General features: G+C 64.5%; 55 protein-coding genes and 1 pseudogene (1 of these 56 running past the window's edge). 28 read left to right on the forward strand and 28 right to left on the reverse strand.

The genetic code is table 11. From position 1 onward, the window contains the following. Both QCE69_RS33390 and QCE69_RS33395 read left to right on the forward strand, forming a co-directional pair. The coding region (locus tag QCE69_RS33390) for an aldehyde dehydrogenase family protein (protein ID WP_309932807.1) at positions 1–148 on the forward strand (148 nt) is incomplete at its 5' end. A 213-nt stretch (positions 149–361) separates the two neighbouring features. After that, positions 362–1,525, forward strand: a complete 1,164-nt coding sequence (locus QCE69_RS33395; protein WP_309935196.1) for a metallophosphoesterase — start codon at positions 362–364, stop codon at positions 1,523–1,525. Between the two features lie 241 nt (positions 1,526–1,766). Here the strand turns inward: QCE69_RS33395 and QCE69_RS33400 are convergent, their stop codons facing one another. From QCE69_RS33400 to QCE69_RS33415, 4 genes are read right to left on the reverse strand one after another with little or no spacing between them, the layout of a single operon-like run. Next, the gene (locus QCE69_RS33400; RefSeq protein WP_309927044.1) at positions 1,767–2,348 is read right to left on the reverse strand and encodes a hydrolase; all 582 of its coding nucleotides are present in this window, start codon (positions 2,346–2,348) and stop codon (positions 1,767–1,769) included. Positions 2,349–2,389: 41 nt separating this feature from the next. Beyond that, complete coding sequence (gene msrB / locus QCE69_RS33405; RefSeq protein WP_309935197.1) at positions 2,390–2,872, reverse strand: peptide-methionine (R)-S-oxide reductase MsrB; 483 nt, start codon at positions 2,870–2,872, stop codon at positions 2,390–2,392. 40 nt (positions 2,873–2,912) lie between these two features. Then, positions 2,913–3,674, reverse strand: a complete 762-nt coding sequence (locus tag QCE69_RS33410) for an ABC transporter permease (RefSeq protein ID WP_309935198.1) — start codon at positions 3,672–3,674, stop codon at positions 2,913–2,915. Continuing rightward, entirely contained in the window at positions 3,671–4,597 is a 927-nt protein-coding gene (locus QCE69_RS33415; protein ID WP_309927048.1) for an ABC transporter ATP-binding protein, read from the reverse strand. Before QCE69_RS33415 ends, QCE69_RS33410 begins: the two co-directional genes overlap by 4 nt. Positions 4,598–4,728: 131 nt before the next feature. On the opposite strand from QCE69_RS33415, the gene QCE69_RS33420 reads away from it, so the two are divergent. Both QCE69_RS33420 and QCE69_RS33425 read left to right on the forward strand, forming a co-directional pair. Further along, complete coding sequence (locus QCE69_RS33420; RefSeq protein ID WP_309935199.1) at positions 4,729–5,208, forward strand: 2,4'-dihydroxyacetophenone dioxygenase family protein; 480 nt, start codon at positions 4,729–4,731, stop codon at positions 5,206–5,208. A 121-nt stretch (positions 5,209–5,329) separates the two neighbouring features. After that, the gene (locus QCE69_RS33425; RefSeq protein ID WP_309927051.1) at positions 5,330–6,181 is read left to right on the forward strand and encodes a 3-hydroxybutyryl-CoA dehydrogenase; all 852 of its coding nucleotides are present in this window, start codon (positions 5,330–5,332) and stop codon (positions 6,179–6,181) included. A gap of 11 nt (positions 6,182–6,192) precedes the next feature. Here QCE69_RS33425 and QCE69_RS33430 read toward each other — a convergent pair whose 3' ends face one another. After that, positions 6,193–7,182, reverse strand: a complete 990-nt coding sequence (locus tag QCE69_RS33430) for a glutathione S-transferase family protein (RefSeq protein ID WP_309935200.1) — start codon at positions 7,180–7,182, stop codon at positions 6,193–6,195. A gap of 65 nt (positions 7,183–7,247) precedes the next feature. Beyond that, positions 7,248–8,195, reverse strand: a complete 948-nt coding sequence (locus tag QCE69_RS33435) for an alpha/beta hydrolase (protein ID WP_309927053.1) — start codon at positions 8,193–8,195, stop codon at positions 7,248–7,250. 105 nt (positions 8,196–8,300) lie between these two features. On the opposite strand from QCE69_RS33435, the gene QCE69_RS33440 reads away from it, so the two are divergent. From QCE69_RS33440 to ydiK, 8 genes and pseudogenes are all read left to right on the forward strand, one after another. Then, complete coding sequence (locus tag QCE69_RS33440; protein ID WP_309927055.1) at positions 8,301–9,215, forward strand: LysR family transcriptional regulator; 915 nt, start codon at positions 8,301–8,303, stop codon at positions 9,213–9,215. A 106-nt stretch (positions 9,216–9,321) separates the two neighbouring features. Next, positions 9,322–9,663, forward strand: coding sequence for a hypothetical protein (locus tag QCE69_RS33445; protein WP_309927058.1), 342 nt, complete (start codon positions 9,322–9,324; stop codon positions 9,661–9,663). A gap of 255 nt (positions 9,664–9,918) precedes the next feature. Continuing rightward, positions 9,919–10,518: pseudogene (locus tag QCE69_RS33450) on the forward strand (RNA polymerase sigma factor); the annotation flags it as partial. Further along, positions 10,515–10,949 (forward strand): hypothetical protein, encoded by a 435-nt coding sequence (locus tag QCE69_RS33455; RefSeq protein WP_309927060.1) that lies wholly within the window; start codon positions 10,515–10,517, stop codon positions 10,947–10,949. The pseudogene QCE69_RS33450 and the gene QCE69_RS33455, both read left to right, overlap by 4 nt. Next, positions 10,946–11,461: a periplasmic heavy metal sensor gene (locus QCE69_RS33460; protein WP_309927062.1), complete on the forward strand. Its 516-nt coding sequence runs from the start codon at positions 10,946–10,948 to the stop codon at positions 11,459–11,461. Before QCE69_RS33455 ends, QCE69_RS33460 begins: the two co-directional genes overlap by 4 nt. Before the next feature lie 42 nt (positions 11,462–11,503). Continuing rightward, positions 11,504–12,931 (forward strand): DUF1800 domain-containing protein, encoded by a 1,428-nt coding sequence (locus tag QCE69_RS33465; RefSeq protein WP_309935202.1) that lies wholly within the window; start codon positions 11,504–11,506, stop codon positions 12,929–12,931. Between the two features lie 4 nt (positions 12,932–12,935). Continuing rightward, entirely contained in the window at positions 12,936–14,084 is a 1,149-nt protein-coding gene (locus tag QCE69_RS33470) for a DUF1501 domain-containing protein (RefSeq protein WP_309935203.1), read from the forward strand. Between the two features lie 222 nt (positions 14,085–14,306). Then, complete coding sequence (ydiK, locus tag QCE69_RS33475; RefSeq protein WP_309935205.1) at positions 14,307–15,464, forward strand: AI-2E family transporter YdiK; 1,158 nt, start codon at positions 14,307–14,309, stop codon at positions 15,462–15,464. 73 nt (positions 15,465–15,537) lie between these two features. Here ydiK and QCE69_RS33480 read toward each other — a convergent pair whose 3' ends face one another. From QCE69_RS33480 to QCE69_RS33490, 3 genes are all read right to left on the reverse strand, one after another. Beyond that, complete coding sequence (locus tag QCE69_RS33480; RefSeq protein WP_309935206.1) at positions 15,538–16,248, reverse strand: hypothetical protein; 711 nt, start codon at positions 16,246–16,248, stop codon at positions 15,538–15,540. Positions 16,249–16,421: 173 nt separating this feature from the next. Next, on the reverse strand, positions 16,422–18,128 hold the full coding sequence (locus QCE69_RS33485; protein ID WP_309935208.1) for an AMP-binding protein: 1,707 nt from the start codon (positions 18,126–18,128) through the stop codon (positions 16,422–16,424). 31 nt (positions 18,129–18,159) lie between these two features. After that, positions 18,160–19,293, reverse strand: a complete 1,134-nt coding sequence (locus tag QCE69_RS33490) for an acyl-CoA dehydrogenase family protein (protein ID WP_309935440.1) — start codon at positions 19,291–19,293, stop codon at positions 18,160–18,162. Positions 19,294–19,470: 177 nt separating this feature from the next. Here QCE69_RS33490 and QCE69_RS33495 point away from each other — a divergent pair, with 177 nt between their 5' ends. Next, positions 19,471–20,547, forward strand: a complete 1,077-nt coding sequence (locus tag QCE69_RS33495; RefSeq protein WP_409021254.1) for an AraC family transcriptional regulator — start codon at positions 19,471–19,473, stop codon at positions 20,545–20,547. An 82-nt stretch (positions 20,548–20,629) separates the two neighbouring features. Further along, entirely contained in the window at positions 20,630–20,782 is a 153-nt protein-coding gene (locus QCE69_RS33500; RefSeq protein WP_309819382.1) for a hypothetical protein, read from the forward strand. A gap of 4 nt (positions 20,783–20,786) precedes the next feature. On the opposite strand, the gene QCE69_RS33505 is transcribed toward QCE69_RS33500, so the two are convergent. Both QCE69_RS33505 and QCE69_RS33510 read right to left on the reverse strand, forming a co-directional pair. After that, complete coding sequence (locus QCE69_RS33505) at positions 20,787–21,458, reverse strand: hypothetical protein (RefSeq protein WP_309927079.1); 672 nt, start codon at positions 21,456–21,458, stop codon at positions 20,787–20,789. A 229-nt stretch (positions 21,459–21,687) separates the two neighbouring features. Then, positions 21,688–22,983 (reverse strand): MFS family transporter, encoded by a 1,296-nt coding sequence (locus tag QCE69_RS33510; RefSeq protein WP_309927081.1) that lies wholly within the window; start codon positions 22,981–22,983, stop codon positions 21,688–21,690. 387 nt (positions 22,984–23,370) lie between these two features. On the opposite strand from QCE69_RS33510, the gene QCE69_RS33515 reads away from it, so the two are divergent. Next, the gene (locus QCE69_RS33515) at positions 23,371–24,390 is read left to right on the forward strand and encodes a DUF2891 domain-containing protein (protein ID WP_309935210.1); all 1,020 of its coding nucleotides are present in this window, start codon (positions 23,371–23,373) and stop codon (positions 24,388–24,390) included. A gap of 31 nt (positions 24,391–24,421) precedes the next feature. Here QCE69_RS33515 and QCE69_RS33520 read toward each other — a convergent pair whose 3' ends face one another. Further along, positions 24,422–24,742, reverse strand: coding sequence for a YnfA family protein (locus QCE69_RS33520; RefSeq protein WP_309935212.1), 321 nt, complete (start codon positions 24,740–24,742; stop codon positions 24,422–24,424). A 90-nt stretch (positions 24,743–24,832) separates the two neighbouring features. Here QCE69_RS33520 and QCE69_RS33525 point away from each other — a divergent pair, with 90 nt between their 5' ends. Further along, a complete protein-coding gene (locus QCE69_RS33525; RefSeq protein WP_309927086.1) occupies positions 24,833–26,218 on the forward strand; it encodes an MATE family efflux transporter in 1,386 nt (461 codons plus the stop codon). A 51-nt stretch (positions 26,219–26,269) separates the two neighbouring features. Here the strand turns inward: QCE69_RS33525 and QCE69_RS33530 are convergent, their stop codons facing one another. The 3 genes from QCE69_RS33530 to QCE69_RS33540 form a co-directional block, all read right to left on the reverse strand. Then, the gene (locus tag QCE69_RS33530; RefSeq protein ID WP_309935214.1) at positions 26,270–26,764 is read right to left on the reverse strand and encodes a hypothetical protein; all 495 of its coding nucleotides are present in this window, start codon (positions 26,762–26,764) and stop codon (positions 26,270–26,272) included. A 9-nt stretch (positions 26,765–26,773) separates the two neighbouring features. Further along, complete coding sequence (locus tag QCE69_RS33535) at positions 26,774–27,820, reverse strand: ATP-binding protein (protein WP_309935216.1); 1,047 nt, start codon at positions 27,818–27,820, stop codon at positions 26,774–26,776. 197 nt (positions 27,821–28,017) lie between these two features. Then, the gene (locus tag QCE69_RS33540; protein ID WP_309935218.1) at positions 28,018–29,088 is read right to left on the reverse strand and encodes an alpha/beta hydrolase; all 1,071 of its coding nucleotides are present in this window, start codon (positions 29,086–29,088) and stop codon (positions 28,018–28,020) included. Positions 29,089–29,263: 175 nt separating this feature from the next. Between QCE69_RS33540 and QCE69_RS33545 the strand changes: the two genes are divergently transcribed. The 6 genes from QCE69_RS33545 (at position 29,264) to QCE69_RS33570 (ending at position 33,334) form a co-directional block, all read left to right on the forward strand. Then, positions 29,264–30,019 carry a DNA/RNA non-specific endonuclease gene (locus QCE69_RS33545; RefSeq protein ID WP_309935220.1) on the forward strand — a complete coding sequence of 252 codons (756 nt, stop codon included), beginning with the start codon at positions 29,264–29,266 and terminating at the stop codon, positions 30,017–30,019. Then, a complete protein-coding gene (locus tag QCE69_RS33550; protein WP_309927094.1) occupies positions 30,012–30,272 on the forward strand; it encodes a hypothetical protein in 261 nt (86 codons plus the stop codon). Before QCE69_RS33545 ends, QCE69_RS33550 begins: the two co-directional genes overlap by 8 nt. A gap of 38 nt (positions 30,273–30,310) precedes the next feature. Beyond that, positions 30,311–30,826: a methylated-DNA--[protein]-cysteine S-methyltransferase gene (locus QCE69_RS33555; protein WP_309935221.1), complete on the forward strand. Its 516-nt coding sequence runs from the start codon at positions 30,311–30,313 to the stop codon at positions 30,824–30,826. 287 nt (positions 30,827–31,113) lie between these two features. Further along, on the forward strand, positions 31,114–32,631 hold the full coding sequence (locus tag QCE69_RS33560; RefSeq protein ID WP_309927098.1) for an ATPase domain-containing protein: 1,518 nt from the start codon (positions 31,114–31,116) through the stop codon (positions 32,629–32,631). Then, positions 32,628–32,984: a response regulator gene (locus QCE69_RS33565; protein ID WP_309927100.1), complete on the forward strand. Its 357-nt coding sequence runs from the start codon at positions 32,628–32,630 to the stop codon at positions 32,982–32,984. Before QCE69_RS33560 ends, QCE69_RS33565 begins: the two co-directional genes overlap by 4 nt. A 95-nt stretch (positions 32,985–33,079) precedes the next feature. Further along, complete coding sequence (locus QCE69_RS33570) at positions 33,080–33,334, forward strand: CsbD family protein (RefSeq protein WP_309819359.1); 255 nt, start codon at positions 33,080–33,082, stop codon at positions 33,332–33,334. 74 nt (positions 33,335–33,408) lie between these two features. On the opposite strand, the gene QCE69_RS33575 is transcribed toward QCE69_RS33570, so the two are convergent. From QCE69_RS33575 to QCE69_RS33595, 5 genes are all read right to left on the reverse strand, one after another. Further along, positions 33,409–33,903 carry a hypothetical protein gene (locus QCE69_RS33575; protein ID WP_309935222.1) on the reverse strand — a complete coding sequence of 165 codons (495 nt, stop codon included), beginning with the start codon at positions 33,901–33,903 and terminating at the stop codon, positions 33,409–33,411. Positions 33,904–33,914: 11 nt separating this feature from the next. Next, a complete protein-coding gene (locus QCE69_RS33580; protein WP_309935223.1) occupies positions 33,915–34,703 on the reverse strand; it encodes a fumarylacetoacetate hydrolase family protein in 789 nt (262 codons plus the stop codon). Positions 34,704–34,777: 74 nt separating this feature from the next. Beyond that, positions 34,778–36,985, reverse strand: coding sequence for an acetate--CoA ligase family protein (locus QCE69_RS33585; RefSeq protein ID WP_309935225.1), 2,208 nt, complete (start codon positions 36,983–36,985; stop codon positions 34,778–34,780). 83 nt (positions 36,986–37,068) lie between these two features. Further along, positions 37,069–38,337: a formyl-CoA transferase gene (gene frc / locus QCE69_RS33590; protein WP_309819352.1), complete on the reverse strand. Its 1,269-nt coding sequence runs from the start codon at positions 38,335–38,337 to the stop codon at positions 37,069–37,071. 42 nt (positions 38,338–38,379) lie between these two features. Then, positions 38,380–40,146: a thiamine pyrophosphate-binding protein gene (locus QCE69_RS33595; protein WP_309927109.1), complete on the reverse strand. Its 1,767-nt coding sequence runs from the start codon at positions 40,144–40,146 to the stop codon at positions 38,380–38,382. Between the two features lie 343 nt (positions 40,147–40,489). Here QCE69_RS33595 and sucC point away from each other — a divergent pair, with 343 nt between their 5' ends. Then, the gene (gene sucC / locus QCE69_RS33600; protein WP_309935227.1) at positions 40,490–41,689 is read left to right on the forward strand and encodes an ADP-forming succinate--CoA ligase subunit beta; all 1,200 of its coding nucleotides are present in this window, start codon (positions 40,490–40,492) and stop codon (positions 41,687–41,689) included. A 13-nt stretch (positions 41,690–41,702) separates the two neighbouring features. Beyond that, positions 41,703–42,575 carry a succinate--CoA ligase subunit alpha gene (sucD, locus tag QCE69_RS33605; protein ID WP_309935228.1) on the forward strand — a complete coding sequence of 291 codons (873 nt, stop codon included), beginning with the start codon at positions 41,703–41,705 and terminating at the stop codon, positions 42,573–42,575. On the opposite strand, the gene QCE69_RS33610 is transcribed toward sucD, so the two are convergent. Beyond that, entirely contained in the window at positions 42,572–42,871 is a 300-nt protein-coding gene (locus tag QCE69_RS33610) for a hypothetical protein (protein ID WP_309935230.1), read from the reverse strand. The genes sucD and QCE69_RS33610 overlap by 4 nt on opposite strands. On the opposite strand from QCE69_RS33610, the gene QCE69_RS33615 reads away from it, so the two are divergent. Next, positions 42,870–43,049, forward strand: a complete 180-nt coding sequence (locus QCE69_RS33615) for a hypothetical protein (RefSeq protein ID WP_309935232.1) — start codon at positions 42,870–42,872, stop codon at positions 43,047–43,049. The genes QCE69_RS33610 and QCE69_RS33615 overlap by 2 nt on opposite strands. A gap of 81 nt (positions 43,050–43,130) precedes the next feature. Here the strand turns inward: QCE69_RS33615 and QCE69_RS33620 are convergent, their stop codons facing one another. From QCE69_RS33620 to oxlT, 5 genes are all read right to left on the reverse strand, one after another. Continuing rightward, positions 43,131–43,862: a GntR family transcriptional regulator gene (locus QCE69_RS33620; protein WP_309838637.1), complete on the reverse strand. Its 732-nt coding sequence runs from the start codon at positions 43,860–43,862 to the stop codon at positions 43,131–43,133. Further along, the gene (locus QCE69_RS33625) at positions 43,852–44,073 is read right to left on the reverse strand and encodes a hypothetical protein (protein WP_309927119.1); all 222 of its coding nucleotides are present in this window, start codon (positions 44,071–44,073) and stop codon (positions 43,852–43,854) included. The genes QCE69_RS33620 and QCE69_RS33625 overlap by 11 nt, the downstream gene beginning before the upstream one ends. A 113-nt stretch (positions 44,074–44,186) precedes the next feature. Next, complete coding sequence (locus QCE69_RS33630; RefSeq protein WP_309935233.1) at positions 44,187–45,200, reverse strand: 2-dehydropantoate 2-reductase; 1,014 nt, start codon at positions 45,198–45,200, stop codon at positions 44,187–44,189. Between the two features lie 157 nt (positions 45,201–45,357). Beyond that, positions 45,358–46,314 carry a LysR family transcriptional regulator gene (locus QCE69_RS33635; RefSeq protein ID WP_309935235.1) on the reverse strand — a complete coding sequence of 319 codons (957 nt, stop codon included), beginning with the start codon at positions 46,312–46,314 and terminating at the stop codon, positions 45,358–45,360. A gap of 16 nt (positions 46,315–46,330) precedes the next feature. Next, the gene (oxlT, locus tag QCE69_RS33640; protein WP_309819338.1) at positions 46,331–47,677 is read right to left on the reverse strand and encodes an oxalate/formate MFS antiporter; all 1,347 of its coding nucleotides are present in this window, start codon (positions 47,675–47,677) and stop codon (positions 46,331–46,333) included. 281 nt (positions 47,678–47,958) lie between these two features. Between oxlT and QCE69_RS33645 the strand changes: the two genes are divergently transcribed. The 3 genes from QCE69_RS33645 (at position 47,959) to QCE69_RS33655 (ending at position 49,570) form a co-directional block, all read left to right on the forward strand. Further along, positions 47,959–48,129, forward strand: coding sequence for a hypothetical protein (locus tag QCE69_RS33645; protein WP_309935237.1), 171 nt, complete (start codon positions 47,959–47,961; stop codon positions 48,127–48,129). Positions 48,130–48,187: 58 nt separating this feature from the next. Further along, positions 48,188–49,135 carry a LysR family transcriptional regulator gene (locus QCE69_RS33650; RefSeq protein WP_309927126.1) on the forward strand — a complete coding sequence of 316 codons (948 nt, stop codon included), beginning with the start codon at positions 48,188–48,190 and terminating at the stop codon, positions 49,133–49,135. 96 nt (positions 49,136–49,231) lie between these two features. After that, on the forward strand, positions 49,232–49,570 hold the full coding sequence (locus QCE69_RS33655; protein ID WP_309927128.1) for a hypothetical protein: 339 nt from the start codon (positions 49,232–49,234) through the stop codon (positions 49,568–49,570). Positions 49,571–49,634: 64 nt separating this feature from the next. On the opposite strand, the gene QCE69_RS33660 is transcribed toward QCE69_RS33655, so the two are convergent. Both QCE69_RS33660 and QCE69_RS33665 read right to left on the reverse strand, forming a co-directional pair. After that, complete coding sequence (locus QCE69_RS33660) at positions 49,635–51,086, reverse strand: aldehyde dehydrogenase family protein (RefSeq protein ID WP_309935240.1); 1,452 nt, start codon at positions 51,084–51,086, stop codon at positions 49,635–49,637. Between the two features lie 1,206 nt (positions 51,087–52,292). After that, positions 52,293–56,008: the end of a hypothetical protein gene (locus QCE69_RS33665; protein WP_309935242.1), read on the reverse strand. The gene runs 4,162 nt beyond the window's last position; only the last 3,716 of its 7,878 coding nucleotides appear in the window; its start codon lies beyond the right edge, outside the window — the gene reads right to left on this strand; the stop codon is at positions 52,293–52,295.

Below are 56,008 nucleotides of genomic sequence, written 5' to 3' on the forward strand. Positions count from 1 at the left end.
ATACGGCATGGTGGGCATCAACACCGGACTGATCTCGAACGAAGTCGCACCGTTCGGCGGCGTCAAGCAATCCGGCCTCGGCCGCGAAGGCTCGCACTATGGCATCGATGACTACGTCGTCATCAAGTACCTGTGCATGGCGGTCTGATCACACGCTGAACGTTTCGATGCAGGCAAGCCTCGGCATTCCGGTGCCGAGGCTTTTTTTCGCATCGCGCAGATGGTCCTTCCTGCCATGCCGGACGGCGTCCCGCGCACCGAACCGGTAGAATTGGTTCCCTATCCGGCGCGGGCACTCGTGCCCGGCAGCGCGGGCGCTCATAGCCCACGCCCGCCGCTTCATCGATCTTCCAGGAGCGCTATGCGACGCTCGGCTTTCTTCATCCGCTTTATCGGTATCGGCATTCTGTTTCACATTTATGTCGGCGTGCGGCTCATCCCGGACGCGCCGGTGGGCCTGCCGCTCAAGGTGCTGGCCGCGGCGCTGCTGGTGGCGTCCGTGATCCTGATTCCCATCGGCATGGCCGCGCGCTCGCTCGAAACCCAGCCGCTCGCGGATCGTCTCGCCTGGTTCGGCCTGACCGCGCTCGGCTTCTTTTCCTCGCTGTTGCTGCTGACGTTCGCACGCGACGTCATGTTGTTCTGTGTCCACCTCATCGACTGGGTGCGCGGCGTGCCGGTGGGCTCGCCCACGCTGGTGGCCCGCAGCGCGCTGATCGTTCCGCTGCTGGCCGTGCTGTCTTCGGCAATCGGCTTCTACAATGCGCGCCGCCGCGCGCCGGTGGTGGACGTGGACGTGCCCATCGAGAATCTGCCCGCCGCGCTCGATGGCTTCACCATCGTGCAGATCAGCGACATCCACGTCGGGCCGACGATCAAGCGGCACTACGTGGAACGCATTGTCGCCGCCGTGAACGGACTCGAGCCGGACCTGATTGCGGTGACCGGAGACGTGGTGGATGGCTCGGTGCCCCATCTCGCCGACCACACTCGCCCGCTGGCCAAGCTGAGCGCGCGCCATGGCGCGTTTCTCGTCACCGGCAATCACGAGTACTACTCCGGCGCCGACAAGTGGATTGCGGAGTTCCGACGCCTCGGCCTCAACGTGCTGCTCAATCAGCACGTGGTGCTGGACCACGACGGCGCCCAGGCCGTGGTAGCCGGCGTGACGGACTACGGCGCGGGCAGCTTCGATCCCGCGCACCGCAGCGATCCGGCCCAGGCGATCAGCGGCGCCCCGCCCGACGCCGCCGTACGCGTGCTGCTGGCGCATCAGCCGCGCAGCGCGCCAGCCGCAGCCGACGCAGGTTTTACGCTGCAACTTTCCGGCCACACGCACGGCGGACAGTTCCTCCCGTGGAACTTCTTCGTGCGCTTGCAGCAGCCCTTCGTTGCCGGGCTGGTCAAGTTCAATGGACTGTGGGTCTATACGAGCCGAGGAACCGGCTACTGGGGACCGCCGAAGCGTCTGGGCGCACCTTCGGAAATTACACGGATAAGACTGATTCCCTCGGCAGCAACGTAGGCTGCTTGACGCTCGAAAGACGTGACACGTTAATCAATGGAAAGGTGGACACGCGCCGCGATGTGCGACGCGCGTCCTGCGCTCGGGGAAAGCGCTGCATTCGAACAGGGGTAGAACGAATGCGCCGGGACTGACAGGCGGGGTCCCGTCAACCGGTTATAACAAGTTACGGGAACGTCGCGGCCGAGGCCATACGAATAATCCTAAAAACAGCCAGCCCTGTTCTCTCGCGCCGCCGACTTCAGGCCAGCGCCGCCAGCACTTGCTGCGTCGAGCGGATCCGCCCCATGCGCGGAAAGATGAAACGACAGGTCGATTCATGCGTGGCCGCGTTCAGATCGCTCATCGCGTCTTCGACGAAAATCTGCTGATAGCCACGTTCGTGCGCGCCGCGCGCGGTCGAATCGACACCGATGGCCGTCGCGATCCCGCCCAGCACGATCGTCTCGATGCCGCGTCGCCGCAGATGCGAATCCAGATCCGTGTTGTAGAAGGCGCCCCACTGCCGCTTGGTGACGATGATGTCGGACGGCTGCACGGCGAGTTCCGGACACAGGTCGCTCCAGCCGGCCGGCTCGGGCGTCTCCTGCGCCTGGCCCGCGTCGGTGATCGGGCGCAGGCCGCCGGGCCCGTTCGGAAACGCTACCCTGACGAGCACGACCGGCGCGCCGAGCGCGCGAAAACGGTCCGCGAGCGCGCGCGCATTGGCCAGCACGCTGGCGGAATCGTGCGGCTGCACGGGCAAGGCGGCGATGCCCGCCTGGAGATCAATCAGCACGAGTGCGCTTTGCGCGGCGGCAAGCTTGAGTTCGGGAGCGTTCATGAAAAGTAGCAAGAAGGAAACATGGATATGAACCCGCGCTTTCAGGCGTCTTCCTGCCTGAAATCGAGCGCCGCGCCGTTCATGCAATAGCGCAGACCGGTGGGCTTCGGGCCGTCGTCGAACACGTGGCCGAGGTGGCCGCCGCAGCGCCGGCAATGCACTTCGTTGCGCATGTGGCCGGCGGCGTCGGCGTGCGTCGCGACCGAGCCGTCGAGTGGCTTCCAGAAGCTCAGCCAGCCGGTGCCGCTGTCGAACTTGGTCGCCGATGAAAACAGTTCGAGCGCACAGCCCGCGCACCGGTAGATGCCCTCGCGCCGCTCCTTGAGCAGCGGACTGGCGAACGGCGCCTCGGTGCCGCCGCGCCGCAGCACGCGGAATTGCTCGGCCGAAAGACGGCGGCGCCAGCCGGCCGCGCCGTGATCGATCTCGTAGGCCAGCGCGGGCGCGGAACGCGCGGCGCCGCTCGCGAAGAAGCCGGTCATTGCGCCGAAAACATGCCGCTTCGTGCGTCTCATGATTTTCATCCGGTGAACGCCCTCTTTGCTGGCCAGAACCTCCGTCGGGTCAGGTCTTGATCCGGTAACCCGTCTTGAAGATCCACGCGACGATCGTGATGAACACTGCAAGGAATACTAGCGTCATGCCGAAACTCACGCCCACCTGGACATCGGCGAGCCCGTAAAAACTCCAGCGAAAGCCGCTGATCAGATACACGACCGGATTGAACAACGCGACGGTCTTCCAGAACGGCGGCAGTATGTTGATCGAGTAGAAGCTGCCGCCGAGGAACGTGAGCGGCGTGACGATGAGCAGCGGAATGATCTGCAGCTTTTCGAAGCCGTCCGCCCAGATGCCGATGATGAACCCGAGCAGGCTGAACGTCACCGACGTCAGCAGCAGGAACACGATCATCCAGAACGGATGGTCGATCCTGAGCGGCACGAACAGGCGCGCGGTCAGCAGGATGATGAGGCCCAGGATGATGGACTTGGTCGCGGCCGCGCCCACGTAGCTCACCACCAGCTCGAAGTACGAGACCGGCGCGGACAGCAGTTCGTAGATGGTCCCGGTGAACTTTGGAAAGTAGATGCCGAAGGACGCATTCGCGATGCTCTGCGTCAACAGCGACAGCATGACGAGGCCCGGCACGATGAACGCGCCGTAGCTGATGCCGTCCACTTCCGGGATGCGCGAGCCGATGGCCGCGCCGAACACGACGAAGTAAAGCGACGTGGAGATCACCGGCGACACGATGCTCTGCATCAGCGTGCGTCCGGCGCGCGCCATCTCGAAACGGTAGATTGCGCGAACGGCATGAAGATTCATTTGGCTTCCCTGACGAGGCTCACGAAGATGTCTTCGAGCGAGCTTTGCGTCGTTTGCAGGTCCTTGAAACGCACGCCGGCTTCGTCCACATGACGCAACAGCGCGATGATGCGGCCCGGTTCGTCGTGGGCGTCGTAGGTGTAGGTGAGTTCGCTGCCGTCCGCCGAACGCGCGAGGCCGTACGGCGCGAGCGGCGCGGGAATGGCGTCGAGCGGGGTTTCGAGTTGCAGCGTGAGCTTCTTCTGGCCGAGCTTGCGCATGAGTTCGCGCTTCTCTTCCACCAGCACGATCTCGCCGCGGTTGATGACGCCGATGCGGTCCGCCATCTCCTCCGCTTCCTCGATGTAGTGCGTCGTCAGGATGATCGTGACGCCGTTCTGCTGCAGCTCGCGCACGAGGTTCCACATGTCGCGGCGCAGTTCGACGTCGACGCCGGCGGTGGGTTCGTCGAGAAACAGGATCTCGGGTTCGTGCGCCAGCGCCTTCGCGATCAACACGCGCCGTTTCATGCCGCCCGAGAGCGTCATGATCTTGTTGTCCTTCTTCGCCCACAGCGACAGCGACTTCAGCACCTTCTCGACATAGGCCGGATTCTTCGGCCGGCCGAACAGCCCGCGGCTGAAGGACACGGTGGCCCAGACGGTTTCGAAGGCGTCCGTGGTGAGTTCCTGCGGCACGAGGCCGATCATGGCGCGCGCGGCGCGGTAGTCCGTGACGATGTCGTGACCGGCCACGGTGACCTGGCCTTCGCTCGGATTCACGATGCCGCAGACCGTGCTGATGAGCGTGGTCTTGCCGGCGCCGTTCGGCCCAAGCAGCGCGAAGATTTCGCCGCGCCGGATCTCGAGATTGACGTGCTTGAGCGCGTGAAAGCCCGACCCGTAGGTCTTGGACAGATTGGAAACGGTGATGATGGTTGGCATGGCACGGACGATAGCAGATCGGGCGCGATCCGGCTTGGTCGGCCGGGGTCGGCCCGGGTCGTCCGTTCGGCCGATGTTCAGCGGGAGTCACACTGCCTACAATGCACTGCTGATTGCACGGAGCCGACATCATGCTGTTCGAACAGATTCACACCACCTGCCTCAATGACGCGGACCTGCCCTGGGTGCCGTTCACGCCCTACAGCGAGCGCGTCCTGGTCAAGTACTTCAAGCTCGACCCGATCCGCGGCGAGGTCATCGCGCTGATGAAGGCGCCGCCGCGGGGCGAGATGCCGCGGCATCGCCATACGGGTACGGTGATCGTCCATACGGTGCAGGGGCGCTGGAAGTATCGCGAGCACGACTGGATCGCAGCGCCGGGCAGCATCGTGTACGAGACCGCCGGATCGAGCCATACGCCCGAGGCGCTTGCCGATGACGCCGCGCAGGACGACATCGTCACGCTCAACATCATCCAGGGCGAACTGCTCTTCGTGAACGAACGCGGCCAGGTGCTCGCCAGCGAGAACTGGAAGACCGGCTGGGATCGGTATGCGGCTTACTGTCAGGCGAATGGCATCGAAGCCAGGGACCTGACGGCGTTCGGCTAGAACCGCCCGCTTTCTCGCTGGTTAGAATCGAACCCTCGTCGAACCTTCCGGCGCGCGCCGCGCCATCGACCATTCAGGCTTGCCGGCTGCCCGAGCCGGCGCACACACAGGGAGCAGCAGCATGAAGATTCAGACCGTCGGCATCGTCGGTGCGGGAACCATGGGCAACGGCATTGCGCAGGTCGCGGCCGTCGCGGGCTTCGAAGTCGTGCTGATCGACGTCACCGAGGCCGCGCTCGCCAAAGGCGTCGCCACGCTCACCGGCAGCCTGGAGCGGCTCGTGTCGAAGGACAAGCTGGAGGCCGGCGCGCGCGATGCCGCGCTCAAGCGCATTGCCACGTCCACCGACTACGGGCGTCTGACTGACGCCGACATCGTGATCGAAGCCGCGACCGAGAACACGGAACTGAAGAACCGCATCCTGAAGCAGATCGAGGAAGCGGCACGCCCGGACGCGATCATCGCGTCGAACACCTCGTCCATCTCCATCACCGCGCTCGGCGCCACGCTTGCCACGCCGGAGCGTTTCATCGGCATGCACTTCTTCAATCCGGTGCCCTTGCTGCAACTGGTCGAGGTGATCCGCGGCGTGCAGACCAGCGACGCCACCGCCGCCGCCGTGCGCGAACTCACGGAGAAGCTCGGCAAGTCGCCTATCGGCGTGCGTAATTCGCCGGGCTTCGTCGTCAACCGCATCCTCGTGCCGATGATCAATGAAGCCTTTTTCGTGCTGTATGAAGGCGTGGCGAGCGCCGAGGAAATCGACGCCGGCATGAAGCTCGGCGCCAATCATCCTATCGGCCCGCTTGCGCTGGCCGACCTGATCGGCCTCGACGTGTGCCTCTCCGTGATGGACGTGTTCCTCAAGGACTTCGGCGATTCGAAATATCGCGCGTGTCCGCTGTTGCGCGAACTGGTCGCGGCGGGCCGGCTCGGCCGCAAGACGAAGCACGGCGTATACCGGTACGACTGAGTCCAACTGAGTCAGGTCGCAGCGGGCAGCCGCGCGCGGTCGTGCGCCGCGGTGAAATCGAGCAGCGGTCCGGCGGGCACGATGCCTGTCGGATTGATCGTCCGATGGCTCTCGTAGTAATGCCGCTTGATGTGCACGAAATTCACCGTGTCTGCCACGCCCGGCATCTGGTAGATCTCACGCGCATAGTTCGACAGGTTCGGATAGTCGGCAATACGCCGCAGATTGCACTTGAAGTGCCCGACATACACCGCGTCGAAGCGCACCAGCGTCGTGAACAGGCGGATGTCGGCTTCGGTGAAGCGCGGGCCCGTCAGATAGCGGCGCGACTGCAAGCGTGCTTCGAGGAAATCGAGCGTGTCGAAGAGCGGCAGCACGGCTTCTTCGTACGCGGCCTGCGTGGTCGCGAAACCGGCCTTGTAGACGCCGTTGTTGACCGTGTCGTAGATGCGCGCGTTGAGTGCGTCGATGTCCTCGCGGAGTTCGTGCGGGGTGTAATCGCCGGGCAGTGCGCCGATGCCGTCGAACGCGGAATTCAGCATGCGGATGACTTCCGACGACTCGTTGTTGACGATCGTCCCGCGCGCTTTGTCCCACAGAACTGGCACTGTCACGCGGCCGCTGTAGTTCGGATCTGCGGCGGTGTAGACCTGATGCATGAAGCGCGCGCCGTTGATCGCGTCGGGCACGACGCCCGGCCCGTCCGCGAAGGTCCAGCCGTTCTCGAGCATCAGCCAGTGGACGACCGAAACGTCGATCATCCCCTGCAAGCCCTTGAGCGCCCGCATGATCAACGCGCGGTGCGCCCACGGACACGCGAGGCTCACGTACAGGTGGTACCGGCCCGCTTCGGCGCGAAACCCGCCCGCGCCGCTCGGACCGGGCGCACCGTCGGCCGTGACCCAGTTGCGAAAGGCCGCTTCCTTGCGCACGAAGCGCCCGCCCGTGGATGCCGTGTCGTACCACGCGTCCTGCCATTTGCCATCGACCAGAAGTCCCATTTCACACGCTCCCTGTAGTGTTCCCGCAGCGCGGTGCAAGACGCGCGCCGCGGCAATCGGGTGGATCAGTTGGACGCAGGCGTGTCGATGAAACGCACGAGTTGCGCCATGGTCACGTCCGGTGCTTCTTCCATCAGCCAGTGTCCGCTGCCGGGCACGACCACGCCCTGCACGTCCGTCGCAACGAGCTTCGCCTGGTCGAGCAGGAACGTGCCCGAAGCCCGCTCGCCGGCGAGAACGATCATCGGCATCGGCAGCGGCGTCCGGGCGAACGCGGCGAAGTCCTCCGCGTCTTGCGGGAACGTGTGGAAATACTCGAATCCCGCGCGCATGCGGCCGTGGCGTGCGTATTGTGCCGAGTAATAACGGCGGTCGGCTTCGCTCAGGGAATGCGCGGAATCAGCGGCGAAGTCGTTCCAGAAGTGTTCGAAATACACGCGCTCACGCCCGCGCACGAGTTTTTCCGGCGTGTCGCCGTAGAAATTGAAGTGCCATTTGTCGCGCAGCAGCCAGACCTTCTGCCAGTCGCCGACGCCGGGCAGGAAAGCGTCCATCAGCACGATGCTGTCCACTTCGTCCGGATACTGCGCCGCGTAGGCATAGGCGACCATCAGTCCGATGTCATGCCCCACCAGCTTCACCTTGCGATAGCCGAGCGCACGCACCATCGCATGGATATCCTGCGCGAGCGTCTTCTTGTCGTAGCCCGTGGCGGGCATCGCGGACTCGCCCGCACCCGGTAAATCGGGCGCCAGGACCAGGCGGTCGGCGGCCAGCCGCGTCATCAGCGGCCGCCACATGTGGCTGGTTTCGGTGTAGCCGTGCAGCAGCACGACCGGCGTCGTCGCGTCGCCGCTCCCCGCTTGCAAGTAGTGAAGTTCCATACCGTTCGCATCGATCATGCGCGACTGGATCGCCGTCGAGGCGGATGCAGCCTGCGCGACCGGCAGCAACGCGGCCGCCGCGAGCAGTGCGCCGACCATAGGGCGCAGGAAAGGCAGCAATGAGTTCATCGTTCAGTTCCGCCGAAAGAGTGTTATCCGATGGCTCCAATCTTCGGCGCACCGCCTGCTTTTGCCGTACGATGCCGCGGATGAACTCGTTCGATGGAGTCGAACATGTTGTCGGAGGACGAACTCGCACTGCTCGACGCCATCCGCGAAACCGGCAGCCTGTCGCGCGCGGCGGCACGGCTGGGACGGGCGCCGTCGACGGTCTCCCACGCGGCGCGGCAACTGGAAACGCGCTTCGATGCCCTGCTCTTCGACCGGCGCCGCTACCGCCTGCAACTGACGCCCGCCGGCCATCTGCTCGCCGATGAAGCCGCGCGCCTGATGCTCGACGTCGGCCGGCTCGCGCAGCGCGTCAAGCAGATCGCGAGCGGCTGGGAAGACCGGCTGTGGATCGTGTGCGACGAGATCCTCGAATTCGAGACGATGCTCCCCGTCGTGCAGGCGTTCGACGCGCTCGGGTCCGGCGTCACGCTGCGCCTGACGCACGAGGTGCTGAGCGGCACCTGGGAAGCCCTGCGCGACGGCCGCGCCGATCTGATCGTCGGCGCCACGAACGAGCCGCCCGCCATCCCGGGCCTGCGCTGGTTCGAACTGGGCGTGATGGAGTGGGTGTTCGCCGTCGCGTCGCGCCATCCGCTCGCCCAGACCTCCGGTCCGCTCCGGCGCGAAGAGATCGCGGCGCATCGGGCGGTGGTGGTGGCGGATTCGTCGCGCGCCACAGGACGCGCCTATGGCGTGCTCGGCGGCCAGGCGGCGCTCGCGGTGCCCAGCATGCGGGCGAAGATTCTCGCGCAGCGTCAGGGGCTCGGCACGGGCTGGCTGCCGCGCCATCGCATCGCGTCGCTGCTGGCGCGCGGCGAACTGATCGAGAAACCTACCGCCGATCCGCGCGAGCCCAACGTGCTGTACGTGGCATGGCGCGGCGATCACGAAGGACGTGCGCTGCAATGGTGGATCGAACAATTGCGTCAGCCGCGTCTCGCGAAGCATCTCGTCGACGGGCTCGACGCCTTCGCCTGATCTTTCGCCGTAAAACATCGTTACATTTGCCGGGCGCAAACCGCGACGGATTTTCGGCGCCGCTGCGTTCAAGTTCTCGTCACCACTCTGAAAAGACGAGACCTTCATGACCCACCGATCCCTGCCCCTGCGCACCGCCCTGCTAGCACCGGTCCTGGCCGTTTCGTTCGGCGCGTTGCACAGCGTCGCCGCGCATGCACAAGCCGTTGTCGTTGCACCGGCGGTCGTTGCAGCGCCGGTCGCCCCGCCGCCGCCGCCCCGGGTCGAACCCCCGCCGCCGCCCCGCGCGGGCTATGCGTGGGATCCGGGCCACTGGCGCTGGGGACCCGGCCGCTATGTCTGGGTACCTGGCCACTGGAAGGCGGTACGCGTGGGCCACCACTGGGCCCCGGGACACTGGGCACGGCGCGGGCCGAATTATTTCTGGGTCGAAGGACATTGGGCCTGAGTCCGGCGCCCTGCTTCCCACGCCGCGACACATCTCGCGGCAGCACGTCAACCGTCGCCGCCGTGAGCACCTATCATCTGATTGAAGGACTGCATCATGCTGAAAGCACTGCTGGCCGCGGCGCTCGCCGCGGTGACGCTCGCCGGGTGCGTCGTGTATCCGGCGCACGCCGCCTACTATCGCGGACCGGTCGTCGTCTATTGACGATGTCAACAACCATGACATTCCGGCCGCTCACCGCGTGCAACAGGAACCGACACGACCTTGAACGAACCAGATCCGGATACCCGCCTCATCGCCCGCGTCGGCAAGCGGGAATCGGGCGCCGTTCGCGAGATCGTCGAGAAGAAGCTGCCGCGCATCGTTGCGCTTGCAACGCGCATGCTCGGCGATCGCGACGAGGCGGACGACGTGGCCCAGGAAGCCTTCATGCGCATCTGGAAAGCCGCGCCGGACTGGGTGCCCGGCGCGGCGCGCTTCGATACCTGGCTGCATCGCGTCACGCTGAACCTGTGCTACGACCGGCTGCGGCGCCATCGGGAGACATCCATGTCGGACGAACTTCCGGAACAGGAAGATGCCGCGCCGCTGCCCGACGAGCGCATCGAAGCAAGCGACACCAACCAGCGTCTCACGTCTGCGCTCGCACGCTTGCCGGCGCGCCAGCGCGAGGCTCTGGTGCTGCAGTACTACCAGGAACTGTCGAACGCGGAGACCGCCGATCTGATGGGCGTGAGCGTCGAAGCGCTCGAAAGTCTGCTGGTCCGTGCGCGCCGCAATCTCAGGACCGCTCTCGAGGACCTGGCCCGCGGTCAGGGCGGATCTGATGACAGAGCCCCCAAGGAGCAACGATGACCCCCGACCGATTTCGTTACCTCACTGAAGCTTATGGGGCGTCCCCGGAACGCTGGCCCGCCGGCGAACGCAACGCCGCCCTCGCCCTCCTCGCCGACGGCAACGCCGACGCACACGCGGCACTGGCCCTGGCACGCACGCTCGACGGCATGCTCGACGCCCACGCCGTTGCCCGACCTGCGCCGGCACTCGCGCGGCGCATCATCGCTTCCGCACCGCCGCGGCCTGCGCGCGCGCCGTGGCTCAATCCGCGCCTGTGGTTTTCGGGCGTGGGTTTTGTCGGCGTGGGCGCAGCCGGCATCGCGGCGGGCGCGTTGTTGGTGACGCTGCTTGCACCCGCATCCGTAACGTATGAACACCTACACGGCGGATTTGAACAAACCCTTTCGGGCACCGCGTTCGGCGGCGCTTCGGACTGGAGCGATGAATGAGTTCACGCGCGCTGAAGGCGCTGACTGGCGTGTCGATCGTGCTCAACGTGTTCCTGCTCGGCTTGCTGGCGGGCGGCGTGTACTACCTGTCCGGTCCGCTCAAGGAACAGTTCTGCAAGCCGGCGGCGGCGCCGCGCGGCATCGGCTTCGCGGCGGCGGACCTTTCCCCGGACCGGCGCAAACAGCTGCGCCAAGCCTTGCGCGAGATGCGCCTCGCGAACCAGCCGCTGATACGGGAATCGCGCGAAGGGCGGATCGAGATCGCGCACATTCTCGCCGCGCCGACCTTCGACCGCCAGGCGCTCGACAACGCCCTCGCCCGCACCCGTCAGGCCGATGTCACCATGCGCGCGCTGACCGAAGGCACGGTGGCCGCGTTTGCCTCGACGCTCACCTTCGACGAACGCCTGAAGCTGGTCGGCGCGATGGAGCGCAACGGCCCGCTGCGCGCCGTGCCGCCCGAGGACCGGCCGCAGCTTCAGCCGCAGCCGCAGCCCCCACGGCAGCCCTGACGGCTGCACGCTGCCGATAGCATCCTGCCTCCGGAGACGACCATGAGCCTTGCGCCGCCGCTCACGCCTGCCGCCATCGCGGTGAACCGCTTCGGCCTGGGCGCGCGTCCGGGCGAACCGCTGCCCGCCGACCCGCACGGCTGGCTCACGCAGCAGCTCGATCCTGCCCGCGGCGGGTACGTTCCGATGCCTGCCGCGCTGGCCACTCAGCCGGCCAGCGCGGCGCTCGCCGAACGTTTCGCGGAACGCCAGCGGGCCTTGCGCGATGCCAGCGACGCCGACCGGCCCGTGCTGCGCAAGCAATACGGCGACATGATCCGCGAGGTGTATGTCAGCGCCGTCGATGCCCGCGTGACGAGCGCGCTCGGCACCGGGACGCCGTTCGTGGAACGCCTGGTGCATTTCTGGGCGAACCACTTCGCGGTGTCGATCGAAAAGCCGCCGGTCGCGCTGCTGGCCGGCTCGTTCGAGAACGAAGCGATCCGCCCGCACGTGCTCGGCCGCTTCGAGGACATGCTGGTGGCCGCGGAGCGCCATCCGGCGATGCAGATCTTCCTGGACCAGCCGCGTTCGATCGGCCCTGACAGCCCCGCCGCCGAACGCGCCGAAATGCGCGATCCCGCCCGCAAGCGCGGCCTGAACGAAAACCTCGCGCGCGAGATCATGGAATTGCATACGCTCGGCGCGCGCACCGGCTATACGCAGGGCGACGTGACCGAATTCGCCCGCGCGCTCACCGGCTGGAGTCTCGGCGCGATGTCCGCGCGGGCTGCGCAGGCTGCAAGCAATCCCGCCGATCCGACGCCGCCCGGCCAGTACACATTCCGCCCGCGCCTGCACGAACCGGGCGTGCGCACGGTGATGGGCCGTCAGTACGCACAGGACGGCGAAGCGCAGCCGCTCGCGGTGCTGCACGATCTGGCCGCGTCGCCCGCGACGGCGCGGCACATCGCCGACAAGCTCGCGCGTCACTTCGTCGCCGATACGCCGCCGCCCGCGCTGGTCGAACGGCTCGCGAAGGTTTTTGGCGATAGCGGCGGCGATCTGCCCGCGGTCTATCGCGCGCTGGTCGAAGCGCCGGAGGCGTGGCCCGCGACGCCGACCAAGTTCAAGTCGCCATGGGACTGGACGCTTTCCTCGTTACGCGGACTCGGCCGCACCGGCCTGGAAAACATGCACGCCGCGCCATTGCTGCGGCAGCTAGGGCAGCCGGTATGGCGACCCGGCTCGCCCGCCGGCTACGACGATGCCGCCGCAAGCTGGGCCGCGCCGGATGCGCTGGTGCGCCGCGTCGAGATCGCGCAGCGCTTCGCCGCGCACAGCAGCGCAACGCTCGACGCCCGCGCGCTCGGTCCGCAACTGCTGGCGGGCTCGCTGTCGGAACCGACAGGCAGCGCGGTGGCGCGCGCCGAAAGCGCGCAGACCGCGCTGGCGCTGCTGCTGGTATCGCCCGATTTTCTGAGGAGATGAACGCATGCTGACCCGTCGCCGATTTCTCCGCTGCGCAGGCGCAAGCGCCGGCGCGATGCTGATTGCGCCGCAACTCGTGCTGGCGTCCGCCGAAACCGAACGCCGCTTCGTCTTCGTGATCCAGCGCGGCGCGGCGGATGGCCTGAACATCGTCGTGCCCTATGGCGATCCGGCCTACGCGGCGCTGCGCGGACCGCTCGCCATCGACGCCGCGACGGCCACCAAGCTCGACGGCACGTTCGCGCTTCATCCGTCCTTGCAGACGGCCGCGCAGATGTATCGCGACAAGCAGGCGCTGTTCGTCCACGCGGTGGCGTCGCCGTATCGCGAGCGTTCGCACTTCGACGGCCAGAACGTGCTCGAAACCGGCGGCAGCGCGCCGTATCAGTTGAAGGACGGCTGGCTTAACCGTCTTCTGTCGATGCTGCCCGCACCGCGCGCCGACGCCGTCGCCCTCGCGCCGACCGTGCCGCTCGCGCTGCGCGGCCGCGCCGATGTCACTTCCTATGCGCCGTCCGGACTGCCGCAGGCTCCGGACGATCTGATCACGCGCGTCTCGCAGCTCTATGCCGGCGACGCGCAACTGCACCCGTTATGGGACGCCGCGATGCAGGCGCGCGGCCTCGCCGCCGACGCCGGCGCGCGGCAGGATCCGGCCAGCCTCGGCAAGCTTGCGGCGACCTTCCTGAGCAAGCCCGACGGCCCGCGCATCGCGATGATCGAAACCGGCGGCTGGGACACGCACAGCGCGCAGAACCCGCGTCTTGCCACGCAGCTGAAAGCGCTCGACGCGATGCTCGGCGCCCTGCGCGATGGACTCGGCACACACTGGGCCGACACGACCGTGCTGGTGGCGACCGAATTCGGCCGCACCGCCGCGGCCAACGGCACGGGCGGCACGGACCACGGGACGGCGTCGGCGGCGCTGCTGCTGGGCGGCGCGGTGGCGGGCGGACGCGTGCTCGCGGACTGGCCGGGACTGGCGAACGCATCGCTGTATCAGGCGCGCGACCTGAAGCCGACCCTCGGACTCGATGCCGTGATCGCGCACGCGGCGGGCGAAAGCTTCGGCATCGATCCGCAACGCGTGGCGGCCTCGCTGTTTCCTGAAGGCGGCACGGCAATGTTGCGCGAACGCTTGCTGAGAAGCTGAACTACTCTGGTTCCATCGCGCGCGCCACGAACCTGACGTCCGGCAAGGCTGCGACACATTTTTAGTAGTATGGATTGAGCTGCCGTTATGATGGCGGCGGTTTTTCTGCGCTCAGGCTTGCCGGATCGCCGGCTTTCGCTTATCGCTGATTCAATTCAGGCGCGCACGTTCGAGGCTTCGTCCGCACGCCTCGCGCCCCCGTCCACTTCCCTCCATACCATCATGTCCACCACGCCCAATCCCGCCAACACTCCCCCGCCGCGTCAGCCCGTGGACATCGCCCGCATCCTGCTCGTCATCACGATACTCGCGGCGCTGACCGTCGGCAGTCTCTATGTGCTGCGCCCCTTCCTGCCGGGGCTCATCTGGGCCACCACGATTGTCGTGGCGACCTGGCCGCTGATGGTCGCGGTGCAGCGCCGCGCCGGCAACCGCCGTTGGGTAGCGACGAGCGTGATGCTGCTCGGGCTCCTGATCGTCATCGTGCTGCCGCTCTATGAAGCCATCTCGACGCTCGCGCTGCACGGCGGCGAAATCATGGCGGCCATCAAGACCCTGCCTTCCTACGCGCTGCCTCCGCCGCCCGGCTGGATCCACGACGTGCCGCTCGCCGGCGAACGCATCGCCAAGGAGTGGCAGATGCTGTCCGACGCCGGCCCCGGCGGCCTGCTCGCCAAGCTCGAACCCTATGTGACCGTCGCCGCGCGCTGGATGCTTTCACACGCGGCCGTGGTCGGCGTGTTCGTCGTGCATATGGTCATCACCGTGATCATCTCGGGCATTCTGTACATGAACGGCGAAGCGGCGGGACGCTTCATCACGCGCTTCGCGACGCGCATCGCCGCGCAGCGCGGCGCCGAAGCCGTCAAGCTCGCCGGCCTTGCGATTCGCGCGGTGGCGCTCGGCATCGTGGTCACGGCCGTCACGCAATCGGCGCTGGGCGGCATCGGCCTCGCGCTCGCGGGCGTGCCCGCCGCGGGCATCATCACGGCCGTCATGCTGATGCTGTGTCTCGCGCAGATCGGGCCGCTGCTGCCGCTGCTCGGCGGCGTCGCCTGGCTGTTCTGGCATGGCGCGCATGTCGCGTCGATCCTGTTGCTCGTGTGGTCGATCATGATCGCGATGCTCGACAACTTCCTGCGCCCCATCCTGATCCGGCGCGGCGTGAACCTTTCCATGCTGCTGATTCTGTCCGGCGTGCTCGGCGGCATGTTTGCGTTCGGCATCGTCGGTTTGTTCATTGGCCCGGTGATTCTCGCCGTGACGTCGACCATCCTCAACGCGTGGATCAACGAGCAACCGCCGCTGCCGCAAGTCGAAGCGATGCGCGGCGCGGCGCCCGCTGGTGATCTCGCGGACGTAGCGAGACGGCAGCCCTGACGCCGATACAAAAAAAGCGGCGAAGCCTGAAAGCTCCGCCGCTCTGCTTCACCATGCTGCACGCCGCGCGCGCTTATTTCACGCCGCTCAACGCCGAAGTCGCGATCGAAGGCACCGAGATGTTATTGGCCTTCGCGTACTGCACGGCCTGCGTGAGCGTCTGCACCAGCGACTGCAACTGCCCCGGCGCGGACTGCGCGATATAGCTCGCGGCCTGTGCCGTACCCGGGTTCGAGCCGGCCTGCAGCAGCGACGACATGTTCATCGAGTTCTTGACCGAGCCGAGATCGGATTGCAGGCCCGCGTACTGTTTCACGCCTTGACCGAGTGACGCGAGGCCGTCGCTGAAGGTCTGCTTGCTGGCGGCGGTGGGCGGCGTGGCCGAGCCGTTCGAGAACGCCTGCAGCAGCGATTGCGACACGCTCTGTTGCGTGCCGCCGAGTTGCGACAACACGCTCGTGCTCGGCGCGCTGCCGGCCGTTGCACCCGACAGCAATCCCGCCGCCGACTGTGCCTGACTCGCGGCGCTCGACATGCCCATCGCCGATGCAAGGCTCGACTGCCCTGTCAGCACTTGCTGATTCGCGCCGAGATAGTTCTGCACGAGCGAGCCCAGCGCCGAAGGCTGCGCGGCCTGATTCGACGCCACGCCGGCGACATCCGACTTGGCGCTGCCGAAGCCGAACTGCTGCAGATTGAGTTGCGCGTACGATGCGGCCGGAGCCAGCAACGAGAATGCAATGCCCGATGCAATGATTGCGCGGCGCGCTGCGGGTTTCGACATGATCCGTCCTCCTGTTCGATGGGTCCGATGCTGAATCAGGGCGATTCGACCATCGGCCCGGAGGACGGTTCGGCGCGGAAACATTTGCTTGCGAAAATCGTCGGGGGAATGCGTTTTGCGCGGGTTATCCCGCGAGCGCGCCGCGTCATGCCGATACGGCGCTTCCGAACGTTTCAACCTGCCTTGCTGGTCTGACGCAACTCCGGGAAATCCTCTTCCCAGAACTCGAATTCGCCGCGCGCGCCGTCTTCCGTACGCGCCGCTTCCTGGCGACGCAGATCGACACGGCGGATCTTGCCGGAGATGGTCTTCGGCAACTCGGCGAATTCGAGCCTGCGGATGCGCTTGTAGGGCGCCAGGCGCTCGCGCGAAAACGCGAACACGCTGCGCGCCAGATCCGGGCCGATGGCATAGCCATGACGCAGCGTGACAAAGGCCTTCGGCACCGCGAGGCGCAGCGGGTCGGGACTGGGCACGACCGCAGCTTCGGCGATCGCCTCATGCTCGATCAGCACGCTCTCGAGTTCGAACGGGCTCAGCCGGTAGTCCGACGACTTGAACACATCGTCCGCCCGGCCGACATAGACGAAATAGCCGTCGCTGCCGCGTAACGCCACATCCGAAGTGCGATAGAAACCGCCGCGCATTGCGGTCTCCGTGGCCTTCGGATTGTCCGCATAGCCGGTCATCAGGCCGAGCGGCGGCGGGTCGAGCGCCAGCGCGATTTCGCCCTCTTCCGTCTCCATGCCGTCCGGATCGAGCAGCGCGACGCGATAGCCCGGCAGCGGCCGGCCCATCGAGCCAGGTACGAGCCGTTGTCCCGGCGTGTTGGCAATCTGCGCGGTGGTTTCGGTCTGACCGTAGCCGTCGCGGATCGACAGGCCCCACGCCGTCTGCACGCGCTCGATGATCTCCGGATTCAGCGGCTCGCCCGCGCCGACGATCTCGCGCAGCTTCACCGCATACGACGCCAGCGGCTCCTGCACGAGCATGCGCCAGACGGTCGGCGGCGCGCACAGCGTGGTGACTTCGTGCTCGACGAGCACTTCCAGCGCGCGAGCGGCGTCGAAGCGGCTGAAGTTGTAGATGAACACGCAGGCCCGTGCGTTCCACGGCGCGAAAAAGCAGCTCCATGCGTGCTTCGCCCAGCCGGGCGAGCTGATGTTCCAGTGCACGTCGCCGGGTTGCAGGCCGATCCAGTACATCGTCGACAGATGTCCCACCGGATAACTCTGGTGCGTATGCGCGACGAGTTTCGGCTTCGAGGTCGTGCCCGACGTGAAATACAGCAGGTAAGGATCAGCGGCATTCGTTTCGGCATCCGGAGCAAACTCCGGCGACGTTTCGTAAGCGGCGCCGTGATCCAGCCATCCCTCGCGCGCGCCGCCCACCGCGATGCGCAGCCCCGGCACGTCGATGCCGTCGAATTTCGGCGTATCGGCGGCATCGACGATCACATGCTGCACGCGACCGAGCGCGATGCGATCGCGCAAGTCGGCGGGCGCGAGCTGCGTCGTCGCGGGCAGGACGATGGCGCCGAGCTTCATCGCGGCAAGCATCACGTCCCACAGTTCGACGCGGTTCGGCAACATCAGCAGGATGCGTTCGCCACGCGCGACACCCAGGCCGCGCAGATGATTCGCCACGCGCGCCGAACGCTCGCTCATCTGCGCGAACGAAAGGCGTGTCGCGCCGCCGCTTTCATCGACGATATGCAAGGCCGGCGCGTGATTGTCGCGGGCCATCGGATCGAAGTAATCGAGCGCCCAGTTGAAGCGGTCGAGCACGGGCCATTTGAAGTCGCGATAGGCCGTGTCGTAATCCGTGCGATGCGCAAACAGAAAATCTCGTGCTTCGATGAAAGCTGTGGCGTCGTTCATTGCGTCTCCGTGATTTTTATAGGGGCACCGCTCAGACGTTGCGCGCGATCACCATCCGCTGCACTTCGCTCGTGCCTTCGTAGATCTGCGTGATGCGTGCATCGCGATAATGCCGCTCCACCGGGTAATCCTCCAGATAGCCATAGCCGCCGTGGATCTGGATGGCATCGGAACACACGCGCTCCGCCATTTCCGAGGCGAACAGCTTTGCCTGCGACGCCTCCGACAGGCACGGCACGCCTTCCGTGCGCATGCGCGCCGCGTGATGGATCAGGAGGCGCGCGGCGTTGATCTGCGTCTGCATGTCGGCCAGCTTGTTGGCGACCGATTGATGTTCATGGATCGGCCGGCCGAACTGCACGCGTTCGCGGGCATAGGCGCGGGCCGCGTCGAAGGCCGCGCGGGCGATGCCCAGCGCCTGCGCCGCAATGCCGATGCGCCCGCCCTCCAGATTCGAAAGCGCGATCTTCAAACCCTCGCCGCGCTGGCCGAGCAGATTGGCGGCGGGAATCGCGCAGTCGTCGAAGGTGATCGGGCAGGTGTCGGACGCGCGGATGCCGAGCTTGTGCTCCGGCGCGCCGACGTTGAAGCCCGGCGTGTCCTTCGGCACGATGAACGCCGAGATGCCGCGCTTGCCCTGTTCCGGGTCCGTGACCGCGAAGACGATCGCCACGCCCGAGCGCGCGCCGTTGGTCACGAACTGCTTGCTGCCCGACAGGACCCACTGGCCGTCGCGTTCCACGGCGCGCACGCGCAGGTTGTTGGCCTCGGAGCCGGCCTGCGGTTCGGTCAGGCAGAACGCGCCGATGACTTCGCCGCTCGCGAGCTTCGGCAGCCACTCGGCCTTTTGCGCGTCGGTGCCGTAGGCGAGGATCGGTCCGCAGCCGACCGAGTTGTGCACGCTCATCAGCGTCGCGCACGAGGCGCAGCCGGCGGCGATCTCTTCCATCGCGAGGGCGTAGGCGGTGTAGTCGCTGAAGGTGCCGCCCAGCTCGGCGGGCACGATCATGCCGAGCAGGCCGAGTTCGCCCAGTTGCCGGATGACGCTGTCAGGCAGCGCGCCTTCGCGGTCCCATTGGCCCGCATTGGGCGCGAGGACTTCGGTCGCGAACTGGCGCGCCGCGTCGCGGATCATGCGCTGCTCTTCGGTGAGGAATGGGTCGATCATGGTCCTGGTCTGAAAGGTCTTGAGGTCGGCGCCGTGTCGCGCGGCATCGATCGTGTAAGCTTGCTGGCCGCCCATGCTGGTGGACGTCGGCGGTCATCCGTTCGAGTCTAGGCAATCGCCGGACCCTGGCCGATGCCCGAAACGATCACGCTAACTGAGCGCTTTGGCCACCTAGTGACAACCCCAAGTCCTGACAAGCACCTCGAGCACGTCGAGCACGTCGAGCACGTCGAGCACGTCGAGCACGTCGAGCACGTCGAACGCGATTCGATCGCCGTGAGTCTCGTCGAAGCCGCGCTGCGCTGCGCCGAAGCGCGCGGGGTCGCGCGCGACGGCTTGCTGGCCGCGGCGGGCATCGCCCCGACGATGCTGGCCTCTCCGCGTGCACGCGTGTCGCCGCTGCAGTACGGCAAGTTGTGGCACGCAGTAGCCGACGCCCTCGACGACGAGTTCTTCGGCCAGGACGCCCATCCGATGCGACGCGGCAGCTTCGTCCTGATGTGTCACGCGGCGCTCTCGTCGCGCGACGGCACGCAGGCGCTGACGCGCATCGCGGACTTCATGCGCCTGGTGCTCGACGAACTGCGCTTCACGCCCGACATCGACGCTACACGCGTGCGCATCTGGCTCGACGACCGTGGCGATGCCCGCACGATGTTCGCCTACGCGACCGGCTTCATTCTCGTGTACGGGCTGCTGTGCTGGCTGGTCGGCCGGCGCATTCCGGTGCTGGCCGCGCATTTGCGCTGCCCTGAACCCGAGGCCGGCGACGAGTACCGCCTGATGTTCTGCGACGACATGCGTTTCCGCGCGGCGCGTTCGTTCGTCGATCTCGATGCCGGATGCGCGACGCTGCCGGTCGTGCAGACGCGCGCGACGCTCAAACGCTTCCTGCGCGCGGCGCCGGCCAACTTCATCGTGAAGTATCGCAATCCGGATTCATTGACGGCGCGCATCCGACGGCACCTCAGGGAGACGCCGCCCGCCGACTGGCCGGAAGCGGAGCCGCTGGCCGCCGCGCTCAACATGGCGGAGGCGACGCTGCGCCGGCGGCTGAAGCAGGAAGGCTCGACCTACCGGGCGATCCGGGACGCGCTGAAGCGCGATCTCGCCATCGCGCGTCTTGCGCATACGCGGGAAACGATTCCGCAGATCGCCGACGCACTCGGCTTTGCCGAGCCGAGCGCATTCCGGCGCGCCTTCAGGAAGTGGACGGGCGTGCGCCCCGCCGATTACCGTCGGGGGCGCTGACTGCGGGGGCGCAGCGGGGCTGCTATATTGAACTTTCGCCTCGCCTCACCGGCATGAACCGACGACCCGCACGGAGCGCACCATGACGAAGCCCAGCCGCGACGACCCTGCCAAGCAGGACCTCCCCGACGAAGATGCCTTGCTCGACGAGGCGCTGGAAGAAAGTTTTCCGGCCAGTGATCCGATCGCCGTGCATCCCGAGCGGGAACGGCGCGACGAGGACAAGAAGCAGTAGAAAATCAATCGCCCGTTTCGGGTTCGTCGGGCGCCGTGAGCAGCGTCACGAGCTTCTCGACATGCTGATGCAGCAGCTTGACGTGCTTGTCGATCTGCTCCAGGCGTCCGGTGAGATCCGCCTTGGCCGCTTCGCTCATGCGGTCAGAGGCGATCAGTTCATCCACTTTCGGCTGCATCGCATCGACCTGCAACAGCCCGAGCTGCCGTTCGAGGCGGCGCAGGTCCTGAGACAGCAGTTCGCGATTCTTGCGGAACAGCAAGTCACGCCGGTTGTTCTCCGCCTGCTGCTGCGCGAGGTCGGCGACCCGTCGCGTCGCCTCGGTCTGGGACAGCAGGGGCTCCGGGCCGCGCAGCACCGAGCGCTTCGGCGCCGGATGCGCGGTGCCGCGGAATACGGCCATCGGGGTTTCTTCATCGAGCGCGCGCTGCACTTCCGGCGGCACTTCGGCCGGGCTGTGGCGCTCATCCATCCAGTGCGGCGGCAGACCCGCCACCAGCTCGATGCCGCGCACGAATTCCTCATTGAAGTCGCGCTGACCCGCGACGATGAGCTTCATGAACGACGGCGAGAAGTTCATCATGCGCGCGAGGCGTCCGGCGCCTCCCGGCGAGCCGACCAGCACGCTCAGATTGGCGCGCCAGACGACAAACAGCGTTTCGTCGAAATCTTCCATGAACAGGCTCCAGGCAGACCGAGGCTCGACCCCGCCATCGGTGTAGCGCGCGGAGTGCGCGCGCATGCAACTCCGGTTCCCGATTACGCTGGCGCGCTGCACATGGCGCGCCGTCACAACCCGCATCAAACACCATACTGGCGCCATCGGCAAGCCCGGCGGTGTGCGCGGCCCGTCCGGACGCGGCGCGGCTGCCACACCGTGATTCGTGGCAGCCGGCCCGCGACGCTTACGGTTCGTTGCGCAGATAGCCTTCCTTGCTCGGCTCGAGCATGCGGAAGGACACGACGAACGAGATGAAGCACATCACCGTGACATACCAGAAGAAAGCGGATTCGTTGCCCGCCGACTTGAGCCACAACGCAACGTATTCCGCCGAGCCGCCGAAGATCGCATTCGCGACCGCATACGAAAGGCCCACGCCCAGCGCACGCACTTCCGGCGGGAACATCTCCGCCTTGATGAGACCGCTGATCGACGTATAGAAGCTCACGATCGCCAGCGCCACCACCACCAGCACGAAGGCCATCACCGGACTCGTGACACCCGACAGCGCATGCAGCAGCGGCACGGTGCCGAGCGTGGCGAGGCCGCCGAACCAGAGCATCGAGGTGCGCCGGCCGATCCGGTCCGACAGCGCGCCGAACACCGGCTGCAACAACATGTAGACCAGCAGCGCGGCGGTCATCACGTTGCTGGCCGTCTTCGCATGCATGCCGGCCGTGTTGACCAGGTACTTCTGCATGTAGGTCGTGAACGTGTAGAAAATCAGCGAGCCGCCCGCCGTGAAGCCCACCACGGTCATGAACGCGGCCTTGTGCTGCATCAGGCCGGCCAGCGTGCCGGCTTCCTTGCGATCCCGCGTTTCGGCGGTCGAGGTTTCATCGAGCGAACGGCGCAGGTACAGGGAAATCAGCGCCGCGCACGCACCGATGAAGAACGGAATGCGCCAGCCCCAGGCCTTGAGTTCGTCGGTCGAGAGGAAGAACTGCAGCACCACGAGCACCAGCAGCGCCCCGAGCTGGCCGCCGATCAGCGTCACATACTGGAACGACGCGAAGAAGCCGCGCCGGCCGCGCAGGGCCACTTCACTCATGTAGGTGGCGCTGGTGCCGTACTCGCCGCCCACCGACAGGCCCTGGAACAGCCGGGCGATCAGCAGCAGGAACGGCGCCCACGCGCCGATGCTCGCGTAGGTCGGCAGGAAGGTGATGACGAGCGAACCGCCGCACATCATCAGGACCGAGATCATCATGGCGTTGCGGCGGCCATGCTTGTCGGCGATACGGCCGAACATCCAGCCGCCGATGGGACGCATCAGGAAGCCCGCCGCGAACACGCCTGCGGTGTTGAGCAGCTGCACGGTCGGATTGCCGCCGGGGAAGAACGCCGCCGAGAAGTACAGCGCGAGGAACGAGTAGATATAGAAGTCGAACCACTCGACGAGGTTGCCCGACGAAGCGCCGACGATCGCAAAAACGCGGCGCCGCGTGTCCTCCGCGGTGTAGGCAGGAAAGTCATTCATGTCGTGTCTTGATCTCTTGGTCGTTGTGCAAATGACGCGTCCCGGGGCTCGTGACCCCGGTGCGGAATGCTCCTGGCGGCATTCGGGCGCCAGTTTATACGACGATCCGCGCGGCGGCGCGTGCCGGACAGGCGGGCAAACGCCCATTGCGGGCGGGTCGGGCGGCGGGTTTGGGCACTTCGCATGACCCGCACGACAGCTCCGGAAAGTCCCCCCAGGCTTGTGGCAAAGGCATTCGCGCGGCTTGCAGAAGTTTGATTCGCGGCTTTCAGGCAATGACCTGACCGCGTCCCACATGTCGACTTAGGTAATTACCCTTATTCGAGACTTTATCCATCATTTATCGATAAAGTCTCGGAATCCAGAGACAGCCCACGTGAGGTCCGCATGAATCCACACGCTCCGATCCTCGACGCCGCGCTGGCGTCGAAATTCGCCCAGGTCGCGCTTGGCCACCTGACCCGCGAGTATCCCAACAAGCTCGATCACGTCATGGCCGACGCCGCCGACGTGCAAAGTCCGCGCGCGCTGCATCCGATCTTCTACGGCAGCTTCGACTGGCATTCCTGCGTGCACGGCTACTGGCTGATCGCGCGGCTGCTCGAGCGCTTTCCCGATCTGCCCGAGGCGCCGCGCATTCGCGCCGTGATCGACGAACATTTCACTGAGGCGAACGTCGCGGCTGAGGTCGCCTATCTGCGGCGCCCCGCTGCGCGCGGCTTCGAGCGGCCCTACGGCTGGGCGTGGCTGCTCGCGCTCGCGGGCCAGCTGCGTTCGATGACTTCCGACGATGGCCGGCGCTGGGCCCGGACGCTGCAACCGCTCGCCGATGCGTTCGTCGCGCGCTTTACGGAGTTCCTGCCGAAATCGACCTATCCGCTCAGGGTCGGCACGCACTTCAACATGGCGTTCGCGCTGACGCTCTCGCTGGGCTATGCACGCGTGGCACAGGACGCGGACTTCGAACGTTTGCTGAACGCGACCGCGCTGCGCTGGTTCGAGAAGGACGCAGCCTGCCAGGCATGGGAACCCGCCGGCGACGAATTCCTCTCGCCCTCGCTGATGGAAGCCGTGCTGATGCGGCATGTGCTGACGGACGGGCACTTCGTCGGTTGGTTCGACGGCTTTCTGCCGCACATCGCGGCGCGCGAGCCCGCGACGCTGTTTACGCCGGCTACCGTCACGGACCGGAGCGACGGCAAGCTCGCGCATCTCGACGGCCTGAATCTGAGCCGTGCGTGGTGCCAGCGGACCATCGCACGCGCCTTGCCTGCCGGCGATGCGCGCATCGCCGTGCTTGATGCGAGCGCGGACGAGCATCTTGCGTCGGGGATTGCGCATGTCGCGGGGGACTATATGGGCGAGCACTGGCTCGCTACGTTTGCGCTGCTGGCGCTCGAGGCCTGAGCGGGTTGACTTGTTCCGGGCGCGTCACGGTTCAAACGCGCGGCTGGAATGCGATCACGCTCATGCCCGCGAGCGCGATCGCCGCGCCCGCGAGATCCCACGCGGTGGGCCGGATGCGATCGACGGCCCATAGCCACATGATCGCCACGCCGATATAGACACCGCCGTACGCCGCGTACACGCGTCCCGCCGCCGCGGCGTGCAGCGTCAGCAGCCACGCGAACAACGCCAGCGACAGCGCGCCAGGCATGAGCAGCCAGGGCGAGCCGCCCTGCTTGAGCCATCGATACGGGAAGTAGCAGCCGGCGATCTCGGCGACCGCCGTGATGACATAGAGCGCGAAGGTTTTCATGACGCGCATTATCCGTGCTGAAGCAAGGTTGCGTCGCGGGCTTGCGCTCCGGACAATGACGCCTTCCCCACGAATCCACGAAACGCGCGCATGAACGCGCGTTCGACCGCTGTGCAGACAACTTCGCAAGATCCACCCGGCAAGCCGGCCGCGTTGCCCGTGCATTGGCACAGACGCGTGCTGACGCTGGCGTTTCCCATCGTCCTCGCGAATCTGACGCAACCGATCCTTGGCGCTGTCGATACGGCCGTCGCCGGTCATCTCGACGGGCCGCAGTATCTTGGCGGCGTCGCGCTCGGCGGGCTGGTGTTCAGTTTCGTCTTCTGGGGTTTCGGCTTCCTGCGCATGGGCACGACAGGTTTGGTCGCGCAGGCCTTCGGCGCGCACGATGACGCGGCCCTGCGCGCCAGCGTCCTGCGCGCGATGTTGCTGGCGTTCGCGATCGGCATGGCGGTGCTCGCGTTGCAGCTGCCGGTCATCCGCTATGCGCTCGCGGCGCTGGGTGGCAGTGCGGCGGTCCAGGACACAGCGAGCGCCTACAGTCACGCGCGCATCTGGGCCGCGCCGTTCGCGCTCGGCAACTACGTCGTGCTCGGCGCGCTGCTCGGCTGTCAGCGAGTGCGGCTCGCGCTCGTGACGCAGATCTTCATCAATCTGGTGAACATCGTTGCCGTGCTGCTGTTCGTGTATCGCTTCGGCTGGGGCATCGCGGGCATCGGCGCGGCCACGGCATTCGCCGACTTCTGCGGCTTCGTGCTCGGTGTCGCGATCCTGTGGCGCCTGCGTCCGCGCGGGCTCGAAGCGCCCGCCTGGGGCATGCTGCTCGACGGGCATGCGTTGCAGCGGCTGGTGGCGATCAATCGGGACATCTTCGTTCGCACGATCTGCCTGCTGGGTTCTTACGCGTGGTTCGCGCATCTCGGCGCGCGGCAGGGCGATGCGGTGCTCGCGGCCAACGCCGTGCTGCTGAATTTTCAGACCTTCATGGCGTTCGGCCTCGATGGCTTCGCGCATGCGGCAGAGGCGCTCGTCGGCGCGGCGGCGGGGGCGCGTGACCGGCATGCGTTTCGTCAGGCCGTGAAGGTCACGATGTTGTGGTCGGTCATCGGCGCGGCGGGATTTTCGGTCGTGTATGCGCTGGGCGGGGAATGGATCATCGGCAGGCTGACGGATCAGGCCGTCGTGCATGCGGCCGCCGTGCGTTATCTGCCGTGGGCGGCGGTGCTGCCGGTGGTATCGGTGGCGGGGTTTCTGCTCGATGGCGTGTTCATCGGTGCTACTCGGACGCGGGAACTCATGCAGGCGATGGCGGTGTCGCTCGGGGTGTTCCTGCTCGCCGCGTGGGGGCTGGCAGGGACGCTGGGAAATCACGGGTTGTGGCTCGCGCTTGCTATCTTCATGGTCGCGCGAGGGGTCACGTTGGCAGTGCAGGTGCCCGGGGTGGAGCGGAGAGTGGGCGGGGCCGCGCCGGATTGAACGCGCTGTTCGGAATGACGGCAACGAGGCTTCCAACCTCTCCCGAAACGGCTAGGTTACCGTCCAGTTCAAACCCCGCAAATTGCTCTTGGATACGACCTTCGGATGGGCATCGACTGCGCGCAGCAAGCGACGCAGTTTCTGCTGGATATCGGCGGGATCCACGACAGGACGGTGGTTCTGCGGTTGTTCGAGATGGGCAATCACGCTGAGCGAGTCACACGCCAGGATAGCTGACGCCAGTTGCCGTTCCGAATCGACATTGGCACGAAGCTTTGCCGGAAGCATGGCAGCCAAAGTGTGCAGTACCTTGCTTGCGATTGCTTCAGGCAGGTGAGAGGGCTTCTCCGTATCCGGATGCCGATAGTCCTTGACTTCAATGAAGAACGCCACATTCGTTTCGGTTATCGCCAACACATCGATGGCCTTGATGCCCTCTCCTTGCCTGGCGAAACTCGAACGGTAGAACGACCACTCGTCATACTTGCTGACCTGCCACGTTTGCGGAAAAGTAAATGTCAAACCATCGACGTTCAAAGTCGGCATGCATGATCCCTACAACGCCAGATATCGATCTGATTGCTGCAAACTCTCTTCCAGCGCCGTGATGTCGCCGATGTCATCGAGCGATGTCCCTTGCACGACCTCGACGCCTTCCGCCCGCGATTGCAAACCGAAGTAGCGAGCGTCCAAAGCAGGCTGTTGCTTGTCTGCCAGAAGGATTTCGAGTTCGCGCAGCAGGAACAGGCTGTGAGTCGCAATGAAGACCTGGATGCCGTTTGCGCTCAGTGCCACGATCGTGCGCGCCACCTGTTTGATCAAGCGCGGATTCAGGTTGGCTTCCGGCTCATCCCAGTACAGATAACCCTGATCGAGCAAAGCGCCTGTAGCAATCAGACGTGCCAGCATGCCCAACTTGCGCAGGCCCTCGGCGACCAGCGGCATTTCCATGCGCCCATTGGGCGTGCGCAGATAGAAGCGCCCGTTCTTGTCGAGTTCGATGGAGCCGTCCATTGCTTTTTCGAGCGGATCAAGCAGGCGTTGTATTTGCGTTTCCTTCGGACCTCGCTGCAACAACGCGCCCAGCAAGACGCAGGTATCAAACCATGTTTCCTCGAATTCCAGATAGTGGTTTTGATAGACCGAAACGAAATTCGGATAAATCGTCAGCAATTCCCGCGTCGGCAGATAGATGGGAGCAGTGCCCAGCCAGTGCTTCGGCAGTTGGGTGACGCTGACTTCCGATTTGCTGTTCGTCGCGAAACCAAAGTCGATGTCCAGCCCGGTATCGGCAAAACTCATTTGGACATCGCAACGTTCCCTACCTTGCTTCCGGCGCGTCAGCCGGCCGAGCGACTCTGGACGAAACACGTTGACCAGTTTGTCGGCCAGACGCGTCTGCAGGATGGTCTTGGTGGGCGCCGATGCCGCTTGCCCCTTGATGCCCTCCTGCCAGCTGGCCGCGAGCACTGAATACGCCAGCTTCAGGAGATGCGTTTTGCCCGCACCGTTCTCGCCGACAAACACATTGAGATGCTTCCCGAACTCCAGATCGGCCTGAGGCAGTACTGTGAAATTTTGAATTTTCAGTCGTTTCAGCATGAACGGTCTCGCATGGATCCGGGCACGGTTGATCCATCACCGGCACGGGACGGCCCGCAGTCGGTCCGCAAAGGCTTCGTCAGCCAACGTTGAAGCGGACGGGTACGTCAGGACTCAGGCCGCATTGTATCTGCGGCAGTCAGAGCCAATATGACTGAGGGAGCCTACTCCACGCAACACGCGAACCCTGTTCACGCTTAGCGATGAGACAGTTTCCCAGCCAACCCCTCCAGCAACGCCCGATGAAACCCCTCCGGATCCTGCATCTGCGGCGCGTGCCCGGCATCCGGGAACTCGACAAGTGTGGCATTCGGAATCCGCTCCTTCGCGAGCTTCGCCAGTTCCGGATACCGCCCCAGCGTCGGCCGCACCTCCGCAGGCGCGAACTCCTTGCCAATCGCCGTCGTGTCCTTGTCGCCGATCATCAGCAGCGTCGGCGTCTTCAGCTTGTCGAACTCATACACCACCGGCTGCGTATAAATCATGTCGTACAGCAGCGCCGAATTCCACGCGACAATCTCCTTCCCCGGCCCGCGATACATCCCCGCGAGCATCTGCACCCACGGCTCGTAGGCATCGCGCCATTGCCCCGCGTAATACGTGTTCTGCTCATAGCGGCGAATGCCATCGGCGCTCGTCTTGAGCTCACGCGCATACCACTCGTCGATGGACACCGACGGCACGCCCTTCGCCTTCCAGTCCTCGAGCCCGATCGGATTGACCAGCACGAGCTGCTCCGTCTCCTGCGGATACATGAGCGCATAGCGCACCGCGAGCATGCCGCCGGTCGAATGCGCGATGAGCGTCGCACGCGGCACGCCGAGCGCGGTCAGCAACGCGTGCGTATTGCGTGCGAGCTGCTGGAAGCTGTACTGGTAACGCTCGGGCTTGGTGGACTTGCAGAAGCCGATCTGATCCGGCGCGATCACGCGATAACCCGCACCCGTCAGCACGTCGATGGTCTGCTTCCACGTCGCCGAGCAGAAGTTCTTCCCATGCAGAAGAACCGCGGTGCGGCCGTTCGGATGCGGCGGATGCACGTCCATATAAGCCATGCGCACCACCTGCCGCTGCGACGTGAACGCGAAGCGCGCCACCGGATACGGATAATCGAAGCCTTGCAGTTCCGGACCGTAGGCCGGGCCGTCGCTACTGCCGGACGGCGGGACCGGCGTTTCATCGGCATGGGCGTGAACAGGAACGACGCACGACAGCGCGGCACACGCCATGAACGACACCAACACAGAGCGGAAGACGGACGAATTCATGTTCGTGGGATGACCTGATGACCTGACGGGTTGATTTCAAATTTCGAGGCCGACGCATTCTAGCGCGCCACTTCTGCGCACGCCGGATGCACCCCGCGCAGCGCGTCCTGCGCTTATACTTTGCGGCCCGCTTTCCGCACCCGTCCGCGGTGCATCAACCCGGCACACTACCCGCATGCAATTCCGCTTCAAGGCACTCGCCGCCGCGCTCGGCCTCGTATGTATCAGCGCCGCCGCGAGCGACTGTCCGCAGTTCAGTCCCGGCGGGCGCGAGCCCGTCGTCGTCAACGCGAAGATGCGCGCGGCGACCCAGGAAGTCTGCTACACCGATTTTGCGCTGCTCCACTCCGGGGTCACGCACGGACCGCTGTGGTCGGCAGAACATCTGACGGCGCAAGGCATCGACCAGGCGAAGAACAACACGCGCACCAACCGCTTCTTCGTCGAGAAACGTCTGCCGCCCGGCGCCAGCGCGCAACTCTCCGACTACAAGAAAAGCGGCTTCGATCGCGGCCACATGAGCCCGGCCGGCGACCGCGCCAGCAAGAAAGGCATGGCCGAGTCCTTCTCGCTCGCCAACATCGTGCCGCAGGACCCGTCGAACAACCGGCGCATCTGGGCGCGCATCGAGGAAGCCGTGCGCCGCCTGACCGAGCAATCCGGCGAAGCCTTCGTGGTCACCGGGCCGCTGTTCTCGGGACGCCAGTTGCAGACGATCGGCGAATCACGCGTCATCGTGCCGACGCAACTCTACAAGGTGGTCTATCTGCCGCAGCGGCAGATCGCCGTCGCGGTCCTGGTGGACAAGGCCTCCACCGAGACCGACACGATGAAAACCGTCCGCGAGCTCGAAGCCATGAGCGGCCTCGCGTTTCCCGGCATCCCGGACGGCCTGAAAGACAAGCGAATCGGAGGACTGAAAGGTGTTTAAGCCATTTGCGAACGATACCGACGCCCTGAACATCGCCGGCGATGCCATCAACATCGTCAACGACACCACCCGCGTCACCGTCAGCGGTGACCTGACCATCACGCGCGACAAGGCCGGTCTCGCCAACGCGCTCGCGCTCTACAAGGCGCTGGGCGCCATCGTCGCGACGCTGCAAGGCGACGCATCCTTGCCCGCGAAACTTCAAGACGAGCCGGACAAGCTCGCCGGCAAGACCGACAATCCGTTCATCTGAGCCCCAGGCGCCGGAAGCATGCGGCGCGGAGAACCGAAGTGATCGAATGTCATGTCGGCCCGAGTCCGCTCGGGCACATCCTCTACCGCGCGGAGCACGACGCACTGACGGGCCTGTTCTTCATCGGGCAAAAGCACTTTCCCGCCCATGTGCAAGAGCAAACGCTGTCCGACTCCCCGCCGGTCTCGCGCGCCATCGCGGCAGCCCAGGAACAGATCGCCGACTATTTCGCAGGCCAGCGGGCCAGCTTCGACGTGCCGATACGGCTCGGCGGCACCGAATTCCAGCGGCGCGTCTGGGAACTGCTCCAGCAAATTCCCTTCGGCGACGCCTGGACCTACGGCGATCTCGCCCGCCGGCTCGGCCTGCCGCCCGGCGCCGCGCGCGCGGTCGGCGGGGCGAACGGCCGCAATCCCGTCGCGATCATCGTGCCGTGCCATCGCGTGATCGGCGGCGACGGGGAATTGACCGGCTATGCCGGCGGCGTCGAACGCAAGCGCCATCTGCTCACGCTCGAAGGCGGACCGGGACGCGAGCAGCTCGCGCTGTTCTGAACCAATCGCAGCCAGGTCCGAAACCCATGCCTTGCATCGAGCCATGCACTTCGGACATCGGGCGCGGAAAATGCGGCACACGACCATCCCTGTCCGGGACATTCTCGCGCGCTGGTTGCGTCAGCACGGTGAGCGAATTGCCCGCGACGCCCGCAAGTCCGCGCCACAGCAGGATCGTCGCGCAGATGCGAGCGACGCGCTTGTCCTGGCCAGCGGACATTTCCCCGACAAGAGTCAGCCATAATCGCGTTCGCCCAACGCCGATGCCCAAGTAAAAACGACACTCCATGACTCAAGACGACCACCAGCCCGCCGACTCCTCCGCACCCGCGCCCGAATCCGACCGCAACGGCAACGTCACGACCGGCGTCACGGGGCTGGACGATATCCTTGGTGGCGGGCTCGTCGAAGGCGGCCTGTACCTGATCGAAGGGATGGCCGGCGCAGGCAAGACGATCCTGTCGTCGCAGATCGGCTTTCACCGGGTCGCGCAGGGCGACATGGTGCTGTACATCACGCTGATCGCCGAGTCGCACACCAAGCTGCTGTCGCATCTGAAGCCGCTGTCGTTCTACGACGCCAACGCGATCTCCGACCGCATGCTGTTCGTTTCCGGCTATCACGAGCTGATGCGCGACGGCCTGTCCGGCTTTCTGTCGCTGATCGCCGCGACGATCAAGACCAGCCGGCCGCGCTTCATGGTGATCGACGGTTTCCGCAGCGCCCGCGAGTTCAGCTCGACGGAGCTCGAACTGTCGCAGTTCATCCACGAGTTGTCCGCCTTCGTCAGCGCCGCGCGCTGCACCACGCTGATTCTCGCGCCGCTCTCCGGCAACGAGCCGCATCCCGAACACACGCTGGTGGACGGTCTCATCGAACTGAACCGCTACAACACCGGCATGCGGCGCGCGCGCGAGATCGAGGTGCACAAGCTGCGCGCCCGCGATCATCTGCTCGGCAAGCACTTCTTCAAGATCACGGACCAGGGCCTCGTGACGTTCCCGCGCATCGAGGCGACCGCCGCCGAAGACGGCGACATCCCGGACTTCACGAGCCGGCTCAGCTTTGCCTTCCCCGACTTCGACCAGATGCTCGGCGGCGGCGTGGTGCGCGGGTCGACCACGACGCTCGTCGGTCCTTCGGGGGTCGGCAAGACGCTGATGTCGCTCAAGTTCCTGCAATCGGGCATCGAGCGTGGCGAGCGCTGCGTCTACTTCGGCTTCTATGAATCGCCGTCGCGGCTGATCGCCAAGGCGCGCGCGGTCGGTGTCGATCTCGAGCCCGCCTTGCAGGACGGCCGGCTCACGATCCACTGGCATCCGGCCGTGGAACTGGCCATCGACGAACTCGCCAACGAGTTGCTGAGCGCCGTGAAGAACGCCAAGGCATCGCGCCTCGTGGTGGACGGCATCGACGGTTTTCATCAGTCGGCCAACCGCGTGGAGCGCTTCGGGCTGTTCCTGAACGCGTTGTCGCACCGCCTGCGCGAAGCCGGTGTGACCACGGTCCTGACCGAGGAAATGCCGCTCTACGGCGAGGCAAGGCAGCCGTCCACGCTGCGCGCCTCCGCGATGACCGAGAACATCGTGCTGCTGCGTTACATCGAGGCGAATTCGTCGCTGTACCGCATGGTGTCGATCATCAAGCAGCGCGAAGGCGCGCACGATTCCGCCATTCGCAGGCTCACCATCGACGCACGCGGCCTGCACATCAGCGACGGCTTCATCGGCCCGACAGGTCTCCTGTCCGGTCATCCTTCGGCCGGGCCCGCGCTCTCCGTGTCCGATCCCGGCGCGCGGTCATGAAAAAGATCCTCGTCGTCGACGACGAATTCGACATCCTCACCACGTGGCGGCTCGTGCTCGAAATGGAGGGCTACGAGGTGTCGACCGCGTCGAACGGACGCACGGCGCTCGATGCCGCGCGCTCCAGCGCGCCCGCACTCATCATCACCGACTGGATGATGCCGCACATGGACGGCGTCGAGTTCATCAACGCGCTCGCCGCCAGCGACGGCCTGGCCCACGTGCCCGTCATCCTCATGAGCGCGGCGGCCCACGCGCCCCAGATCGAACATCCGCACGCGCAGTTCCGCCGCAAGCCGTTTTCCATCGACGACCTGCTCGACACGGTCCGGGGGCTCATCGGTCCGGCGTGACGACGCTGGGCACGAACCGTGCTGCTGACATGCGTTCCCTCGTTGCGGAATGCACGAGGGTTTTCTTGGAACCGCTCAACCGAAATGGAGGCACCATGGTGCAGGATCAGGTAGAAGGCGCGGCGCAAAAGGTCGCCGGCAAGGTGCAGGACGCGGTCGGCGCGCTGACGGGCGATGAACAGTTGCAGGCCGAAGGCAAGGTGCGTCAGGCCTTCGGCAATCTTCAGGAAAGCTACGGGCAGACGGTGGACCACGTGCGCGTGGCCGTCGCCAGCCAGCCCATTCAGGGCGTGCTGATTGCCGCCGCCGTGGGCTTCGTGCTCGGCGCGTTGTGGAATCGCGATCGCTGATGCGTTCGGCGCGCTCGCCCCGCGCCGAAGAGATGGACCCGCAAGCCGGTGCCTCGTTGCACCGGCTTCGTTTTTTACGGCGCCTCGCGCGCGAAGCCTGCAAACGACACAGCCCGCGCGCAACCGATGCCGAGCACGGCGCAGGCGCTCGCGAGCACGCCGTGCGTACCGTCGATGGTCAATGCCGTGGCGAGTCCCGCCGCCGCCAGCGCGCTCAACAGGCTCGCCACGGGTACGCCGAACGCGAGCGCCAGATGCGCGCCGATCAGCATGAGCATCGCGACGGCCATCAGCACCGCGAGCCCGCCCGGCTGCGCGCCGAGCGCATAAGCGAGCGCCGCGCAGACGCCGGCCATCGCGAGATGCAGCGACCCGCGCCAGCGCGTCCAGTCCTGCACACGAAAGCACGCCGCGAGTGCCGAGCCGACGGCGCCAATTACAAGCGCATCACCGGGCCATTGCGCGGCGACGAAAGCGAGCGTGACCAGCACGCTTTGCAGCGAGACCTGCGGCCGCCGCCAGCCGATGACCGCCAGCACGAGCAACCCTGCGCCCGGAAGATCCGACATGCCGCGCTCCCTCAGGCCGCCAGCACGTTCGACAACGTGCCGATGCCCGCAATCGACACCTCCACGCGCGCACCGTCCTTGATCGAGCCGACGCCGATCGACGTGCCGCACGCGATGACATCGCCCGGCACGAGGGTCATGTCCTGAGACAACAGGCTCACCTGCTCGGCGGGCGAAAAGATCATGTCGTCGAGCGGATAGTTCTGCCGTTCGACGCCTTCGAGCGTCGTCACCACGTTCGCGGTGCGCCAGTCGAAGCCGTTGCCCGGCGTGACGATCGCGGGACCGAGACAGGTGAACGTGTCGAAGCCTTTCGAGCGGCACCATTGCGCGAAGTTGGGATCTTCCTGAAGCAATTCGATGGCCGTCACGTCGTTCACGCAGGTATAGCCGAAGATCGCCGCCTCGGCCTCCTCCACCGATGCCCCGCTCACCGTCCTGCCGATCACGATGCCCAGCTCGCCTTCATACGCGATCTTGCCGTGATAGCTGCGCGGCCGACGGATCGACTCGTGCGGCCCGATGACCGACATCGGCGGCTTGATGAGAAACAGCGGATGCTGCGGCGGCGCCTTGTCGAGCTTGCGCGACAGCGCGTAATAGTTGTTCCACAGCGCGATCACCTTGCTCGGCTGGCACGGCGCGAGCAGCGCGAGATCATCGACGGCCCAGGTGATGTCGGTGGGGCGCGGCGCGTCGAACATCGCACCGTCATGCTGCACCACGCGGCCCGAATGCGGGTCGAGCATGCCGAAGCCGATGCGATCGTCGGCGTCGCGGAAACGAATCCAGTGTGTCATCTCTGTCTCCCTTTGGAAAAAAAGGAGCGCGGGCATGCGTGGCCCGCGCTCTCTCGTCCCCTCCTCCATGCTCTTCAGATCAGACCCGCGCCGCGCGCCCACTTGTACTTCGCGCCGAGCACCGCGACGGGCAGCTCGGTGGAATACGCATAGGCCGGCACGCCGTGCTGGTACAGGTACTCGGCGGCTTCCTCGACCTGCACGTCGCCCGCAAGCGACGCGACGATCGGCTTCTCGATGCCGCGCGCCTTCATCTCCTCCTTCACCTCGATGACCAGCTTCGCGAAGACCATCGGCGGCGTGATGATGGTGTGCCAGTAGCCGAGGATGATCGAATGGATGCGCTCGTCTTCCAGGCCGAGGCGGATCGTGTTCTGGTAGGTCGCCGGAGGCTCGCCGCCGGTGATGTCGACTGGATTGCCCGCCGCGCCGAACGGCGGAATGAACTTGCGGAAGGCGGCGTCGAGATCGTCGGGCATGGTCATCAGCGAGAGACCGTTGTCGACGCACGCATCCGACAGCAGCACACCCGAGCCGCCCGCGCCGGTGATGATGACCGTGTTCTCGCCCTTGGGCGTCGGCAGCTTCGGAATGCCGCGCGCGAATTCGAGCAGGTCGCGCAGCGAACGCGCGCGGATCACGCCGCATTGCGCGAACACGTCTTCGTAGATCTTGTCGTTGCCCGCGAGCGCGCCAGTGTGCGAACTCGCCGCGCGCGCGCCGAGGCTCGTGCGGCCAGCCTTCAGCACCACCACCGGCTTCTTCTTCGACACGCGCCGCGCGGCTTCGGCGAAGGACCGTCCGTCTTTCAGATCCTCGCAATGCTGCGCGATGATCTCGGTGTTGTCGTCCTGCTCGAAGAAGGTGAGCAGATCGTCTTCGTCGATGTCGCTCTTGTTGCCGAGCCCGACGATCGCACTCACGCCCATCTTCGCCGAGCGCGAGAAGCCGATGATCGCCATGCCGATGCCGCCCGACTGCGACGACAGCGCCGCCTTGCCCTTCACGTCATAGGGCGTGCAGAAGGTCGCGCAGAGGTTCTTGGGCGTGTAGTAGAAGCCGTAGATGTTCGGGCCCATCATGCGGATGTCGTACTGGCGCGCGATTTTGACGATCTCTTCCTGCCCTTCGTGATTGCCGGTCTCCGCGAAGCCCGACGGAATCAGCACGGCGCCCGGGATCTGCTTCTCGCCCACTTCCACCAGCGCCTGCGCGACGAACTTCGCGGGAATCGCGAACACGGCGACATCGATCACGCCGGGCACGTCCTTCACGCTGCGGTACGCCTTGCGGCCCATGATCTCGTCGGCTTTCGGATGGATCGGGTAGATGGCGCCCTGATAGCCGCCGTTGATCAGGTTCTTCATCACCGAGTTGCCGATCTTGCCGTCCTCGTTCGACGCGCCGATCACCGCGACCGCATCCGGCTTCATGATGCGGTTCATCTGCGTGACGATCTGTTCCTGCGTGGGACGGTAACGCGGCGCGGCGGGCTCGAAGTCCATCACGATGCGCACGTCCGCCGCGACCGCACCGCTCGGGCTCGCGAACACCGGATTCAGGTCCATTTCCGAGATCTGCGGAAAGTCGTCGACGAGTTGCGAGACGCGCTGGATCAAGGTGACGAGCGCCTCGCGCTGCACCGGCTCCGCGCCGCGCACGCCGCGCAGGACATCGGCGGCCTGGATGCCGTCGAGCATCGATGCGGCTTCTTCATGCGTGACCGGCGCGAGGCGGAACGTGACGTCCTTCAGCACTTCGACCAGCACGCCGCCGAGGCCAAACGCGATCAGCTTGCCGAAGGACGGATCCGTCACCGCGCCGATGATCACTTCCTGCCCCGCGCCGACCATCTGCTGGACCTGCACGCCGATGAGCGTCGCGTCGGGCGCGTACTTGCGTGCGTTCGAAATGATCGTGTCGAAGCCCGCTTTTGCTTCGGCCTCGTTCTTCACGCCGACCAGCACGCCGCCCGCCTCGGTCTTGTGGAGAATCTCCGGTGATACGATCTTGAGCACCACCGGAAAGCCGATGAACGATGCGAGCTTCGCCGCATCGTCCGCGGATTTTGCCTTGCCTTCCTGCGGCACGGCGATGCCGTATGCATCGCAGACGAGCTTCCCTTCGGGCGCCGTGAGCGAGGTGCGGCCTTCGGCCTTCACGCGCTCGAACACTTCGGCGACGCGGCGTTTCGCATCGGGCGCATGGAGCGGCGCGACGTAGGGCTTCTGCGAAGAAGAATGAGCTGCTGCGCTGGGTTCGTGGACCACCGTGCTGTTCATGTCGAGTGTCTCCGTTTTTTCTGGGCGTGCAGAGCCTGCGCCACCTTCTTTCGAAGGCGGGCGTCATTGCAGTTGAAAGGAGTTCAGATCGCGCCGAGGCTCTTCAGCGTGGCGATCTGGTCAGGCGTATAGCCGAGTTCGGCCATGACTTCGTCGGTATGTTCGCCGAGCAGCGGCGAGCGCACGACTTCGGTCGGGCTGTCCGAGAGCTTGATCGGGTTGCCGACCGTGAGGTACTTGCCGCGCACCGGATGATCCACTTCCACCACGGTGCCGGTCTTGCGCAACGACGGCTCTTCGGCGATTTCCTTCATCGAGAGGATCGGGCCGCAGGGAATGTCGTGCTTGTTGAGAATTTCCATGGCCTGGAACTTGGTCTTCGACATGGTCCAGCGCTCGATCTCGTCGAAGATATCCTTCAGGTGCGGCAGGCGTGCATTGGGTGTCTTGTAGTCCGGATGATCGATCCATTCCTCGCGGCCGATCACCTTGCAAATCTCCCCCCACACCGGCGCCTGCGTGATGAAGTAGATGTACGCGTTCGGATCCGTTTCCCAGCCCTTGCACTTCAAAATCCAGCCCGGCTGGCCGCCGCCCGATGCATTGCCCGCGCGCGGCACCGCCTCGCCGAAGCTGCCGTTCGGATACTGCGGATATTCCTTCATGACGCCCGTGCGTTCGAGCCGTTGCTGATCGCGCAGCTTCACGCGGCAGAGGTTCAGCACGCCGTCCTGCATCGCGGCGAGCACGCGCTGGCCGCGCCCGCTCGTGTTGCGCTGATACAGCGCCGTGACGATGCCGAGCGCCAGATGCAGCCCCGTGCCCGAATCGCCGATCTGCGCGCCGGTGACGGTGGGCGGGCCGTCGTCGAAACCGGTGGTCGAGGCCGCGCCGCCCGCGCATTGCGCGACGTTCTCGTAGACCTTGCAGTCTTCATACGGTCCCGGTCCGAAGCCTTTCACCGACGCCACGATCATGCGCGGATTCAGTTCCTGGATACGCTCCCACGTGAAGCCCATGCGGTCGAGCGCGCCCGGCGCAAAGTTCTCGACCAGCACGTCGCATTGCTTGACGAGCGTCTCCAGCACCTTCTTGCCTTCGGGATTCTTCGTGTCGATGGTGATCGAACGCTTGTTGTGGTTCAGCATCGTGAAGTAGAGGCTGTCGGCGTCGGGGATGTCGCGCAATTGCTCGCGCGTGATGTCGCCGGCGCCCGCGCGCTCCACCTTGATGACGTCCGCGCCGAACCACGCGAGCAGCTGCGTGCAGGTCGGTCCCGACTGGACGTGCGTGAAGTCGAGAATCTTCACGCCGTCCAGCGCCTTGCCCGATGTGTTCACTTTCACCGTCATGGCTTGTCTCCGAAACTCAATCGATGTTTGTAGGTTCGACGTTTATTTGTACATCGTCTGCGCCATCGTGCCGGGCGCGTACACGGTCGGATCGACCCAGATGTTGATGACCGCGCTCTTGCCCGTCTTCGCGACCGCTTCGCGCGCCCGTTGCAGCGCGCCGGCAATCTTCGACGCTTCCCGCACTTCCTCGCCGTAGCCGCCGAGCATCTCCGCGAAGCGGCCATACGGCACGTCCGAGAGCAAATTGCCCACGTTGCCGCGCTCGTCGCCGTACTTCGCGAGCTGGCCGTAGCGGATCTGGTTCATCGCGGAGTTGTTGCCGATCACCGCGATATACGGCACGCCGAAACGGTTCGCGGTTTCCATGTCGAAGGACGTCATGGAGAACGCGCCGTCGCCGTAATAACAGAGTACTTCTTTCTCCGGATTGGCCAAGCCCGCCGCGATCGCGAAGCCCGTGCCGACGCCCAGCGATCCCAGCGCCCCCGGATCCATCCACTGGCCCGGACGGCGCGGCCGCACGGCCTGCGCGGAAATCGTCACGACATCGCCGCCGTCGCCGATGTAGATGGTGTCGTCGGAGAGGAACTGGTTGATTTCATGCGCGACGCGGTACGGATGGATCGGGCTCGCGTCCGAGGTGAACAGCGGCATCAGCTTGGCCGTCGCGGCTTCTTCCAGCGTCGAGAGTTCGCGCATCCAGGCCTGGCGCGCCTGGCGCTTGTCGTTCTTCAGGCGTCCGCTCGCTGCTTGCAGCGCGGCGCCGAGAATCGCGCCCGGATCGCCGACCAGACCGAGATCGATGTCGCGATTCTTGCCGACCGTGCGGTAGTCCATGTCGATCTGCACCAGCTTGAGATCCTTGCTGATGCGCTTGCCGTAACCCATGCGGAAATCGAATGGCGTGCCGACGATCACGATCAGATCCGCCTTCGCGAAAGCCTGCGAGCGCGTGCGGTCGAAGTGATGCGGGTCGCCCGGCGGCAGCAGGCCGCGGCTCGCGCCGTTGAAGTAGCCGGGAACGTCGAGCCCGCGCAGCAACGCGATGGCTTCCTCATGACCGCGCGCGGTCCACACTTGCTGGCCGTAGAGGATGGCAGGCCGCTCCGAGTTCACCAGCAAGTCGGCGAGTTGCTCGATCGATGCCGGATCGCCGACGGATTTCGTCGACGCCCGATAGCGGCCGGGTTGCGGAATCACGGCTTTGGTCTGGTCGATTTCGCGGTCGAGCACGTCGCGCGGAATCTCGAGATACGCCGGGCCGGGCGCGCCGTTGAAGGCTTCGCGCGCGGCCATCGAGATCATGTCGGCGACGCGTTCGGTGCTCGGCACGGTCGCGGCGAACTTGGTGATGGGCGCCATCATGTCGACGTGCGGCAAGTCCTGCAGCGAACCCATCTTGTGCTGCGTCAGCGCGCCCTGCCCGCCGATGTGGATGATCGGGCTTTCGGAGCGGAACGCCGTGGCCACGCCGGTGACGGCGTTCGTGCAGCCGGGACCGGCCGTCGTCACGACGCAGCCGAGCTTGCCGGTCTGGCGCGCATACCCGTCGGCCGCGTGCGCCGCCACCTGCTCGTGACGCACGTCGATGATGCGGATGCCTTCGTCGACGCAACCATCGTAAATGTCGATGATGTGGCCGCCGCACAGCGTGAAAATCGTATCGACACCTTCGTTCTTCAGCGCGCGGGCGACCAGATGGCCGCCCGAAATCACGCCGGCGCCGCGCGTCTTCGCCTTCAGGGTGTCATCGGCGGTGGTGGTGGCGGGAGCGATTTCGGGGCGGCTGCTGACGACTTCGGACATTGTTGTCTCCTCCTCGATGGGGGTGGTGTGCGGTTCCGTCGACCTCGATCGGGTCGCCGTTGCTGTGATATACAATATTCCACACACAGTATTAGTCAACTGTATCCCGCTCGGCGAAAACCCTGTGATGCGGTGCGTCAATGGTCGACGAGGCCGTCCCGCATGACTCTGCGTCTCACACGTGCCGCAGCGCGGCAAATCTGTGCCCCTTTCCATGACTTCAAAACGAGCCAGCAATTTCAACTGTCACGTCTTGATATGTGATATATCGTATTTCAGCGCGAATCGAGAGGCTCAGTGCTTTATGCCCGCGCCATTCCCATCAGAGGATTCCGGAGACGAAATGAACATTCACGAATATCAGGCGAAGGCACTGCTGCGCCAGTACGGCGTCGCGGTGCCGGAGGGTCGCGTCGCCTTCACCGCGCAGGAAGCCGCCGATGCCGCCAGCGCCCTGGGCGGGCCGGTCTGGGTCGTCAAGTCGCAGATTCACGCGGGCGGACGCGGTGCGGGCCGCTTCTCGAACGACCCCGAGGGCAAGGGCGGCGTGCGTGTCGTGAAGTCGGTGGAAGACGTGCGCGAGAACGCGCGGAAGATGCTGTCGTCGGTGCTCGTGACCAAGCAGACCGGCCCCGCCGGCCGCCAGGTGAAGCGCCTGTATGTCGAGGAAGGCTGCGACATTGCGCGCGAACTCTATCTCGGCATGCTCGTGGATCGCGCGACGTCGCGCATCACCATCATGGCGTCCACCGAAGGCGGCATGGAGATCGAGGAAGTCGCGCAGCGTACGCCCGAAAAGATCCTCAAGGTCGCGATCGATCCGGCCACCGGCCTGCAACCGTTCCACACGCGACAGATCGCTTTCGGCCTGGGGCTCGCGGGCAAGCAGGTGAGCGCGGCGTCGACATTCATCGCGGCGTTGTACCGCGCGTTCGTCGATCTGGATGCGTCGATCGTCGAGGTGAATCCGCTGGTCGTCACCGGTTCGGGCGACGTGATCGCGCTCGATGCCAAGCTCAACTTCGACGACAACGCGCTCTATCGTCATCCGGACATCGAAAAGCTGCGCGACGAAGACGAGGAAGATCCCGCCGAAATCGAAGCGGCGAAACACGGGCTGAACTACGTGAAGCTCGACGGCAATATCGGCTGCATGGTGAACGGCGCCGGACTGGCAATGGCCACGATGGACATCATCAAGCTCTATGGCGGCGAGCCGGCCAATTTCCTCGATGTCGGCGGCGGCGCGACGCAGGAGCGCGTCGCGACGGCGTTCAAGCTGATCCTGCGCGATCCCAAGGTGCGCGGCATCCTCGTCAACATCTTTGGCGGCATCATGCGCTGCGACGTGATCGCCCAAGGCGTGGTCGCGGCCGCGCGCGACATCGACCTGCGCGTGCCGCTCGTCGTGCGCCTGGCCGGCACGAACGTCGATGCCGGCCGCGAGATTCTGCGCACGTCCGGACTCACCATCATTCCCGCCGACAACCTCGCCGATGCCGCCGACAAGATCGTCAGCGCCGTCGCTGGCGCACGTCACTGAGGAGCACACCGACATGAGCGTTCTGATCGACAGGAACACCAAAGTGATTTGCCAGGGCTTTACCGGCGCGCAGGGCACCTTCCATTCCGAGCAGGCGCTGGCCTACGGCACGCGCATGGTCGGCGGCGTGACCCCGGGCAAGGGCGGCACGACGCATCTGGATCTGCCCGTATTCGACACGGTTGCGGAAGCCGTCGCCCGCACCGGCGCCGATGCCTCCGTGATCTACGTGCCGCCGCCCTTCGCCGCCGATGCTATCCTCGAAGCCATCGATGCGCGCGTGCCGTTCATCGTCTGCATCACGGAAGGCATTCCCGTGCTCGACATGCTGCGCGTCAAGCGCGCGCTGAGCGGCTCGGACAGCCGGCTCGTCGGTCCGAACTGTCCGGGCGTCATCACGCCGGGACAATGCAAGATCGGCATCATGCCGGGCTATATCCATCAGCCGGGGAAGATCGGCGTGGTGTCGCGGTCGGGCACGCTCACTTATGAAGCCGTCGCGCAGACCACCGCGGCCGGGCTCGGGCAGACGACGTGCATCGGCATCGGCGGCGATCCGGTGAACGGGACGAATTTCATCGACTGCCTGACGCTCTTTCTCGAAGACGACGCCACCGAGGGCATCATCATGATCGGTGAAATCGGCGGATCGGCGGAAGAAGAAGCCGCGCAGTTCCTCAAGGACGCGCGCACGAAGAAGCCGGTGGTCGGCTTCATCGCCGGGACGAGCGCGCCGCCGGGACGCCGCATGGGCCATGCGGGCGCGATCATTTCGGGCGGCTCGGGCACAGCAGGCGCGAAGATGGACGCGATGAAATCGGCGGGAATACGCGTGGCGGATTCGCCCGCGGCGCTCGGCGAAACGATGCTGCGCGCGATGCGTTAGGCATTCCGGAAGCGCGGCGGGGTCGGCCCAACCCCGCCGTCACAGATTGTGTCAGTCGATGCGAGCCGAAGTCGTAACGTACGGATCTCGTCCGACGATCCCCGCTTCGACATGACCCGCTTCTTCCCTGTCGCAATCGCCGCCGCGTTGGCCCTTTCGGCATTCAGCCAGGAGGCGCCGGCGGTTTCGCTCAGTCCTTCCTTTGCTGACAGCGCTTCGTCCGCGCGCTTCCAGAGCAACAGCAACGCCAACGTCACTCGTCCGCCCGAAGCCACCCCGGCGTCGCGCACGGGCATGAGCACCCGTTGCAAGGAACTGGCGTCGTCGATTGCCGCCGCGACGGCATCGCCCGATAGACAAGTCGCGGTGAACGTCAGCAAGCTCGACGATCAACGCATCGTGACCCAGTCCATTCGCGACAAGCGCGGCGATCTCGAAGCGCAATCGAAGAGTTCCGGCTGTCCGACGCCTTGACGGCGACGCAGATCAAAAACAAAGGCCGCCTGACGTTTGTCAGGCGGCCTTCCGTCACAACTGAACCACGTAGTCCGACGATCAATCCAGAAAGTCGCAATTCGCCTCGACGAACGCGGCCAGATCGAGCGAATGCTGCTTCACGAGCCGCTCGACGAGTTCGGTATCGCGCTTCTCCAGCGCCTCGATGATCCGCATGTGATCGACGATCGAACGCGATGCGCGGTCGCTCTGCGCAATCGTCATTTTTCGAATGGCGCGCACGTGCACGAAGATGTTCTTGATGGTGTCGAAGATGATCTCCGACTTCGACAGCCGCACGATGGCCGAGTGAAACGCGATATTCGCTTCCGAATATTCGTCGATATGTTCGGCCGGCGTGGAATCGCGGAAGTTGTCGAACATATGGCGCAACTGGGCGATTTCCTCGTCCGACGCCCGCTGCGTGGCGAGCCGCGCCGCCATGCTTTCCAGCGCCGCCCACATGTGGATCATCTCGACGATCTCGCGCTTCGTCTTGCGCAGGATATACACCCCGCGACGCGGCACGGTGCGCAGAAAACCTTCCTGCTCCAGCAGCGTCATGGCCTCGCGAATGGGCGTGCGGGACACGCCCAGTGCTTCGGTCAGTTCTTTCTCGTCGAGACGGATCTCTTCCCGCGAGCGGTAGATGTCCGCCTCGGCGATGGCCTGCCGCAGCTTGGCATACGCCTGGTCGCGCAGCGACACGGTGGCGTTGATCGGCTCCAACGAGAGCGTGAGCCCCGAGGTGCGGACTTCCGGCCGTTCTACGGATTGAGTATCAGATGGCATTGATGGCTTGATTTCCCAAGTGCGGACGGCCAGCGTCGATACGCTTGCCCGAACCGCCGTTCTGGTCGTCCGCCGCGAGACCGGCAAAGCGACCGTGATCCTGCGCGCGCTGCAGCATGCTCTGCGGCACCGCCGATGCAATCATAAACGTAACACCCATACCCACGGCAATCAGCGCGAAACCAACGACAACCAACAGGGCGATGCTCATTTCAGGCTCCAGTCGAATCACTCAAGAGCCCTGAGTATATGCTGCGTCGCAACAGGACGCAACATATTTTGCATCTTGTATATCAGAAACAAAGCTGACGCCATGGATTCAGTTTAGGCCGCTTTCTGCGACTGCGGAGGCGACACGGGCTGCGCGGTGCCCTGGTTCACGCCTTCGCGCAGCTTGATCAATGCGAGAACGGCATCGAGCATCGGCGTTTCGACGTGCACCAGACGGCCGATTTCCTGCACGACGGTCATCAGCGGATCGATTTCCATCGGCCGTCTGGCCTCGCAGTCCATCAGCATCGAGGTCCTATGCGCGCCCACCGCGCCCGCGCCGTTGATGCGCCGTTCCACGTCCACCCTGAAATTCACGCCGATCCTGTCGCCGATGGCCTTCGCCTCGAGCATCATCGCCTTCGACAGCGCGCGCGTGCCGGGATCGCTGGTGAGGACGTCGAGCGTCGCGCCGGTGAGCGCGCTGATCGGATTGAAGCAGAGATTGCCCCACAGCTTGAGCCAGATTTCGTCACGGATGTTGTCGCGCATCGGCGCTTCCATGTCCGCCTTCGCCATCAGATCGTGCAGCGCCTGCAGACGCGGCGTGATCTCCCCGCTCGGCTCGCCGATCGGAAACTTCTTGCCGTAGTGATGCTCGATGACGCCCGGCTCCGCGATTTCCGCCGCCGGCAGCAGCACGCAGCCGATCGCACGTTCCGGCCCGAATACGTCCCATTGCCGTCCGCCGGGATCGACGCTCTGCAGCTTCGTGCCTTCGAGTTCGTTGCCGTGCTTGTAGAAATACCAGTAAGGCAGGCCGTTGACCGCGGTGACGATCGCGGTGTCCGGACCGAGCAGCGGCGGAATCAGGTCGACGACGCCGGGAATCGAGTGCGCCTTGAGCGCGATGATGACGAAGTCCTGCGGGCCGAGCTCAGCGGGATTGTTCGTGCAGCGCACCTTGACGGTGTGCTCCTCGCCGTCGATCCGCAGTTTCACGCCGTGCGCCTGCATGGCCGCGAGGTGCGGCCCGCGCGCGACAAAACTGACATCGGCTCCTGCGCGCGCCAGTTGCGCGCCCATATAGCCGCCAATTGCACCGGCGCCGTACACGCAGATCTTCATGGTTCGTCTCCTGTTTTATAGCCTGATATCCATCTGATATACAAGATACTACATTCCGTATAGACCAAGGACAAGGCGAAAGGCGTCTGGGCGTACAGGCAAAAACCCGCATGCGCCGATGACGCTGCGAGTAAAAGTGAATCGGTGAGTGCGACGCTCAGACTTCGGCGATCTGGCTGCTGCCGACAGTATGCGACGACGATGCCACGGCGTGTGACCACACGCTCGCCGCGCTGGCGCGCAGCGCGTGGCCGCGACGGCGCACCAGCATCAGCGCGCGCGCGGTGGCGGGGTTGAGGGGAAGGAGATGGAGCGCGGCGGGATTGCAGGCCGTGCGCGTGTGCATCGGCAGGACGCCGACGCCCAAGCCGGCCTGGGTCATGTGCGCGATCGCCGCCGCCTGGGTGAAGCGCTGCCGTACCGCGCCGCTCACGCCATGCAGCGCCAGCGCGGCCTCGATGGCAGCGAGACTGCCGGTGTCGTCGTCGAGCAGCAGCAAGGACGTGCCGCGCAACTGGCGCCAGTCGAGCGCGGCGGCCCCGGCCCATCGATGCGATACCGGGACCACCGCCGCCAATGCGTCGGGATAAAGCGGTTCGGCGGAGAGTTCGTCCAATGTGTCGGGCGCGATGACGAGGCCCATATCGGCTTCACCCGAACGCACGAGTTGCAGCACGGCATTCTGCGGCCGATCCAGCACGACCACGGTGACATCCGGCAGACGCGCACGGCACGAAGCGAGCAGCGCGGGCAGCACGCCCGCCGCCAGGCCGCCGCCGCACGCGAGATTCACCACGCCCGGCTCGGCGCCGGATTTGCCGTGCGGCCGCAGCGTCGCTTCCAATTCCTCGACGAGCGGCGCGACCCGCGCGAGCAGCTTGCGACCCGTATCGGTGAGCGTGACGTGACGCGTGGTGCGATCGAAGAGCCGCAGCGCGATTTCTTCTTCGAGCTCACGAATGCCCCGGCTGACCGCCGATTGCGTGACGCCGGATGCATCGCCCGCGCGCGTGAAACTGCGATGCCGCGCCAGTGTCACGAACAACCTCAGTTGATGCAGCGAGACACTGAGCGCAGGCGCGGCGTGATCGCTCGAATGGTCCGGATCGCTCATGCCCGCGCCGCCCCGCTTACTGCACCGTCTTGTGCGATCCGTCCCAGCCGGCCTGGAAAGATGCATTCACCGACGATTCACTCGACGCCTGCGCGACCGTGTTGTCGATCCAGCGCTTTCTCATCGGCGCGAGCACGAACTTGGCGCACAGCCCCGCCGCGATCGACGTCACCGCTGCCGCAGTGAACACCGCGTTCCACGACCCGATCGACGCGAGCACCGACGCCAGCGGCACCAGCATCGACGCCGTGCCTTTCGCGGTGTATAGCGTGCCGGCATTGGCGGCGGCGTACTTGCTGCCGAAGGTATCGGCACAGGTTGCCGGGAAGATCGAGAAGATCTCGCCCCAGCACAGGAACGTCAGCGCCGCGAACAGCATGAAGAGATACGGGTTGTGGCCGAACTCCATCAGCCCGAGCAGCGCAATGCCCTCGCCCAGGAAGATGATGAACATCGTGTTTTCACGGCCGATCTTGTCGGAGATGAAGCCGCACAGCGGACGCGTGAAGCCGTTGCACAGATTGTCGATCGACAAGGTCATCGCGAGCAGCGGCAACGTGATGCCGAACAGGTTGACCGGCATTTTCGCGAAGCCGTATTCCTTCGCGATCGGCCCGAACTGCGCGGTCGCGATCACGCCGCCCGCCGCAACGAACACGAACATCAGGTACAGCACCCAGAAGATCGGCGCGCGCACCATCTGGCCTGTCGTGTAGTCGATCTTCGTCGCGACGATGCGCTTCGCCGGAACGATGCCCGCCGGCGGCTTCGGCCGCACCAGCATCAGCGCAAGCACGAAGATGCAGACGCCCTGCAGGATGCCGAAGAACATGAACGCATGCTCGTAGCCCGAGCGCTGGATCATGTTCGAGATCGGTATCACCGTGACCGCCGCGCCCGCGCCGAAGCCGGCCGCGGTCAATCCCGCCGCGAGGCCGCGCTTGTCCGGGAACCACTTGAGCGCCGTGCCCACGCAGGTGCCGTACACGCATCCCGCGCCCACGCCCGCCACGACCGCCGCGATGTAGAGATGCACGAGGCTGGTCGCGTGGGCGTCGATGATCCAGCCGAGCGCCGCGCAAATCGAGCCGCCGATGACCACCGGCCGCGGTCCGAACTTGTCGACGAGCCAGCCTTCCACAGGCACGAGCCAGGTTTCGGTGACGATGAAGATGGTGAAGGCGGTCTGGATCGCCGCCTGACCCCAATGGTGCTTGGCGTCCATTGGCACGACGAACAGCGTCCATGCGTACTGCAGGTTGGCGACCAGTCCCATGCAGATGATGCCGATCACCAGCTGGAACCATCTGTTGTGATGACGCCCGTGCGATTGCCCGGACACAACCGTGTCTGCGCTTGCCATGTCTGTCTCCGTTGTGTTTCTCAGCGCTCGTACGGCGCTTGATGTGCTGCGAGAAGCCGGCGCGCTGCGTCGGCGGCGGGCGGTCGGTCAGGAGAAGGGCTCGGTCCAGGCGGCATGGGCGGGAGGCCGCCGGTTGGCGTGCGTGCGGCGCACGGCGCGCGCGATGCAGCGGGCGATCGATTCGCACATGGGGCAAACATCCGCGTCAGGCGATCGAAGAATCATGTCAAGCGATTCCCAGTTGAGTCCGGATGATTCGAACCAGCCTTTGCAGGCTTCGCATGCTGCTGATCGTGCTGATTGATGCGTGGTGCGGTGAGGCGGGGTGCTTCTGGTATGCCGCGCGAAATCCGGTCGATGCCTGGGGCCAGCATGGCCGTTCGCGCCTGGTGGGACTGTCCGGCTTACAACTGATGGGACGTGAAAGCATCGTGGGGGAGAAAAACGATTAAGGAAAGTTAGAAAAAATTATTGTATAAATTCAGTATCGTTAATGGATGAGGGATTGCCGTGCTCCGCAACGCCACCCTGCGTCAATTGAAGATCTTCGAAACCGTCGCACGGCGACTGAGTTTTTCCCGCGCCGCCGAAGAGCTGTACCTCACGCAGCCAGCGGTTTCCACACAGGTGAAGCAACTCGAAGAACACGCAGGACTGCCGCTGTTCGAGCAGTTGGGCAAGAAGATTTTCCTGACGCCGGCGGGCAACGAAATGCTCCATCACAGCCGCGCCATCCTGGAGCAATTCCGCGAAGCCGACGACGCCATGGCCCGCCTCAAGGGTATTTCCGGAGGCACGCTGAATGTCGCGGTCATCAGCGCCGGCGATTACTTCTTTCCGCGGCTGCTCGCCGCCTTCACGCTGCGCAATACCGACGTGCGGCTCAACCTCGCCGTGCACAATCGCGAGGAACTGCTGCATCAGCTATCCGACAATCTCACCGACCTGGCCGTCATGGTGCGTCCGCCGCGCGACATGGATACCGTGAACGTGTCGTTCGCGCCGCATCCGTATGTGATCGTCGCGCCGCCGGATCATCCGCTCGTCGGGCGCCGCGATCTTCCGCTGGAAGCGCTGGCCGACGAGCCGTTCATCGTCCGCGAGCGCGGCTCCGATACCTGGAATTCGATGGAGGAAGGCTTCGCCGGACGCCTGACGAACCTCAACGTGGCGATGGAAATCACAAGCACGGAGACCATCAAGCAGGCGGTGATCGCCGGCATGGGGCTCAGCTTTCTTTCTGCTCATACCATCAGCATGGAATTGCAGATGGGCAAGCTGGCCGTGCTAGATATCGAGGACTTTCCGGTGATGCTCAACTGGTTCGTCGTGCATCGCAACAACAAACGTCTGCCGCCGGTCGCGCTTGCATTCAAGGACTTCCTGATCCAGGAAGGCGCTGCGCAAATCGAGTCGATCACGCAGATCGTCGCGACAACGGGCAAGCCGAACACATAAGGCTTTATCAATACATACTCGAAGAAAGTTTAACTGTCGTGTATGGATTGATTTTCCTATCCTGCGATGGAGCCCCCCGGCCAACAGGAGACGATCATGATCCAGGCAATTCACGGCGATGACCGCGAAGTTCAGGCGCAGGTCTGCGCATTCAATACGGCTTTCGAAGAACTCGACCTGATGTTCCGCTGGGACGCGCAGACGTACCGCTCGCTTGCATCAGCGGACAGCGACTACGGCAGGATCGCGTTGTACATCGAGACGCATTGTCCGCATCTGCTGAAAGCGTACAGCGCCGAGTTCCTTTGCCAGGCTATCGTGGAGCGGAAGAATTCGATGGTCGAAGCGTGCCGGCAGAACACCGTCCAGTATGAGGACAGCACGCAGCGCGCACGGCTCTGGCGAGCGCGCGATCGGGAAGCGATGCAGTTCTGAGCTTCTCTGCCAATGAAAGCGGGCGGCCCGGACACTCCGGGCCGCCCGCTTTGCGTTCATCCCTTCAGGGCGCCAGCGCCACCCACACGGCCTTCGGCTCCGTGAAGTTTTCGATCGCGACATCGCCATGCTCGCGGCCAAAACCGGAATCGCCGCTGCCGCCCCACGGCAGCCGGACGTCGGTGTAGCCGTAGGTATTGACCCAGACGGTGCCCGCCTTCAATCCGGCCGCCATCCGGTGCACCCGGCCGATATCCGCGCTCCACACGCCCGCTGCAAGGCTGTACGCGGTGCCGTTGGCGATGCGCAGCGCGTCCGCTTCGTCGTCGAACGGAATCACGCTGGCCACCGGCCCGAAGATCTCTTCCTGCGAGATGCGCATCTCGTGCTCGACGTTGGCGAACACCGTCGGCTCGATGAAATAGCCGCGCTCGCCGACACGTCGTCCGCCGGTCACGAGCGATGCGCCCTCGCCCTTGCCAATGTCGACGTATTCCAGAATCGTCTTCATCTGTTTGGCGGAGATGACGGGGCCCATGTTGGTCTCGCGCTGCGTGGGATCGCCGAGCTTGATGGTGCGGGCACGTTGCGCGAGCCGCTCGACCACCTCGTCGTACACGGCACGCTGGGCCAGGATGCGCGAGCCCGCCGAACAGACCTGCCCCGCGTTGAAGAAGATGCCCGATGCCGCCGCGCGCACGGCGCCGTCGAGGTTGGCGTCGGCGAAGATGACATTGGCCGACTTGCCGCCCAGTTCGAGCGTGACGCGCTTGAAGTTGCCCGCGGCGCCCTGCAGGATGCCGCGTCCGACCGACGGCGATCCGGTGAACGTCACCTTGTCGACGCCCGGATGCGCGACCAGCGAATCACCGACCACCGAGCCCTTTCCGGTCACGATGTTGAGCACCCCGGGCGGCACGCCGGCTTCGAGGGCCAGGCGACCGAGCATCAGTGCGGACAGCGGCGTGATCTCGGCGGGCTTCACGATCAGCGTGCAACCGCAGGCAAGCGCCGGCGCGATCTTCCACATGCCGATCATCAGCGGGAAGTTCCATGGCACGATCGCCGCAACCACGCCGACCGGTTCGCGCACCGTGTACGTCAGCGCGTCGGGCCGCGCGGGCACGACCTGACCGTTGATCTTGTCGCACCAGCCGGCGTAGTACGCGAGCGTATCGATGGCGGCGGGAACGTCCTGACGCTGCACCGCCGCAATGGGCTTGCCGCCGTCGAGACTTTCGAGCGCGGCAAGCTCATCCTGATTCTGGCGCAGCAGATCGGCGAACTTCATCAGGATGCGGCCGCGCTCGGCTGCGCGGATCGCGTTCCAGGGTTTCAACGCGGCGCGAGCGGCCTGTACCGCGCGGTCGACATCGGCGGAGGTGCCTTGCGCGACATGGGCAATGGGGTTTTCGGTGGCGGGATCGAGGTTGGTGGAATAGTCGCCGCCGCTTGGCGGCATCCACTCGCCGTTGATCAGCAATTCATAGCGCTTCAAGTCCGTCGTGCTTTCCATGTCTCGCTCCATGTGCTTTTCCAGACTCCGTCATGGTGAGCCAGAAAGATCATTCTTGAAACCAAGACATTCTTATCGTTCATATAGGGCGGGATGAATGGATGATCGGCAAGGCGGGGCCGAAGACATCAGTAGAGGGAACGGTAATCCCATGCGAGCGAATCCAGCTCTCCGTTCATGAAATTCTCGTACCTGGCGAAGAAACTTTGCAGGCTGTCCGGATCTTTCCTGAGATAGGCCAGGCCCAGTACGACGAAGCTCACGCTATCCGGATTGAAAGGCAGCTTGGGCGTGAAATTGTCGATGACATCCTGTAGCTGGCGCTTGACCGCGCTCTTGTCGGCGTAGAGCGCTTCCAGCGCCTGGGGTCCGAGTGGCTGATCGGTCCCGGGCATACGATTACGCAGCCTCCATTTCCGCCGGGTCGGATCCTTTTCTATCGCGAACCTGAGCGTCTGCAAGACGACGCTCTTGAACTTCGGATCGGTTGCCAGATCTTCCACTGGAATTCCCCTGAGCTTTTCGCCGCTGTTCACCACGAGTCTTTCCACGGTATTCCGCGTTCCGGTCCGTGACGCATAAACGTCCAGCAAGTCTTCCGCCGACATGTGATAACTCTCGTGAATCAACATCCGTGACATCACCTGATCGAACTGCGAGCCCATGATCGCCACTTCGTCGAAACCTTTCTCGAATGCGGTCAACAGGAACGTCACCTCCTTTGATGTCACTTTCAGGGGATAGTAATCCTGATGGGGCTGATAAAGAGGCGGCGCGTTGGATGGATACGTGGTGACCAGGACATCGCTCTGATATCCCTGCTTCGCATAGCGTGTTGTGGTGGAAACGTTCAGCTTGTCCAGTGAAGCGCCGCACAGCGGGAGGCGTGTCTCCAAGAAATGTTCGAGCACTTCCTCCACGGAATCGCCGAAGAATATCTCGAACAATCTCGCAATTCGCAGTTCCTCACGGTTCTCCCGCAACGCGAAGCTGGCATCCTCAAGCAGGCTCATCGCTTCATTCTTCGCTCTGGCCAACACGTCGCGCATTTCCCTGGCGGTTTGCAGGCTCAGGCCTTCATCGATGTGCGTGATGGCAAATCTGCGTATCGGTGTGCACGGCGGTGTCGGCTCCGGCACGACCTTCCATTCTCCTCCGGAAAACCTCACCGACGGGCCATCCAGACGGCTCATCGGATGAACGGCGTTATAGGTGTTGGTTCTCCAGTTGAATCTGACCTCGCAGAATTTCTCGCCAGCCTTGATATATTCCGCGTACCTCGGGACGGGCGAGGCTCCGCGCAGCGTATAGGTATTGCTTGGGGCATTGAATTGCAGGCCGGGCTCGGATACCACGGAGGTCAGATATTGATCGTCGACCCTCATGGCGCGCACACTCCAGTCGTCCGGGAAATACAGTTCCGCCTTTCAGTCGCGCGGGCCGGATGATTCCAGCCTTCGATGCCCGCCCGATATCCGCTATATCGATTGGAAGCGGAACGAGAATGTCCAGCAAAGCGGCCGCAATGGTTTTGGCGATCCTGGATACATCCGCCCCCACTGCGCTCGCCTGGATGACGCGCAGGACGTGATTGGCCAATGCCGTTCCGGACAATCCAAGCGCCCTGCCCGAACGTACGCTTTCCCGCAAGGAGCCTCGGGAAATCGCCGCACCGATTCCTCTGCCCGCCGGATACAGGGACAACATGACCGTGAGCGTATCGACAAGGGCATCAAGCGGACTGACCTTATAGTCCTTGTCGAACGAGATCATGTATCCCATCTTGTAGAACGGCACGAGATTGAACAGCAATCGTTGAGCGAAGCTCGGCCTATAGAGCTTGTCTTTGTACTGTGGGACCCGGGCTTTGATCAGCTTTGCCATTTCAAGCGACAGGTAGTCCGCGATGCTTGCGTGCTTCGTCTTGTCCAGATACTCGGCACTGTTCCGTTTCAATGAAGTCTGCTTGATCCCATTCGGGCAATTTCTGGGAATCCCGGGGTCGAGGCAGATGAATACTTCCTCGAACGTGTATTCGAATATCTGCTTGCCGGAATCACTCAGCACACGAACATCCTTCCAGAATCGATATTGCGGAGCAGCCCGCGCGTTTCTGGCATCTTTCGCCGCGATCCTGAGACTGCTCCTGTCAGCGCTGTCCGCGCCAAGTTTCGCCAGAATCCAGTCGCCACCTGCAAGCTTGATGAAGTACTCGTCGGACTTGTCGATTTCGTTGCTGACGTGAATCGCCTTTGTGATCGAGTAGTACTCACGCATTGAAATCCGAAGCGGCAGTAACAGCGTCGCTGCAGTCCACATCGCATCGTAGGGCAGGCTGTACGCCTCATAACTTTCGAATTGGGCGAAGAACTCCGTGTCGTTCGCACAGAGTGAACTCGGCTTCAGATTCATCAAGGTCCGGTAGCCTTCAGGCGCGCGGCCGATGCCGCTCAATGGATGCAATGCTTGCGAGCGTTCAGAGAAGTGATCTGCAATGAGGGCGTGATCCAGCGGCCTGATGGACGCAATCGACACGCCTTTCTCACCGGTCCAGAGCACGATCGCGGCAATGATCGTCCGGTGCGATGCATTCAGTCCGGATGACTGCGGTGATGATGCGATGATCCAGTCCGCCTTCTCCAGCGAGGCAAGGATATCCAGATAGTTTCCGGCGAGGCTGATCGCAAGCTGCTTGGCGTCGAAGCGATTCAGTTCGAACAGAATTTCGGAAAAGTTATCGGCTTGCTGCCACTGCCGGGAAATGTAGAGGCGTGCATTGAGGAGATCGCCAATCCTGACCATCGCCGGATCGCTCAGATTTTCGCCGCCCTTGTTCTGGTTCCAGAACCTGAAGATCTCCCATTCGATGTCCGCAAGAATGCGCGAATAGGCGATTCCCTGACGTAGCTTCTTGCCGAAGTCGTCACTGATCCATTGCCTGGACAGTTCCTCCTTCTCCTTGCCTCGAGCAAGCCTGAAGCCTGCAACGTAATCGTTCGCTCTGATTCCGTCCTGCAGGGCGAAGAGGTCCGCTCTCCGGCACTTCAACTTCTCGCTCACGCGTAGCAGACGTTTGTACTCGCCGATCCACCACTCGGCCTTGGCATCCATGTCAGCGCCCAGTTCATGGATCTCATTGAGCAGGATAAAAACGAGCGGCTCGGCCTTCGGTCCATCCGAGCATGCATTCGGATCGGGCCTGGCCCGATTCTCCGCGAGAACATGATATTCAGCCTGCTTGAGCGCCGCTTCCGTTGCCGTTATCTTCGCGGTCAGATCATTCAATTCGCTCTGGATCTGCTGGTCGGTCGAATCACATACGGAAACAGCAAAAGCGATATTCGGTTCGTTGACTGGCTCGTGGCGTCCCAATTCCAGACCAATCTGCTGCATCAGATCATTGCTCGGCGACCTGCCTGCCGCGATGGCCAGCGACCACTGTTTATCAGGAGGCGTCAGCCTTTGAAGAAACCATACAAGGGACTTCCTGAGCAAGGCGATCCTGAATGCCTCCGTGTCCGGCGTATCGACATTCTCAAGAAGCGACTTCGTGGCGAGATCATCCAGTCCGATCAACATCTGCGACCAGGTCATGGGCCCCGCACGCGTCAGCAGTGAATCCGACCATTCAAGAAGCTCCGACATCCGCGAGCCCTGCAAAAGCTGGTAGATGTTTCGCATCGCCACGCCGGCATCGAGGGGAAACCATGCGCCCTTGATGCAGACGAGCGTCCGGGACTGCGTCATCTTCTTTCCGGTGAATAGAATGCCCAGCACCGGCGTGAGCATGACGAACGGCCAGAACTTTTCGAGAAGGTGCATGTATAGCTTTCGATCAGACTCGTAAATCCCACCTTGCACAGGAGGTTGAGCTACGTCCGGGTTATCCAGTGCGGCCGTATCGTCCAGATCGGAAAGCTGCGTCAGCAGTTCGGCTCCGGCCGTCGTGTTGGCGCGCGTGAATTGACCATGCGACGCAAGTTCATTTGCGTCGAATCCGGGCGTGCAGGCTGTCTTGCCGTCGAAGCTGATTTTTTGCCATTGTCCGAGGCTTGCGTCCCACGCCGCGTGGATCGTCGGTCTGGCCCGTTCTTTTGGCGCAAGCGACACTGCCTCGACGGAATCCCCGCCCTGGGTATTGACACAGATGACCAGAAGCTTCTCGGCGCATCGGTAGAATTCGGCTTCCAGTTTGAGATACCAGCCTTCGCTTTTCCGCGAAGTCGGGCTGACCGACGTCGAATAAAGGCCTGGATGACCTTTCACGCTGTGCAACGGGTAGGCAGGATCCTCCGGCGCGACCTGTTCCACAATCGCCCTCTTCAGTTCATCTGTATAGATGCGGTCTGGCAAGGGCGACGGACTCGCGACTTGCGCAAGATTCCACCGGGACTCTTCGGTCGACCATGCGAGATAAGCGGTGTCCGGACGCGCCTCCGTTCCCCCCATTACTTCGATCAGGTTTGGATGGAACAATACGCATCGCCAGAACCGTCGATTCAGGCAGATGAGTCGGTTTCCCTGGGGGTCCGCATACAGCCGTCCTTCGACGCCGGCGCCCCTGGTGTAGGGATAAACCGATTGCTCGCTCCACTGCCCGATTTCGGATATCACCTCTTTGGCAAAAGGCTCCGGCACGGACTTGCTCGTTGTATTGACACCGGTGTTGGCGCCGGCCTTCAGCTTCCAGTTGTGCCCGTCGAATGCGATGTAGAGTTGCTTGCCGCCTGCGGAGAGGATGGCGTCACGATTCGTCGATCCCTTTTCCCCCGCAGCCGTGGATTTCGCCGCGTCCTGATTCTCCGCTCCGGTAATCGGCGAAAAATCAACGAACTTGTGGCAGGCCCAGAAGCGCCCGCTTGCGAAAAGAAGCTTGCGCGTGCCGGCCTTGTTGGAATACAGCTTGTCTTCGATCTGCGAGA

Source organism: Caballeronia sp. LZ032 (assembly GCF_031451315.1).
GTDB lineage: Bacteria > Pseudomonadota > Gammaproteobacteria > Burkholderiales > Burkholderiaceae > Caballeronia.

What these genes read in the sequence shown, in the direction of transcription:
- QCE69_RS33460 (WP_309927062.1), top strand. Translation starts at nt 10,946, where the DNA reads ATGAGTTCACGCGCGCTGAAGGCGCTGACTGGCGTGTCGATCGTGCTC.
- QCE69_RS33420 (WP_309935199.1), top strand. Translation starts at nt 4,729, where the DNA reads ATGCTGTTCGAACAGATTCACACCACCTGCCTCAATGACGCGGACCTG.
- QCE69_RS33620 (WP_309838637.1), bottom strand. Translation starts at nt 43,862, where the DNA reads ATGCCATCTGATACTCAATCCGTAGAACGGCCGGAAGTCCGCACCTCG.
- QCE69_RS33510 (WP_309927081.1), bottom strand. Translation starts at nt 22,983, where the DNA reads ATGAATGACTTTCCTGCCTACACCGCGGAGGACACGCGGCGCCGCGTT.
- QCE69_RS33455 (WP_309927060.1), top strand. Translation starts at nt 10,515, where the DNA reads ATGACCCCCGACCGATTTCGTTACCTCACTGAAGCTTATGGGGCGTCC.
- QCE69_RS33430 (WP_309935200.1), bottom strand. Translation starts at nt 7,182, where the DNA reads ATGGGACTTCTGGTCGATGGCAAATGGCAGGACGCGTGGTACGACACG.
- QCE69_RS33570 (WP_309819359.1), top strand. Translation starts at nt 33,080, where the DNA reads ATGGTGCAGGATCAGGTAGAAGGCGCGGCGCAAAAGGTCGCCGGCAAG.
- QCE69_RS33425 (WP_309927051.1), top strand. Translation starts at nt 5,330, where the DNA reads ATGAAGATTCAGACCGTCGGCATCGTCGGTGCGGGAACCATGGGCAAC.
- QCE69_RS33630 (WP_309935233.1), bottom strand. Translation starts at nt 45,200, where the DNA reads ATGAAGATCTGCGTGTACGGCGCCGGTGCAATTGGCGGCTATATGGGC.
- QCE69_RS33470 (WP_309935203.1), top strand. Translation starts at nt 12,936, where the DNA reads ATGCTGACCCGTCGCCGATTTCTCCGCTGCGCAGGCGCAAGCGCCGGC.
- QCE69_RS33615 (WP_309935232.1), top strand. Translation starts at nt 42,870, where the DNA reads ATGAGCACCCGTTGCAAGGAACTGGCGTCGTCGATTGCCGCCGCGACG.
- QCE69_RS33625 (WP_309927119.1), bottom strand. Translation starts at nt 44,073, where the DNA reads ATGAGCATCGCCCTGTTGGTTGTCGTTGGTTTCGCGCTGATTGCCGTG.
- QCE69_RS33505 (WP_309927079.1), bottom strand. Translation starts at nt 21,458, where the DNA reads ATGGAAGATTTCGACGAAACGCTGTTTGTCGTCTGGCGCGCCAATCTG.
- QCE69_RS33645 (WP_309935237.1), top strand. Translation starts at nt 47,959, where the DNA reads ATGCTGCTGATCGTGCTGATTGATGCGTGGTGCGGTGAGGCGGGGTGC.
- QCE69_RS33660 (WP_309935240.1), bottom strand. Translation starts at nt 51,086, where the DNA reads ATGGAAAGCACGACGGACTTGAAGCGCTATGAATTGCTGATCAACGGC.
- QCE69_RS33435 (WP_309927053.1), bottom strand. Translation starts at nt 8,195, where the DNA reads ATGAACTCATTGCTGCCTTTCCTGCGCCCTATGGTCGGCGCACTGCTC.
- frc (WP_309819352.1), bottom strand. Translation starts at nt 38,337, where the DNA reads ATGACGGTGAAAGTGAACACATCGGGCAAGGCGCTGGACGGCGTGAAG.
- QCE69_RS33540 (WP_309935218.1), bottom strand. Translation starts at nt 29,088, where the DNA reads ATGAATTCGTCCGTCTTCCGCTCTGTGTTGGTGTCGTTCATGGCGTGT.
- QCE69_RS33530 (WP_309935214.1), bottom strand. Translation starts at nt 26,764, where the DNA reads ATGCCGACTTTGAACGTCGATGGTTTGACATTTACTTTTCCGCAAACG.
- QCE69_RS33395 (WP_309935196.1), top strand. Translation starts at nt 362, where the DNA reads ATGCGACGCTCGGCTTTCTTCATCCGCTTTATCGGTATCGGCATTCTG.
- oxlT (WP_309819338.1), bottom strand. Translation starts at nt 47,677, where the DNA reads ATGGCAAGCGCAGACACGGTTGTGTCCGGGCAATCGCACGGGCGTCAT.
- QCE69_RS33400 (WP_309927044.1), bottom strand. Translation starts at nt 2,348, where the DNA reads ATGAACGCTCCCGAACTCAAGCTTGCCGCCGCGCAAAGCGCACTCGTG.
- QCE69_RS33520 (WP_309935212.1), bottom strand. Translation starts at nt 24,742, where the DNA reads ATGAAAACCTTCGCGCTCTATGTCATCACGGCGGTCGCCGAGATCGCC.
- QCE69_RS33585 (WP_309935225.1), bottom strand. Translation starts at nt 36,985, where the DNA reads ATGAACAGCACGGTGGTCCACGAACCCAGCGCAGCAGCTCATTCTTCT.
- QCE69_RS33440 (WP_309927055.1), top strand. Translation starts at nt 8,301, where the DNA reads ATGTTGTCGGAGGACGAACTCGCACTGCTCGACGCCATCCGCGAAACC.
- QCE69_RS33655 (WP_309927128.1), top strand. Translation starts at nt 49,232, where the DNA reads ATGATCCAGGCAATTCACGGCGATGACCGCGAAGTTCAGGCGCAGGTC.
- QCE69_RS33580 (WP_309935223.1), bottom strand. Translation starts at nt 34,703, where the DNA reads ATGACACACTGGATTCGTTTCCGCGACGCCGACGATCGCATCGGCTTC.
- QCE69_RS33635 (WP_309935235.1), bottom strand. Translation starts at nt 46,314, where the DNA reads ATGAGCGATCCGGACCATTCGAGCGATCACGCCGCGCCTGCGCTCAGT.
- QCE69_RS33535 (WP_309935216.1), bottom strand. Translation starts at nt 27,820, where the DNA reads ATGCTGAAACGACTGAAAATTCAAAATTTCACAGTACTGCCTCAGGCC.
- QCE69_RS33500 (WP_309819382.1), top strand. Translation starts at nt 20,630, where the DNA reads ATGACGAAGCCCAGCCGCGACGACCCTGCCAAGCAGGACCTCCCCGAC.
- QCE69_RS33410 (WP_309935198.1), bottom strand. Translation starts at nt 3,674, where the DNA reads ATGAATCTTCATGCCGTTCGCGCAATCTACCGTTTCGAGATGGCGCGC.
- QCE69_RS33595 (WP_309927109.1), bottom strand. Translation starts at nt 40,146, where the DNA reads ATGTCCGAAGTCGTCAGCAGCCGCCCCGAAATCGCTCCCGCCACCACC.
- ydiK (WP_309935205.1), top strand. Translation starts at nt 14,307, where the DNA reads ATGTCCACCACGCCCAATCCCGCCAACACTCCCCCGCCGCGTCAGCCC.
- QCE69_RS33545 (WP_309935220.1), top strand. Translation starts at nt 29,264, where the DNA reads ATGCAATTCCGCTTCAAGGCACTCGCCGCCGCGCTCGGCCTCGTATGT.
- QCE69_RS33415 (WP_309927048.1), bottom strand. Translation starts at nt 4,597, where the DNA reads ATGCCAACCATCATCACCGTTTCCAATCTGTCCAAGACCTACGGGTCG.
- QCE69_RS33480 (WP_309935206.1), bottom strand. Translation starts at nt 16,248, where the DNA reads ATGTCGAAACCCGCAGCGCGCCGCGCAATCATTGCATCGGGCATTGCA.
- QCE69_RS33525 (WP_309927086.1), top strand. Translation starts at nt 24,833, where the DNA reads ATGAACGCGCGTTCGACCGCTGTGCAGACAACTTCGCAAGATCCACCC.
- QCE69_RS33465 (WP_309935202.1), top strand. Translation starts at nt 11,504, where the DNA reads ATGAGCCTTGCGCCGCCGCTCACGCCTGCCGCCATCGCGGTGAACCGC.
- QCE69_RS33485 (WP_309935208.1), bottom strand. Translation starts at nt 18,128, where the DNA reads ATGAACGACGCCACAGCTTTCATCGAAGCACGAGATTTTCTGTTTGCG.
- sucC (WP_309935227.1), top strand. Translation starts at nt 40,490, where the DNA reads ATGAACATTCACGAATATCAGGCGAAGGCACTGCTGCGCCAGTACGGC.
- QCE69_RS33610 (WP_309935230.1), bottom strand. Translation starts at nt 42,871, where the DNA reads ATGCCCGTGCGCGACGCCGGGGTGGCTTCGGGCGGACGAGTGACGTTG.
- QCE69_RS33575 (WP_309935222.1), bottom strand. Translation starts at nt 33,903, where the DNA reads ATGTCGGATCTTCCGGGCGCAGGGTTGCTCGTGCTGGCGGTCATCGGC.
- QCE69_RS33445 (WP_309927058.1), top strand. Translation starts at nt 9,322, where the DNA reads ATGACCCACCGATCCCTGCCCCTGCGCACCGCCCTGCTAGCACCGGTC.
- QCE69_RS33515 (WP_309935210.1), top strand. Translation starts at nt 23,371, where the DNA reads ATGAATCCACACGCTCCGATCCTCGACGCCGCGCTGGCGTCGAAATTC.
- sucD (WP_309935228.1), top strand. Translation starts at nt 41,703, where the DNA reads ATGAGCGTTCTGATCGACAGGAACACCAAAGTGATTTGCCAGGGCTTT.
- QCE69_RS33560 (WP_309927098.1), top strand. Translation starts at nt 31,114, where the DNA reads ATGACTCAAGACGACCACCAGCCCGCCGACTCCTCCGCACCCGCGCCC.
- QCE69_RS33565 (WP_309927100.1), top strand. Translation starts at nt 32,628, where the DNA reads ATGAAAAAGATCCTCGTCGTCGACGACGAATTCGACATCCTCACCACG.
- msrB (WP_309935197.1), bottom strand. Translation starts at nt 2,872, where the DNA reads ATGAAAATCATGAGACGCACGAAGCGGCATGTTTTCGGCGCAATGACC.